This window comes from Kordiimonas aestuarii, assembly GCF_025574465.1.
Classification (GTDB): domain Bacteria; phylum Pseudomonadota; class Alphaproteobacteria; order Sphingomonadales; family Kordiimonadaceae; genus Kordiimonas; species Kordiimonas aestuarii.
Window position 1 is genome coordinate 463,563 of the sequence record NZ_JAOBPP010000020.1, and the last position, 57,671, is coordinate 521,233.

The 57,671-nt window shown below is 51.7% G+C and carries 52 protein-coding genes and 2 tRNA genes (2 of these 54 cut by a window edge); 21 read left to right on the plus strand and 33 right to left on the minus strand.

Annotated features, from left to right (window positions below):
• The 7 genes from ntrC to hflX form a co-directional block, all read left to right on the plus strand.
• Nucleotides 1-336, plus strand: partial view of a nitrogen regulation protein NR(I) gene (gene ntrC, locus OEU85_RS11590; protein WP_262691638.1) — the final stretch only. It extends 1,119 nt beyond the left edge of the window; the window shows 336 of its 1,455 coding nt (coding positions 1,120-1,455); its start codon lies beyond the left edge, outside the window; the stop codon is at nt 334-336.
• A gap of 152 nt (nt 337-488) precedes the next feature.
• A complete protein-coding gene (locus OEU85_RS11595) occupies nt 489-2,771 on the plus strand; it encodes a sensor histidine kinase NtrY-like (protein WP_262691639.1) in 2,283 nt (760 codons plus the stop codon).
• Between the two features lie 22 nt (nt 2,772-2,793).
• On the plus strand, nt 2,794-4,185 hold the full coding sequence (gene ntrX / locus OEU85_RS11600) for a nitrogen assimilation response regulator NtrX (RefSeq protein ID WP_262691640.1): 1,392 nt from the start codon (nt 2,794-2,796) through the stop codon (nt 4,183-4,185).
• 36 nt (nt 4,186-4,221) lie between these two features.
• Nucleotides 4,222-5,595, plus strand: a complete 1,374-nt coding sequence (trkA, locus tag OEU85_RS11605; RefSeq protein ID WP_262691641.1) for a Trk system potassium transporter TrkA — start codon at nt 4,222-4,224, stop codon at nt 5,593-5,595.
• Nucleotides 5,596-5,604: 9 nt separating this feature from the next.
• Nucleotides 5,605-7,044 (plus strand): potassium transporter TrkG, encoded by a 1,440-nt coding sequence (locus OEU85_RS11610; RefSeq protein WP_262691642.1) that lies wholly within the window; start codon nt 5,605-5,607, stop codon nt 7,042-7,044.
• Between the two features lie 193 nt (nt 7,045-7,237).
• Nucleotides 7,238-7,483 carry an RNA chaperone Hfq gene (gene hfq / locus OEU85_RS11615; RefSeq protein ID WP_020398945.1) on the plus strand — a complete coding sequence of 82 codons (246 nt, stop codon included), beginning with the start codon at nt 7,238-7,240 and terminating at the stop codon, nt 7,481-7,483.
• A complete protein-coding gene (gene hflX, locus OEU85_RS11620; RefSeq protein ID WP_262691643.1) occupies nt 7,484-8,857 on the plus strand; it encodes a GTPase HflX in 1,374 nt (457 codons plus the stop codon).
• A 7-nt stretch (nt 8,858-8,864) separates the two neighbouring features.
• Here the strand turns inward: hflX and mazG are convergent, their stop codons facing one another.
• Entirely contained in the window at nt 8,865-9,680 is an 816-nt protein-coding gene (mazG, locus tag OEU85_RS11625; protein ID WP_262691644.1) for a nucleoside triphosphate pyrophosphohydrolase, read from the minus strand.
• Nucleotides 9,681-9,754: 74 nt separating this feature from the next.
• Between mazG and OEU85_RS11630 the strand changes: the two genes are divergently transcribed.
• The 3 genes from OEU85_RS11630 (at nt 9,755) to OEU85_RS11640 (ending at nt 12,440) form a co-directional block, all read left to right on the plus strand.
• Complete coding sequence (locus tag OEU85_RS11630; RefSeq protein ID WP_262691645.1) at nt 9,755-10,729, plus strand: glycerophosphodiester phosphodiesterase family protein; 975 nt, start codon at nt 9,755-9,757, stop codon at nt 10,727-10,729.
• A 15-nt stretch (nt 10,730-10,744) separates the two neighbouring features.
• Nucleotides 10,745-11,398: a phosphatase PAP2 family protein gene (locus OEU85_RS11635; protein ID WP_262691646.1), complete on the plus strand. Its 654-nt coding sequence runs from the start codon at nt 10,745-10,747 to the stop codon at nt 11,396-11,398.
• A gap of 145 nt (nt 11,399-11,543) precedes the next feature.
• On the plus strand, nt 11,544-12,440 hold the full coding sequence (locus tag OEU85_RS11640) for a nucleotidyltransferase family protein (protein WP_262691647.1): 897 nt from the start codon (nt 11,544-11,546) through the stop codon (nt 12,438-12,440).
• A 541-nt stretch (nt 12,441-12,981) separates the two neighbouring features.
• Here the strand turns inward: OEU85_RS11640 and OEU85_RS11645 are convergent.
• The 20 genes from OEU85_RS11645 to OEU85_RS11740 form a co-directional block, all read right to left on the minus strand.
• Complete coding sequence (locus tag OEU85_RS11645; RefSeq protein ID WP_262691648.1) at nt 12,982-14,217, minus strand: chondroitinase-B domain-containing protein; 1,236 nt, start codon at nt 14,215-14,217, stop codon at nt 12,982-12,984.
• Nucleotides 14,218-14,313: 96 nt separating this feature from the next.
• Entirely contained in the window at nt 14,314-16,182 is a 1,869-nt protein-coding gene (locus OEU85_RS11650; RefSeq protein ID WP_262691649.1) for a hypothetical protein, read from the minus strand.
• Nucleotides 16,179-18,422: a DUF4175 domain-containing protein gene (locus OEU85_RS11655; protein ID WP_262691650.1), complete on the minus strand. Its 2,244-nt coding sequence runs from the start codon at nt 18,420-18,422 to the stop codon at nt 16,179-16,181. Before OEU85_RS11655 ends, OEU85_RS11650 begins: the two co-directional genes overlap by 4 nt.
• Nucleotides 18,415-19,740 carry a BatA domain-containing protein gene (locus tag OEU85_RS11660; RefSeq protein WP_262691651.1) on the minus strand — a complete coding sequence of 442 codons (1,326 nt, stop codon included), beginning with the start codon at nt 19,738-19,740 and terminating at the stop codon, nt 18,415-18,417. Before OEU85_RS11660 ends, OEU85_RS11655 begins: the two co-directional genes overlap by 8 nt.
• A complete protein-coding gene (locus OEU85_RS11665) occupies nt 19,741-20,646 on the minus strand; it encodes a DUF58 domain-containing protein (protein ID WP_262691652.1) in 906 nt (301 codons plus the stop codon).
• Nucleotides 20,647-20,657: 11 nt separating this feature from the next.
• Complete coding sequence (locus tag OEU85_RS11670; protein ID WP_262691653.1) at nt 20,658-21,653, minus strand: AAA family ATPase; 996 nt, start codon at nt 21,651-21,653, stop codon at nt 20,658-20,660.
• Nucleotides 21,654-21,695: 42 nt separating this feature from the next.
• The gene (locus OEU85_RS11675; protein WP_262691657.1) at nt 21,696-22,400 is read right to left on the minus strand and encodes a DUF4159 domain-containing protein; all 705 of its coding nucleotides are present in this window, start codon (nt 22,398-22,400) and stop codon (nt 21,696-21,698) included.
• A 73-nt stretch (nt 22,401-22,473) separates the two neighbouring features.
• Nucleotides 22,474-23,835, minus strand: coding sequence for a TldD/PmbA family protein (locus OEU85_RS11680; RefSeq protein WP_262691658.1), 1,362 nt, complete (start codon nt 23,833-23,835; stop codon nt 22,474-22,476).
• A gap of 39 nt (nt 23,836-23,874) precedes the next feature.
• Nucleotides 23,875-25,503, minus strand: a complete 1,629-nt coding sequence (locus OEU85_RS11685) for a TldD/PmbA family protein (protein WP_262691659.1) — start codon at nt 25,501-25,503, stop codon at nt 23,875-23,877.
• Between the two features lie 651 nt (nt 25,504-26,154).
• On the minus strand, nt 26,155-28,008 hold the full coding sequence (locus tag OEU85_RS11690; RefSeq protein WP_262691660.1) for an ABCB family ABC transporter ATP-binding protein/permease: 1,854 nt from the start codon (nt 28,006-28,008) through the stop codon (nt 26,155-26,157).
• A gap of 107 nt (nt 28,009-28,115) precedes the next feature.
• A complete protein-coding gene (locus tag OEU85_RS11695) occupies nt 28,116-28,862 on the minus strand; it encodes a retropepsin-like aspartic protease family protein (RefSeq protein ID WP_262691661.1) in 747 nt (248 codons plus the stop codon).
• A 73-nt stretch (nt 28,863-28,935) separates the two neighbouring features.
• Nucleotides 28,936-29,574, minus strand: a complete 639-nt coding sequence (locus OEU85_RS11700; RefSeq protein WP_262691662.1) for an MBL fold metallo-hydrolase — start codon at nt 29,572-29,574, stop codon at nt 28,936-28,938.
• 113 nt (nt 29,575-29,687) lie between these two features.
• Complete coding sequence (locus OEU85_RS11705; RefSeq protein WP_262691663.1) at nt 29,688-30,503, minus strand: TatD family hydrolase; 816 nt, start codon at nt 30,501-30,503, stop codon at nt 29,688-29,690.
• Nucleotides 30,500-32,056, minus strand: a complete 1,557-nt coding sequence (metG, locus tag OEU85_RS11710; RefSeq protein WP_262691664.1) for a methionine--tRNA ligase — start codon at nt 32,054-32,056, stop codon at nt 30,500-30,502. Before metG ends, OEU85_RS11705 begins: the two co-directional genes overlap by 4 nt.
• A gap of 32 nt (nt 32,057-32,088) precedes the next feature.
• Nucleotides 32,089-33,198, minus strand: coding sequence for a DNA polymerase III subunit delta' (locus OEU85_RS11715; protein WP_262691665.1), 1,110 nt, complete (start codon nt 33,196-33,198; stop codon nt 32,089-32,091).
• On the minus strand, nt 33,195-33,842 hold the full coding sequence (gene tmk / locus OEU85_RS11720; RefSeq protein ID WP_262691666.1) for a dTMP kinase: 648 nt from the start codon (nt 33,840-33,842) through the stop codon (nt 33,195-33,197). The genes OEU85_RS11715 and tmk overlap by 4 nt, the downstream gene beginning before the upstream one ends.
• Nucleotides 33,839-35,023, minus strand: a complete 1,185-nt coding sequence (locus OEU85_RS11725; protein ID WP_262691667.1) for a D-alanyl-D-alanine carboxypeptidase family protein — start codon at nt 35,021-35,023, stop codon at nt 33,839-33,841. Before OEU85_RS11725 ends, tmk begins: the two co-directional genes overlap by 4 nt.
• Before the next feature lie 23 nt (nt 35,024-35,046).
• Nucleotides 35,047-35,826 carry a septal ring lytic transglycosylase RlpA family protein gene (locus OEU85_RS11730; RefSeq protein ID WP_262691668.1) on the minus strand — a complete coding sequence of 260 codons (780 nt, stop codon included), beginning with the start codon at nt 35,824-35,826 and terminating at the stop codon, nt 35,047-35,049.
• A gap of 9 nt (nt 35,827-35,835) precedes the next feature.
• Complete coding sequence (locus tag OEU85_RS11735) at nt 35,836-36,909, minus strand: lytic murein transglycosylase (RefSeq protein WP_262691669.1); 1,074 nt, start codon at nt 36,907-36,909, stop codon at nt 35,836-35,838.
• A 183-nt stretch (nt 36,910-37,092) separates the two neighbouring features.
• A tRNA-Lys gene (locus OEU85_RS11740) sits at nt 37,093-37,168 on the minus strand.
• A 159-nt stretch (nt 37,169-37,327) separates the two neighbouring features.
• On the opposite strand from OEU85_RS11740, the gene OEU85_RS11745 reads away from it, so the two are divergent.
• Nucleotides 37,328-38,812, plus strand: coding sequence for an alpha/beta hydrolase (locus tag OEU85_RS11745; protein ID WP_262691670.1), 1,485 nt, complete (start codon nt 37,328-37,330; stop codon nt 38,810-38,812).
• On the opposite strand, the gene tgt is transcribed toward OEU85_RS11745, so the two are convergent.
• The 4 genes from tgt to coaD all read right to left on the minus strand — a co-directional run bounded on the left by tgt (nt 38,813) and on the right by coaD (nt 42,163).
• Nucleotides 38,813-39,955, minus strand: coding sequence for a tRNA guanosine(34) transglycosylase Tgt (tgt, locus tag OEU85_RS11750; protein WP_262691671.1), 1,143 nt, complete (start codon nt 39,953-39,955; stop codon nt 38,813-38,815). It abuts the gene before it with no gap.
• Nucleotides 39,956-39,959: 4 nt separating this feature from the next.
• The gene (queA, locus tag OEU85_RS11755) at nt 39,960-40,994 is read right to left on the minus strand and encodes a tRNA preQ1(34) S-adenosylmethionine ribosyltransferase-isomerase QueA (RefSeq protein ID WP_262691672.1); all 1,035 of its coding nucleotides are present in this window, start codon (nt 40,992-40,994) and stop codon (nt 39,960-39,962) included.
• Nucleotides 40,995-41,081: 87 nt separating this feature from the next.
• Complete coding sequence (locus tag OEU85_RS11760; RefSeq protein WP_394805417.1) at nt 41,082-41,585, minus strand: peptidylprolyl isomerase; 504 nt, start codon at nt 41,583-41,585, stop codon at nt 41,082-41,084.
• A gap of 65 nt (nt 41,586-41,650) precedes the next feature.
• Entirely contained in the window at nt 41,651-42,163 is a 513-nt protein-coding gene (gene coaD, locus OEU85_RS11765; protein WP_262691674.1) for a pantetheine-phosphate adenylyltransferase, read from the minus strand.
• A gap of 149 nt (nt 42,164-42,312) precedes the next feature.
• Here coaD and OEU85_RS11770 point away from each other — a divergent pair, with 149 nt between their 5' ends.
• Nucleotides 42,313-42,945: a LysE family translocator gene (locus tag OEU85_RS11770; RefSeq protein WP_262691675.1), complete on the plus strand. Its 633-nt coding sequence runs from the start codon at nt 42,313-42,315 to the stop codon at nt 42,943-42,945.
• A 49-nt stretch (nt 42,946-42,994) separates the two neighbouring features.
• Here OEU85_RS11770 and gyrA read toward each other — a convergent pair whose 3' ends face one another.
• On the minus strand, nt 42,995-45,748 hold the full coding sequence (gene gyrA / locus OEU85_RS11775) for a DNA gyrase subunit A (RefSeq protein WP_262691676.1): 2,754 nt from the start codon (nt 45,746-45,748) through the stop codon (nt 42,995-42,997).
• Nucleotides 45,749-45,991: 243 nt separating this feature from the next.
• Between gyrA and OEU85_RS11780 the strand changes: the two genes are divergently transcribed.
• The 3 genes from OEU85_RS11780 (at nt 45,992) to OEU85_RS11790 (ending at nt 47,796) form a co-directional block, all read left to right on the plus strand.
• A tRNA-Ser gene (locus OEU85_RS11780) sits at nt 45,992-46,081 on the plus strand.
• Nucleotides 46,082-46,300: 219 nt separating this feature from the next.
• Nucleotides 46,301-47,278, plus strand: coding sequence for a 2OG-Fe(II) oxygenase family protein (locus OEU85_RS11785; RefSeq protein ID WP_262691677.1), 978 nt, complete (start codon nt 46,301-46,303; stop codon nt 47,276-47,278).
• A gap of 68 nt (nt 47,279-47,346) precedes the next feature.
• Nucleotides 47,347-47,796, plus strand: a complete 450-nt coding sequence (locus OEU85_RS11790; protein WP_262691678.1) for a hypothetical protein — start codon at nt 47,347-47,349, stop codon at nt 47,794-47,796.
• A gap of 6 nt (nt 47,797-47,802) precedes the next feature.
• Here the strand turns inward: OEU85_RS11790 and OEU85_RS11795 are convergent, their stop codons facing one another.
• Complete coding sequence (locus OEU85_RS11795) at nt 47,803-48,381, minus strand: glutathione S-transferase family protein (RefSeq protein ID WP_262691679.1); 579 nt, start codon at nt 48,379-48,381, stop codon at nt 47,803-47,805.
• Between the two features lie 256 nt (nt 48,382-48,637).
• On the opposite strand from OEU85_RS11795, the gene OEU85_RS11800 reads away from it, so the two are divergent.
• From OEU85_RS11800 to OEU85_RS11815, 4 genes are all read left to right on the plus strand, one after another.
• Nucleotides 48,638-48,976, plus strand: coding sequence for a P-II family nitrogen regulator (locus OEU85_RS11800; protein ID WP_262691680.1), 339 nt, complete (start codon nt 48,638-48,640; stop codon nt 48,974-48,976).
• A 12-nt stretch (nt 48,977-48,988) separates the two neighbouring features.
• Nucleotides 48,989-50,347 (plus strand): ammonium transporter family protein, encoded by a 1,359-nt coding sequence (locus OEU85_RS11805; protein ID WP_262691681.1) that lies wholly within the window; start codon nt 48,989-48,991, stop codon nt 50,345-50,347.
• Between the two features lie 180 nt (nt 50,348-50,527).
• Nucleotides 50,528-51,628, plus strand: coding sequence for a ferritin-like domain-containing protein (locus OEU85_RS11810; protein ID WP_262691827.1), 1,101 nt, complete (start codon nt 50,528-50,530; stop codon nt 51,626-51,628).
• A 361-nt stretch (nt 51,629-51,989) separates the two neighbouring features.
• Nucleotides 51,990-52,169, plus strand: coding sequence for a TraR/DksA family transcriptional regulator (locus OEU85_RS11815; RefSeq protein ID WP_262691828.1), 180 nt, complete (start codon nt 51,990-51,992; stop codon nt 52,167-52,169).
• Here the strand turns inward: OEU85_RS11815 and OEU85_RS11820 are convergent.
• Both OEU85_RS11820 and OEU85_RS11825 read right to left on the minus strand, forming a co-directional pair.
• Nucleotides 52,166-52,480, minus strand: a complete 315-nt coding sequence (locus tag OEU85_RS11820; protein ID WP_262691682.1) for a chorismate mutase — start codon at nt 52,478-52,480, stop codon at nt 52,166-52,168. The two genes, OEU85_RS11815 and OEU85_RS11820, sit on opposite strands and share 4 nt — an antisense overlap.
• Nucleotides 52,481-52,562: 82 nt before the next feature.
• Nucleotides 52,563-53,429 carry a tetratricopeptide repeat protein gene (locus tag OEU85_RS11825; RefSeq protein WP_262691683.1) on the minus strand — a complete coding sequence of 289 codons (867 nt, stop codon included), beginning with the start codon at nt 53,427-53,429 and terminating at the stop codon, nt 52,563-52,565.
• Between the two features lie 120 nt (nt 53,430-53,549).
• Here OEU85_RS11825 and OEU85_RS11830 point away from each other — a divergent pair, with 120 nt between their 5' ends.
• Complete coding sequence (locus OEU85_RS11830; RefSeq protein ID WP_262691684.1) at nt 53,550-53,732, plus strand: hypothetical protein; 183 nt, start codon at nt 53,550-53,552, stop codon at nt 53,730-53,732.
• Between the two features lie 59 nt (nt 53,733-53,791).
• On the opposite strand, the gene OEU85_RS11835 is transcribed toward OEU85_RS11830, so the two are convergent.
• Nucleotides 53,792-54,673, minus strand: coding sequence for a phytoene/squalene synthase family protein (locus OEU85_RS11835; RefSeq protein WP_262691685.1), 882 nt, complete (start codon nt 54,671-54,673; stop codon nt 53,792-53,794).
• A gap of 99 nt (nt 54,674-54,772) precedes the next feature.
• On the opposite strand from OEU85_RS11835, the gene OEU85_RS11840 reads away from it, so the two are divergent.
• Nucleotides 54,773-55,360, plus strand: a complete 588-nt coding sequence (locus OEU85_RS11840; protein WP_262691686.1) for a urate hydroxylase PuuD — start codon at nt 54,773-54,775, stop codon at nt 55,358-55,360.
• Nucleotides 55,361-55,430: 70 nt separating this feature from the next.
• On the opposite strand, the gene OEU85_RS11845 is transcribed toward OEU85_RS11840, so the two are convergent.
• From OEU85_RS11845 to OEU85_RS11855, 3 genes are all read right to left on the minus strand, one after another.
• Complete coding sequence (locus OEU85_RS11845) at nt 55,431-56,051, minus strand: superoxide dismutase (protein WP_262691687.1); 621 nt, start codon at nt 56,049-56,051, stop codon at nt 55,431-55,433.
• A gap of 119 nt (nt 56,052-56,170) precedes the next feature.
• Nucleotides 56,171-57,229 (minus strand): PepSY-associated TM helix domain-containing protein, encoded by a 1,059-nt coding sequence (locus OEU85_RS11850; RefSeq protein ID WP_262691688.1) that lies wholly within the window; start codon nt 57,227-57,229, stop codon nt 56,171-56,173.
• 32 nt (nt 57,230-57,261) lie between these two features.
• Nucleotides 57,262-57,671: the final stretch of a TonB-dependent receptor gene (locus tag OEU85_RS11855; RefSeq protein WP_262691689.1), read on the minus strand. It continues 1,723 nt past the right edge of the window; only the last 410 of its 2,133 coding nucleotides appear in the window; its start codon lies beyond the right edge, outside the window; its stop codon occupies nt 57,262-57,264.

The following is a 57,671-nucleotide window of genomic DNA, read 5'->3' on the forward strand; positions in this document are numbered from 1 at the left end:
ATCAGCGGCTCCGTTATCAAAACAGAATTTGATCGCTCCACTTCGGAGATGGCAGGCGGGCCGGTTAGTATCATGGCAGATGTCAGTGGTGGCAACCTTGCGCAGACACTGCGTCTGCATCTCGACCAATATTTCGATTATCATGATGACGGCTTGCCCCCTGCTGGCCTCTATCAGCGTATTCTGCGTGAGGTGGAACGGCCACTTATTCAGAAGGTGTTGCAGGTAACAAGTGGGAATCAGGTCAAGGCTGCCGAACTCCTTGGGTTAAACCGCAACACTCTCCGCAAGAAAATTCGCGAACTTGATATCTCTGTTCACCCACGTGCATCCTAAACTTTGCCACAATCGTGTTTCAGCGTGTGATATATGTGGAACAATTGTGACAAATATGCATCATAGGGCGCATGTCGAAGAACAAGCCGTTAAAAAAGCCTGAAGTGAACACAGGGGTGCCGAAGTTACCCAATCGGCGCTGGGCAAAATTTATGCTGTGGTCACGGCGGCTTAAGCTTGCTGGACGTATTGAAATTCTACTTTCGGTACTCGCAGTAATATCAGCGATCACTACATATATCGTGATGTCACGGAAGTCTGGACCGTTTGAGCTAGCCTCGGGCCGGACCATGCGGGTGCTATTGGCCATCAACTTGGCGCTGTTGCTGGCGCTCGGTGTATCCATCGGTCGGTGGTTTGTCCGTCTCTGGCTATCGCGCAAGGGCATGGCCGCGGGCTCTCGCCTTCAAACCAAGGTAACCGGCTTTTTTATCGCGATTGCTATTGTGCCGCCAATCATTATGACGGTGTTCTCGGCGCTATTCCTCGAGTTTGGCATTCAGTCATGGTTTAGCGAACGGGTGCGCTCAGCGCTCAACAACTCGCTTGAGGTTGCCGAAACCTACATGATTGAGCACCGGGCGACGATCGAGAAAGACATGCAGGCGATTGCGCTTGCGTTCAACCGCCTCAGTCCGTTGCAGCAGACAGATAGTCTGACACTACAGCAGGTAGCCTACAGTGCCTTAAATACACGTCTATTGTCCGAGGTGTTGCTTATTGAAATGCAGGACCTGGACACGGAAGGGGCTGTTGTGGCACGGGCTAATCAGGGGCTGGAGCTTACCACATCGCGGCTGCAAAAAAACATGCTCGACCGGGTGCGACAGGACGGTACATTTGTAGCGTCCAATACCGCAGACAATACCGTCGTTGGCATGATCAAGCTTTCGAGCTTTTTACGCCCGACCTATTTATATGTGGCGCGTGACCTCAATCCACAGGTGCTTGGCTACCTGCAGGCGACCCGATCGGCTGTGGCTGACTATGAAAGCCTTGAGGGGCAACGCAGCAACATTCAACTGCAATTCAATGTGGTTTTTATCATTGTAGCCCTTTTGATCCTGCTCGCGGCCATCTGGATAGGGCTTTGGTTTTCAGCGCGGCTGGTTAATCCGTTGTCTAACCTTGTTGACGCAGCTGAGCGCGTCGGTCAGGGGGATCTCGCTACGCGTGTTCCAAGTCCGCCGACCAGCGATGAGGTGGGCATGCTTAGCCGTGCTTTCAACCGCATGACCGACCAGATTGCCCGCCACCAAGATGCGCTTATCGAGGCAAACCGGGAGTTGGACGAACGTCGCCGATTTCTTGAGGAAGTGCTGGAAGGCGTGTCGGCTGGTGTTATCGGGCTGCAGCAGGACGGTACCGTTTTCCTGCCCAATCGCTCCGCAGCCAGCCTCTTGGGCGTTGCCTATGAAGATCTGATTGGCCGGCGCCTGAGTGAGGTCGTACCTGAATTTACGGAGCTGCTGCGACAGGGCGAAAAAAGTGTTGCCGGTGAAGTTAAAGGGCAGGTGCTTATTGATGTGAAGGGGGAAACCCGGACGTTGCTGGTTCGGGTATTTGTTGAACGCGGGCAGGGAGATGTGGAATCCATCGGCGGTTACGTGGTTACCTTTGATGACCTTACTGAGCAACTCGCTGACCAGCGTACGGCCGCTTGGGCAGATGTTGCCCGTCGTATCGCGCACGAAATCAAAAATCCGCTGACCCCGATTCAGCTTTCAGCAGAAAGACTTAAACGTAAGTATTTAAAGGAAATTGCCAGCGATACAAAGGTGTTTAGCCAGTGCACTGATACCATCATCCGGCAGGTTGGCGATCTAAGGCGTATGGTGGACGAGTTTTCCTCGTTTGCAAGAATGCCGGCACCGATTCTCAAAGAGACGGATATTGCCGATGTGGTTAAACAGTCGGTGTTCCTGCAGGATGTTGCAGCAAGCAGGATACAATTTTCCACCCGCATGCCGGAGAGCATTTTATCCATTAAATGTGATGGCCGCCTTGTTGGCCAAGCCCTCACCAATATTCTAAAGAATGCCGTGGAATCTGTGATGGCGCGGGTTGAACGGGATATCGAACATGGGGCTGACACTGTTGAGCCGGGAATGATCAGGGTTGACCTTTCCCAAGACGGTGACCGAACCGAGATCAGAGTTGATGACAATGGGTTGGGGTTGCCACAGGATCAGAAAGACCGCTTGATGGAACCGTATGTGACCACGCGGGCCAAGGGCACTGGACTGGGGTTGGCGATTGTCAGACGGATCATGGAAGAACACGGGGGCGTCGTTCGCATCGCAGACCGGTCACCACTGGGTGCCAGAGCAGTACTTGTCTTTTCGCACCGCGCACTCGAAAAGCGTGCGTCGCGTGCGGATGACGCCGATGAAAATTCTAATGCGAAAAAGGGCGGCGCCGCCGCTGCTGAGTAAAAGACCAGGGAGTGCGCCACATATGGCACTTGATATTCTCATAATTGATGACGAAGAAGATATCCGCGAGCTTGTTTCCGGGATTCTGGAAGACGAAGGTTATAATACGCGAACCGCCCATGACAGCGACAGTGGTCTCGCTGAGATCGAAGCGCGGTTGCCGTCATTGATGGTGCTTGATATCTGGCTGCAAGGCAGCAAGCTGGACGGGCTTGAGATTTTGGAGTTGGTGAAGTCTCGGCACCGGGATCTTCCAATCGTGGTTATCAGTGGACATGGCAACATTGAAACTGCTGTGGCAGCGATAAAAAAAGGTGCTTATGATTTCATAGAGAAACCTTTTGAAGCTGACCACCTGCTTCTGACTATTCAACGTGCGACAGAAGCAGACCGGCTACGCCGGGAGAATGAAGAACTCAAGAAACGTTCGGCGTTTTCGGTAGATATAACCGGTAAAAGCCACGCTATTAACACTGTTCGCCAGAACATCGAAAAGGTGGCAGCAACCAATAGCCGTGTGTTGATCCACGGTCCCTCCGGTTCCGGTAAAGAAGTTGCTGCCCGGCAAATTCATGCCCGTTCTCATAGAATGGGTAGTTCCTTTGTTGTCATAAGTGCCGCTTCGATGGAGCCGCATCGTATGGAACAGGAACTTTTTGGCGTTGAGCAGAACGGGGGGGTGGTAAAAACCGGGCTATTTGAACGCGCCCATGGCGGCACCCTTTTTATCGACGAAGTCGGTGATATGCCGTTACCTACGCAAGCCAAGATATTACGTGTGCTGACGGATCAGGCCTTCGAGCGTGTTGGAGGAAATACAGGCGTAAAAGTGGATGTTCGAGTGATTTCTGCGACAAGCAAGGACTTGCAAATGGAAATCAGGGAAGGTCGGTTTCGTGAGGATCTCTATCATCGCCTGAATGTAGTGCCGCTTAAAATGGCGTCGTTGTCTGAGCGTCGCGAAGATATTCCGATGCTGGCACAGAATTTTCTCGACGCCCTAGCAGAAGCCACCGGTAGGCCTAAGGCGAAGCTTGCAGATGACGCCATTGCAGCACTGCAGTCTTACGACTGGCCCGGGAATGTCCGGCAACTAAAAAACATCATGGAACGATTGGTCATCATGGGTTCTGATGAATTTGACAGCGAAATAGGTGCGGACCTTCTGCCCCAGGAGATACGGACCGGTTCCAGCGACTTGTTGCACCCGGGGGGGAACAGCGCCATTATGACGACACCACTGAGAGAAGCCCGTGAGGCATTTGAGCGAGAATACCTGAAGGTCCAGATCAATCGCTTCAGTGGTAACATTTCTCGAACAGCGGCCTTTATCGGTATGGAGCGGTCCGCATTGCATCGGAAACTGAAGTCGCTTGGCTTGACCGGAGCCAGTAAAGGTGACGAGATCGAATAGTCTTAATCTATAACTTTGGAAAAGTGATATAACACCATGAAAGTTATTGTCTGTGGTGCTGGCCAAGTTGGCTTTAACATTGCGAAACATCTGGCCGATCAGCAAAATGACGTAACCGTTATTGACCGGTCACCTGAACTCATCCGTAAGATAAGTGAATCTCTGGATATTCAGGCACTGGTGGGACATGCGTCCGACCCATCAATGCTGGCGAAGGCAGGGGCTGCTGACGCAGAACTGCTTGTCGCCGTAACATGGTCGGACGAGGTAAATATGGTTGCCTGCCAGGTCGCGAATTCGCTTTTCAGCGTGCCCACCAAAGTTGCGCGTATTAGAAACCAGACATATCTCAAGCCAATGTGGGCCGATCTATTTTCCCGCGAGAATATGCCAATTGACGTAATTATTTCACCCGAACTTGAGGTGGCACAGGCACTCCATCGACGCCTTCAGGTTCCCGGTGCGTTCAATATGGTACCGTTTGTTGATGGTAAAGTTCGGCTGATCGGCTTGGTACTGGATGAAAACTGCCCTGTCGTGGATACGCCGCTCAGGCAATTGACTGAGCTATTTCCAAACCTGCAAACCACGGTGGTTTCTGTCGTGAGGGCCAATAAGATATTTGTGCCCCGCAGCGATGACCAATTACAGGCAGGCGATGCCATCTATATTGCAGTCGATGCCGACATGACCGAACGTGCCATGGCTGTATTTGGGCACGAAGAGAAGGCAGCGCAGCGGCTGGTTATTGTCGGGGGAGGTAATATCGGACTGTTCCTTGCACTTCTCCTTGAAGATAACGCAAAAACCAATGTGAAGATTATCGAGTTTGATAAAACTCGCGCCTCCTTGATTGCTGAGAAGCTGAAGCATGCTGTTGTTATTAACGGCGACGCACTGGATCGCGAAATCCTGCAAGAGGCCAATATTGCCCAAGCTGATACTATTGTCTCTGTAGCCAACGACGATGAGGTGAATATCCTTTCGTCACTGCTTGCCAAGCAGCAGGGGTGCCCACGGGCTATCACGCTAATGAATAACCCGATCTATGGCAGCCTTGTTGGGTCGCTTGGAATTGATGTTGCTCTTGATCCGAGAGAAACAACTGTTTCGTCGATTGTAAGGCACATTCGCCGCGGCCGCATTCGCGACCTGTACAGTATTTTTGAAGGAAAAGCTGAAATTATTGAAGCGGAAGTTATCGAGGGGTCGGCCGTTGCCGGCAAGACAATTGGCCAACTCAGACTTCATGGGGATGTGAAGTTCGGTATGATCGTTCGTGAGGATGAGGCGATAGTGCCACACGCCGATACCGTTCTCCAGGGAGGCGATCGCGTGGTTATTTTAGCACTCTCGGAGGCAGTGAAAAAGATTGAACAGCTATTTTCCGCGCGTGCGGATCTGTTCTGACCTTCTGACATGTGGACAAGCCGACTTTTTTTTCTAATCGGGTGCTGGATCATTATCTTGGCATTGCTCCAATGCATCCCGTTTCTAACCGCCGTATTTCTCGGTGAAACTGAGGTTGCCAGTAGTTTTTTTGCCTCAATCTCAATCGTGATGCTGGTCGGCGGATCTCTGTATATGGGGTTTCGCTCGTCCGAGCGCGTAAGAGTGCGGAAACTAACAATATTGCTTCCCCTCGTTGGCGGTATATGCCTCGCTTTTGCGACTGGGCTGCCTTTCTTCTTCCTTTTCCCCGATGCTGGATTGATCACAGCTTTTTATGAAGGCATGTCACTCATTACAACGACAGGGGCCGGAGCGTATGAGGGCGCTGTGGAGGAGATGAAAGCGCTGCAGTTATGGCGGCTTCTGGCCGCGTGGCTTGGCGGTTTCATGTCCATCTGCATTACCCTGTCACTTTTGACAGCACTCAATAGTGGTGGCCTTCAGTTACACCGCTCTCCCTTGCCTTACGGGGATAGTGATAAAGGCTACCCCCGTCTGCGCGCTACTGCACAGACACTTTTGCCCCTTTATATCTTGTTCACAGCTGTCTGCTGTTTGCTACTGATGTTGGGAGGTGAGGCTTTTGGTGATGCGGCTATGCTGGCTATGGCGGCGATTAGCACAACAGGTATTGGCCCTGCCTCCAGTCACATTGTTGCAGGTGGGTGGGTGCAATTTGTTGTAGCGTTGTTTTCACTCGCCGCCATTTTGAACTGGGACATGCATTATGCGCGGATCAAACAGCTTCGCGTCAAAGGAACCTTTGGCCAGGAAACACGATCGTTGTTGCTGGTCACAGGTTTTGGCACCCTGCTTTTGTTCCTGCTGGCTGATGATTTCGGCTGGTCTGTATTTTGGGGCAGCGTGTTTGCGTCAATTTCCGCTGTGGCTACGACAGGGTTTCAGGCACCGTATAATGCCTCAGTCGGCGCCTCTTTACCCTCATCCATTGTGATAATTGTACTCACTTGTGTTGGTGGATGTGTCGCTGGTACATCGGGTGGCTTGAAGCAACTGCGTGCCAGCATCGTATATATGCTTGGTCGGGGAGAGATTGACCGTCTCGCCCATCCGCACGGCGTACGGACATTGCGATACGAGGAGGAGGTAATCCAGAGCAAGGACATCGATACCATCTGGCTTCTGCTCGGAGGTTTCGTTTCCCTTTTTGTCGCTGCATCGCTGGTTCTTGCTATCCTGGGTATTGGTTTTCAGGAGGCAATAGCGCTTTCATTGTCTTCGCTCACACTTTCAGCTCCGCTTGCTGGGGTGATCGACCCCTATTTCCCCGGCTTTTCAGGCTTGCATGATGCCGATTACATTGTGCTTTCGGTTCTTATGCTTGTGGGGCGGGTGGAAGCGTCACTCTTCCTCGCATTGTTCGCGAGATCTATGTGGCGTGGATAATAATCTTTGCAGGTCGGATAATTATCGTAAAGCCTGTTGACCAAAACCAGCAACGTCTGACATATATGTAGCCGCGTGTAATCACTGGTGACGGGAAAAACTATGGCTTTGCCGACGCAAAAAAACAGGTGATACGGGCTATCGCTCTTAAGGCTGATATAATTAGAAAATCAAATAAACAAACGGACAGTCCATGTCAGAAAAAAATCAGAACCTCCAGGACGTCTTTCTTAATGCCGTTCGTAAATCCAAAACGCCGGTGACGGTGTTTTTAGTCAATGGTGTTAAACTTCAGGGAGTAATAACCTGGTTCGACAATTTTTGTGTATTGTTGCGCCGGGACGGCCATTCCCAGCTTGTTTACAAGCATGCAATATCAACGGTGATGCCGTCTGGCCCTGTGCAGCTGTTTGAGCCAGAAAAAGACCTAGAGGGTTAATTGGCAAACAAGACTGATGACCGTTCGGCCGAGCGGCCGGGTGGCGGCTGGTCGACAGAAGGCCTTGGCTACCTGCGGGATCAGGAAGCCAAGCAACGGGTGTATGTTGTACACCCGTTTTTGCGTGATCGCGTTGATATGTCCCATACAAAACGCTCGCCCGAAGCCCGGCTTGAAGAAGCAATGGGGCTCGCCCTTGCCATTGATATCCAATTGGTGGGGGGCGAAGTTGTTGCCCTTCGGGAACGCCGGCCAGCTACATTTATAGGCGTTGGTAAAATCGACGAGCTTAAGGCTTTCGTTGCAGCAGAAGAAATTGACCTACTGATATTTGACTGCGAACTAACCCCCGGTCAGCAACGCAACCTTGAGCGCGAAACCAAGTGTAAGGTCATTGACCGCACAGCGCTTATTCTTGAAATCTTTGGTGCGAGAGCCAGTACTAAGGAAGGTGAGCTTCAAGTTGAACTTGCGCACCTTGAGTATCAGCGGAGCCGTCTTGTCCGGTCTTGGACACACCTTGAACGACAACGCGGCGGCTCTGGCTTCATGGGCGGGCCCGGAGAGACGCAGATTGAGGCCGACCGACGTATTATTGCCGACAGGATCACGAGGATCAAACGGCAGTTAGAGCAAGTTACACGCACGCGAACTCTTCACCGTGCTCGTAGGCAGAAGGCGCCATACCCGATTATCGCGCTCGTCGGATATACAAACGCGGGCAAGTCAACGCTGTTTAATCGACTGACGAAAGCTGAGGTGCTGGCAGAGGATATGCTGTTTGCGACGCTTGACCCCACAATGCGCGCGCTGGAACTTCCAAGTGGACGACGGGTTATCCTGTCTGACACCGTCGGGTTCATCTCAGAGCTGCCGACGACACTTGTTGCAGCATTTCGCGCAACCTTGGAAGAAGTGTGCGAGGCTGACGTGATAGTACATGTTCGGGATGCCTCTCATCCCGACAGCAACATTCAAAAACTCGACGTTGAGGATGTACTTTCCGAACTTGGTGTTGAGTTGTCGGATGAAGGGGAGGGTACACCGTTCATCGAAGCGCTGAACAAGATCGACCTCATGGGTGACGACGAACAAGCCGCTCTTGTAACATTAGATGAACGGCAGGAGCGCACCGTAGCTATCTCCGGATTAACCGGTGATGGTTGCGCGCGCCTGATCGAAGCTGTGGATAAGTTGCTGAGCACCGGTGACCTCAACATGCAGATGACGGTTCCCTACTCAGACGGCGCAACTCAGGCATGGCTACATGCAAATTCCAGAATTGTATCCGAGAAGCATGGCGAGGAGGGGATAACCTTCAACGTTTTTGTGGATCCTGTAGCCTGGGCAAAATACTCCAACAGGCGGCGCTAAAGCGCATTCACTGCGCTGCCTTTTCCTCGATTTTTGCTTGATTCCACAATGTGTCCATCTCCTCAAGAGACGACTGTGATGGCGTTCTGCCTTGTTGTGCCAAAAGTGCTTCTATTCGATGGAAACGACGTTCGAACTTGGCATTTGTGCCACGAAGCGCTTCCTCAGGGTCTATGGCGAGATGCCGCGCCAAGTTTGCCATCACAAATAGCAGATCCCCAACTTCTTCCTTGATGTGTGCGACGTCAGTATTATTTTGCGCAGCTTCAACGAGTTCACGTGCTTCTTCTTGCAATTTGTCGAGCACGTCGGAGGTCTGAGGCCAGTCAAAACCGACCCGCGCGGCGCGCTTTTGAAGCTTCATAGCGCGGAGAAGGGCGGGTAAGCTGATTGAGACGCCGTCAAGAGCGGAGGCTGTCTGGCCTTGTTCCTTAGCCTTAAGAGCTCGCTCTTTTGCTTTCTGTATTTCCCAGGCACTGGTTTGGGCGTCGGCAGTTGCGATATCCGCTTTCCCGAAAACATGAGGGTGTCTGCGGACCATTTTTTCGCTAACGCCCTGAACGACGTCGGCAAAGGTAAAGTGACCGGCTTCCTCAGCCATTTGTGAATGAAACACTGCTTGAAACAGCAGATCACCCAATTCATCCTTCAGGGCGTCCATGTCGTTTGCGCGGATGGCTTCGTCCACTTCATAAGCTTCTTCAATTGTGTAGGGAGCAATTGTTTTGAAAGTTTGCTCCACATCCCACGGGCAGCCGCCATCAGGATCACGCAGGCGCCTCATGATATCAAGTAGGCCTGCCATCGAATATGTATCTGACATTAAGTTTCTCAGTAAAATTGTTGAATCAAAGGACAGCTTCGTGCCTTAAAGATATCAGGTCAAGTCATGCCGAGATGATATGGAACAAAGGAACCGTGATGCACATAAGCAAGATATTAACGGTAGTATTCTTTATATATGCTTTGGCGGGCTCGCCAACAATTGCGGAGTCTGTGCCGCTACCAGGAGATATTAATACACGGTATTATATAGAGGTTCCGAAAGGCCACCTGAAGGAGTTCTTTCGCTTTCACCCTCTGCGGATTCCGTTGGTGAGCCATCATCGTGGCGGCCCGGTTGCCGGATATCCTGAAAACGCGATTGAAACGATGGATAATGCGCTTCGACACGGCTTTGGTTTGATGGAAGTAGATATTGCAGAACTTAAGGATGGCTCTCTCATTCTTATGCACGATGATACGCTTGACCGAACGACGACAGGTACAGGCAATGTCTCGGATATGAGCATGCAAGATGTTGAAAAGCTTTACCTTGAGGACAATGACGGCAAACAGACCATCTTCCGCGTGCCAAGCTTGGAATCAGCCTTGGAGTGGGCGAAGGGGAGGGCTATCCTCACACTCGATATCAAGCGCGGCACAGATTTCAGGAAGGTCGCGAAGGCGGTTGAAGATGCTGCGGCGGAAGATTATGCCGTTGCTATTACATACTCTCTCAAACAGGCCGTTGCCTTTCATAAGATTGCACCGGCGATGATGCTTACTGTTTCTATGTATGATCAGCAGGATGTCGCAGATGTTGCAGCGAGTGGTATCGATCCCCGGTTCATCATTGCCTGGACTGGAACACAGATGCAGCCACCGGCGTTTTATCGACATATCCACGAACAAGGCTGGCGCGCTATTACGGGTACCTTTTCTCTCGACAAGCAGCTCGCAGAGACAGGAGAAAATGCAGAATATCTGAACGTCTTGGAGGCGGGAGTGGACATTATAGCAACAGATCGTTTCTGGGCTGTACAGCACCAGATACGCAATCCCAATCTTTTTTATTATGTACGCCGCTCGCCAGTTGCGGCACGTCACTAGCGGCAACAGAAGGCAATGGCAATGAACAAGCGTATAGTCAGCTTAATCAGTCCATTAATGCTGGGTGCTGCTTTTGTGGCCTGGGCATGGTTGACATTTTCGGGCTTTTTAACGGGGTTTGACCAATGGGGACTGGAGCTGTTTCGTGACACGAACGGGGTTCCTGTCGGGGCAGGTATCACCCAAAGCCTTGTTGTTATGGTGACTCATTTGGGTGACACAATTACTTTGCTAGTGCTGTCGTTGCTTGCAATTGGCTGGTTGATGCTGCGAAAGTATCGGCGCGAGGCCGTTACTGGTGCTGTTTCGATTGCGGGGTTATTTCTTTTAAACCCGGTGCTTAAAAACATGTTCGCCCGCGCGCGACCTGATATTTTTGAGCATGTTGTACACGCATCAACTAACAGTTTCCCGAGCGGACACGCCCTTCGTGCGGCGGGCATCTATTTTTTAATATATTTCCTTTTAGTTAACCGGTTGCCGGTAAAAGTAGCACGAGCCATGTTCTGGGTGTTTGCTGCTGCTGCGATATCAACCGGTATCAGCCGAGTTTATCTTGGCGTGCATTGGCCCACGGACATAATTGCCAGTTGGCTTGTTGCTGCTACATGGGTCATTTACTGGCGCGAGAAACTGACATCTCCAGGTAGTGATACCAAGAAAGGGTGAGCATTACATTGCCTTTCAACCAGCAACCGGCTAATGATCATATGACAAATATGTTAAGTGGCGCTTGGGGAAGTGCCTCTGGTTATGATGAAGTAATGAGGAACCGAGAGGTATCCTTGGGGCATAAAGAGGGGGGATGGGGCGCATGAATGAAATAGCCATGTATGAGTTTGAGGCTAACAATGATCCCGATCATTTATATGAATTTCAACAACACGATTCACTGAACCGACACCGTCGCGACTTTACTGCCATCGTTCTGGCGGGAACACGGCGTGCGGACGATCCGGTGGCGGCGCTGATTGGCGGACAGTTCAAAGCACTGGTGCCAATTTGTGGAGAACCGATGGTCTCCCGGGTCGTAAAGGCGCTGGCCAAGTCCGGCTCGGTGAAACGAATAGTTGTGGTTTTTGACGAACCGGAGCTTCTTTTTGACGCCTGCCCTGCTTTGCAAGCCGAAGCCGGGGAGGTTGTTATAGAGGTCCTACCCTGCGCAGAGACAATTTGCTGCAGCGTGGCCTCAACTATTGAAGCAGCTAAAGCCGAATGGCCCTATCTGGTGACAACCGCTGACCATGCTCTGCTGACGCCTACCATGGTCGATAAGTTTTGTAGTGATGCTCGCATGCAGACGGGGCTCGCTGTTGGCTTTGTTGAGCGGTCTTATCTTGAAGCAGCACATCCAGGATCCAAACGGACCTATTTGCCTTTCAAGGAAACGCAGCTCTCAGGGGCCAACCTGTTTGCCTTTATGTCGGAGGAGGCTTTGCCTGTACTCGATTTTTGGCGTTCAATTGAGCAAAAACGTAAAAAGCCGTGGACACTGTTCAAAGCGTTTGGATATCGCAATCTATTCGGGCTGCTTTTTAAACGTTTCACTGTTGATCAAGCGTTTGAGCGGGCGTCAATTGTCTTGGGAGTTAATGCATCAGCTGTGCGGTTGCCATTTGCGGAGGCGGCCATCGACGTTGATACCGCCCTTGACTTTGAACAAGTGTCAAGAATTCTTGAATTACGTGAAACTGCAGTTTTGGCGTATTAGGAGTTCATCGCTCAACGTGAAGAGCGAATGCGGGTTTCGCATCGCGGGCACCGCAACTTACCTCGCTGGAGATCAATATAACGCTGTACGCCTAGTGGAAAAATTTGGCCACAGGCATTGCAGCGGCGCCGCTGTTTGGCCAGCATCCTGATGCTAATCGCACCGATCGAGAGAGCTATCGCAATAGCGACTTCTACAGCTGGAAACGTAATAAGCAAAGCCGGTGCCACGAGTAGCGTGAGAAAGAAACACCAAAATTTGTCTGTTGCTGTCATATGCCGGAACCTTGCTAACCATCGCTGAATTATTCGGTTTGTTGATTATTGGTGTCGCATTAAAGCATGCAACTTTCAATAAACCGTTAAAATTTTAGTAACCAGCCCATAGTTTGTGAGTTCGCTTTGGATTATTTCGCTATTGATGAGCCTAAACGGCTCAGGAATAGAGATATTCCTACGCAGTTGGAGCTATACGGGAATGTATGGATTTAGCGTTGATAGGTTTTTATTCTGGAAAGGTTGCGCAATCTGTAGCTGTAATTTTAGTCCATGCGGGTGAGTGTCTGTTCGTCTCTCTCAATGTTTTGCAGGAATTGCTCTATTCTACATTGTGCGGGTTCAGCTATGGCACCAACCCACTTTTCCTGCGTTTTGCCGGTACAGAAGTCCTTGCCTGCGTAACCTTGGGCGGCGCGCATCAGTTCTTCTGGCTCAAGCGGTGCCAGATCAAAGGCATCGGCACCGGGGAAAAAATCATCAAGGTTATTTTCTACGATGTTGTTCACCTCGCGGAAACGCCCGTTGTCGCGGCCTTTGATCCTGCCCTCAATAATATTGTTGGCGAACAACGCAAAACTACCCGAGAAACGAACGTCAACGCCCGCCGTGTTCAGAATTGTATTGTTTATGATTTTTGTATTAGCCGCATTATTCAGATAAATACCTACATCCGCAGGGCAATTCATTATGATGTTTGAGCTGATCAGACCTTTATAATGTTCAATCTTGCATGACCGGCCCTGACAAAACCGCGGATCTGATGTTCCGCCGCCGCCGAGCGATAAGCCTAGCCTTACACCACCATGGTGGCGCCATTCGCAAATGATCAAATTTCGCTCAAAAATGCCGTTGTCGGAGTTTCCTTTCAAGAAAGCAGCGTAGCTAATATAGTTTCCGCCAGCTTTCTGAAAATCGGCGAAAAAATTATGCCGAATTGTCCAAAAGCGCCCGCCAACGACGTCTATGGGCGTTACAGGATTTGAGGTGTTCCGAGGGCGCCGGTTATAAAAATAGTTATCCTCGATCAGCACATTGTCTGGGAAATACTGTTTTTCATCAATAATCTGGCCGTTGCCTTTGATTGCAGCATTGAAGTCGATAAACTTGTTATTACGGATGACGGTTCCATCTGCGGTACCTAAAACTTGAAACGCGTGCTCGCATTTGCTGTCACTCTCACACACACCAACAAACTTTATGCCTTCAATATGCCAGTTGCTTCCTATGATCTTAAAACCGATGGTGCTGGGCACCTCGATGGTTATTTCTCCCTCAGTTGAGGGCCGGATGGTAATGGGCTGATCCTCTGTCCCGGACTCTTGCAATAACACAGTTTTGGTCAGGCGGTATATTCCTGGATAAACCGCGAAAACGTCACCGGGCTTCGCACCTTCAACAAATTTGTTGAAATTATCGTCTGCAACAAGAATTTCGTCAGCATGGGCAGCAACTGACATCATAAGGTAAAAAAGAATCGCAAGCGAAAGTCTGCTGACCATGGAGTTTACCTAACCTTTTGTGGTTTCAAATCCGTTCTTTGGGTGTGATGTGCAGTTTTAACGACCCACTACTGCTACCTTAGCGCAGTTGGCCGCTTAGTTGAACTTTCTTTCCAGCCACAAAAAAAACGCTGATAATACAAACATCACCCACAACCATTTTGGGGCGAATAAATTTGAGCGATGGGATGCTTTTTCGCTAGGGTTTCGCGGAGCACTCAGACGAAATAAACTGGCTTGCTGCCGGTTCGACTGGTCAACAGCCTGCCAATCACTATCTGAATAGACATAAAAATAGTCTATGTCCCATATCCCATTGTCGGATGATCCGTTGCCGTCACCGGACAATTGAATTTGATGCCAACCTGTGTCCGTCGGCTCATATAATGCGCAATGCCTGTTGGAACCGAGCTGATCAGATGTGAGCGTCAGGCTGGTTCTGGCGGCCTCATCATTTGGTGCAGCTATATGTACTATCGCTGCTTCCGATTTGAGTAATGCACAGATATTTAATCTGTCGAGCACCCGCGGTATCTCTCGTGTGCCTTGGGGAACCAGCCTTGGTATCGCTTCGTTTCGGGCAATGCCGCCCATAACCTGTGCCCAATAATGGGAGTAAGCTGGCGCATCGCCATTTGTTAGTAATGCATTGCTTTGCCTCAGTCGAGTGAGCGCTATCACGCCATTACCTTCACGCCGGGCAACGGTCAAGTGTGTACCCTCTGTCGAGGTAACCAGAGGGTATGTGCCGGGGCCAGAAATGGAAATGGGCAGGGCAGGCAGGCTGTAGTTATTTTCAAACGCCGCAATGATTGGGGTGCTTTTATCGTTGGGGCTTTCTTCCTGCTGTAACTCAAACTGTGCAAGAAGGTGTCCTCGGGCGTCGGGCATGGAGGCCACCAGCTCACCATCTATCATCAGCAACATGCCTAACCCATGCCGGATCGCTTGGGTTAAGTTGCTCCGCTCCTGTTGGGATGAGCTCATATACGCTCGGCCATCCATAAGCAGGAAGTCTTGTCGCTCAAACCTCAATTCGCTCGAATCGTTCAGCGACGGGCGATTGGCTACCTGGGTAATATATTGATCCTTGCTAATTTTTGTTCGAATGATCAGTTCGGTGCCGTGTGAAGTGGCCCAGTTCATCAACTGGCGCACCTCAAACGAGGGGGCTGATTGAATGATCATTATCTTTACGGGATTGGTTTTGGTGACAGAAATCGCAACACGCTCGCGTGTAAGTTCATTCTTCTCCCGGTCGAGAACCGTGAGATAATATGTTATTGGACCGTCAATTGGCGTACGGATAGTAAAAGAAAAGTGGTTATTTGATCTTAGTGGAACAGATTGTATTTCTTGCGCCGCCTGGTCTGATAACGTAGCCGTATATACCTCGTTTTCTGGATAATGCTGAGGCGCGATAAACCGCCCCGACACAGTCCAAGGCTCACCGATCGTAACAGACTTCCGCCATTTTACGTCAACGATTCCCGAAATGTTGGCTGGAGTCCATTCGATATCGACAGCGGCTGGAATTGCGCGCCAATCACGAGTTGATAGACCATGTCCCATCAACTTAAGCACGCCCATGCCGGTCTCTCGCAGGGGCAGCACCGATACGTCTGGGATTGCATTCACGCCAGCGATATCAGCGGCCACCGAAGGCAGAGCGTAAAGCCGCGGGAATCCCTTTATGCCGTGTTCATCGATATCGTCCGGGGTATCCGTTATTAGAGTAACCGTTTTGGCGCCCGACTGTGTGACCTGGGGATTAATCAAGAGCAGCAATATGCAGGCATATGCAACCACGTTGACGGTGCAGACAAGTAAACGCCGTCCGATATTCTGGCTCCGGGCGAAAACGCGGACGGCAGTGTATACAAGAGAAATGCTCGAGAGGACCAAGGCCGGGATGAGCCAAAATGTTGGTAAGTCAGTGGTCCATATTTCAGATACTGCCGTCAAGATGTGAACTCGTCGTCTGATTTTAATTGAATAAGCGGATCGGTGGGAGAGAAGTATCCTGGCCTTAACTGAGGAATACTCTCCGCAGGGGATAACATTTTCCAAAGCGCGGACTTCAACCCAGACACACAGTCTTCACAGTCCGGTAGCACAAGGCTGTTTGAAAGCAGCACCTTTTCTAAGGTAGCAGCATAAGAAAGAACAGCAGGCCGCTGCTGGGCTTGCTTCTGCAGTAGCTTACTTAAATCTGAAAGAACCGCTCGGTTATCGCTATCCAGCGTGCTAGATGCATTGAAAATACGGAAAGCAGCCCGAACGAGTGCTTGTTCTTCGGGTTTATTCCACCCCTGCTCAACGATAGAGCTGTAACCGCTTATCTCTTTGAGTTCGCCCGTCAGGCGTTTTTCTTCTGATACTGGGGGCGGCTCAAAACCAAGCCGTTTGACATAAATTCGGTCAGCCTGTTTCGCAAGTTTTAGAAACTTCAATGCCTCATATTCAAATGGCAGGGCCTTTGCTGGTTCCGCCAGCATAAGATGTAACTCCGCCTGCCACATTATGCTGACCGCTTTTTTCATCAATGTTTTTGGGTCGCGTTTCGCGATAGGCCCGATGTCGGCATCTTCGTGGCTGTGGCCAAATCGGGCTATGAGTTGGCTTGCTGCATCACCTGTGGCATTTGTTTGCGTCTTGTCATGTAAGTGCCCGACTTCAGGCCGCTCTTTTTCGTGCTCATCGCCCTCGTGGGCTGTGTGTTCTTGATGTGATGCTTCTGCGCTACTTTCAGCTAGTTGTTCGCCAGGACCTTCGCCAAATTCGTCGCCTAGATATTGGCCATAGCGCTGTTTTAGATCACTCTGTGCTTGTCCCAGGCTATACGATGTCTCTGAAAATATTTTTTTGTTCAGAGCAGGCTGATCCGCGATGAGTTGTTCGGTTTCGATAATGATCTGGCGTTGGCTTTTAAAGTACTCAGGAATAAAATCACTAACGATACCTTCTGCGGTAATAGTATTTGCGGCTTCATCAAGCCACCTGACAATAACGGTAGCGGATTTGCTCAGGTTTTTGACGGGCATCTTGTTGTCTTCCGCTATGATGGAGAAGTAGAGTTCATCTCCCGGTTCCATACCGAGTTTTTTTAAGTCCCAGTCTCGCTGGTAGACGTTTTTCCCCTCGCCGGGGCCTGAATCAAACTCAAATATCTCATCCCTGAATTTTACCGCTTCTCCGCTTCCCTTGGCGACCGATGCCAATATTCTGGTATCGCTGATGCCATAGTCATCGACAATTTCGGCCAAAGTCATAAAGATTGGATCTGCATTTCGGGTGAATTCAATGGTGGATGCCTTGGGGCTTACCAATCGGATCGACGGTTTCTGATCTTTTCTGACAGCGACTGTATATATGTCACCCACCAAATATTCCGTCGTCCCCGTTTTGTGTATGATCTGATACAACGCGGAATTTTGCACATCCTGTGTCAATTCGTAACTGCCGGAGGTGTTTCGGGCCAGTCGCTGGGCGGCGTGATCGCCAGACTTCAGTAAATACTCGCCGTCTGAGCGTGAAAACTGAAACTTCCATGTGACGCTGCTGCCTTCTGGAATTTCCATATTCCCAGAGGTTACTGTGCGCGGCGGCAAGCCAGTATATATGGGCGGGGTGATATCCGCTTCAATGCTTGTGATACCTGCGGGCTGGGGTGATGGAATGCCTTGGCTGGGTTCACTGACAGGGTCAGCTGTTTCCTGCGAGCTTATGATAGTGGCTATTGTTGCTCCCGTCGCAAGCAGCGCTGCCATCATCATGATCAAACGAAAAATTGCTCGAAACGGAACCGCCGGAAGCCACAGAGAGGGCGATTGAAGGACCGCCTCATAATGAGAGTTCATTTTGTCCCATTGAAGTCTTTGCAATAACGGTAGTGGATCGCGCGGCCTTAAAAGCAGTTGCGCACTTTCTTCAAATTGAGGGTCTATACGGTTGAGGTAAAGTAGAAACTCTTTCGGTTTTATTCGCCTGTATGTGGGCTCAATGAAAAGTGACGCGAGGATGATGACGCATACCAGCACTGTGCCAAGTACCAGTACAAGAAAATCGATATTCGTTAAAATGCCTGTGATAACCAAGGTGATGCCTATCACCAGAGCAAATAGAATGCGATTCCCCAAAAGACGCTGTTTGATTGCGGCGAGGGGAGGGGACACGTCCTTCAGGTCATAGTGGCGATCAGGCATGACGAAGCCTTTCGCTTAGCCAGCGCTCGGCGATCCAGAAGGCTAACAGAAGGACACACAATAGCGTCGCGAGCGGTCGCGACGGGTAATCGGTATTCTTGGAGTGCACGTTAGTTGCTGTATTATTGTCAGTGGGTAAGTTAATGCGCGCATCTGGATAGCGGTCGTCAAGGCCTTCTTCTCCTAGCAGCAGGGTGAGCAAAACAATGGGGAAGTCAGGTTGGGCTGCAAGGCCGTTATTTTCAAAAAATGGATCAAATCTGAACCTGAGCACCTGATGGCCCGATATGGTTTTGCTGGTAAGAAGAGATATTCCGTCATCTGTTGCCCACCGGTCGACCCAGCCTTGGCCTTGGCGGTTGCCCTCCACCCGGGTCACTGAAAAACGGGTGAAGGGGTAGTTATCCAGCGCGGTGTTGCTGACGGTGGAACCAGATAACATGTGGGGCACAAGCAATATTTTTGCGTCCTCACGAAGTGACAGCTCCCACAGTTCGGTCAATGGCAAGTCTTCCGGCCAGAATACCCATGTTGCGTCCGCCATAGCTTGTGGCTGGAGCGCAATATATTCGGTAATGTCCGCGGCTAGCAAAATGTTTCGGGCTCGGCCTATCCGCTCCAGCGTTTGGAAAAGAAACCGTGCATTAGCTTTTGTCTCATCGGAGGCAATGATATGGACTGTCAGTTGATGAGGCTCAGGGCTTCCAACCCCGTTACCAGGATTGACGTGCCACTTGATGTTATAGTCTCGCAGCGCGCCGATCTTGTTAAATTCACGCGCAAGCCCTGTGGAATAGACATGTATAGGGCTGTTATGACGAACGGTCGACAATCGATTTAAAAGCAATGTTGAGTGATCGGAGGGGGCAATCCCATCCGCCCTTAACTTCTCCGCGACATAATGAAGCTGGCTTCCTTTCAAAGGAACAATTTGCTCTGCGAGTAAGTAGGTATCGCCGGACCGCACGTTGGCTTGCAACTTGTCGATATCTTGCTCTGTGGATTGTGCGAGCCAAAACGGCGTAACGTAACTTACCTGTTCTGAGGCTCCCGTCGTCGCTTCCCTGGAGAGACCAGCCATTAGCAATGCTGCAAGTATAAAAATGAGCACCCTGAGACACAGAAGCACGTAGTGCATAAGTTTTATCTCAGTAAGGCGCTTTGATTTGGTATCTTTGATTAATTCTATCGAGCCCACCACCACCCGCTTGCCTTTGCTCTTGTTGAACAGATGGATAAGCACGGGCACAGCTACAGTGGTGAGCGCGGCAAGACCTGCCGCATTGGTCACTGAAAACTCCCCAAGTAAACCAGGCATCTAGCGTATGACCTTTCGGCGGCTATCGAGGAAGTCGTATATGGCTTGATCCATGGGGTTATCAATATTGATACAACTCAATGGAATGGAAAGAGCACTGGTGTATTGCTGCAGTTCGGTTTGAAATTGTACCCAGCGCTTTTGATAGGCTTCACATGCACCTTTCGCAGAGATCAATATTTGTTCGCCGGTTTCAGCATCTTCAAACCGAACAACCCCCTTGTAAGGAAATTCAGCTTCATCTTTGGTTGTTAGCTGAATCGCAGCAACTTCCGTTCTACCCACTGCCAAAGCTTGCAAAAGGTCATTCAGCTCATCCCGACGCTGATAAAAGTCGCTTATCACAAAAAGCAACCCGGCTGACTGAAGCGGATGTATAATCTTTGAAATTTGTGCGAGTGGCGGAAAAAAAAACCCAGCTTTAAGCCGCGCTAACTCAAGTAAAATAGCTGACCAATGCTGCTCGCCGCTGCCGAGTGGGACCACATGTTGTTTATCGGCCGACAGGGCCATAAAGCCGATCCGGTCACCCTGCCGGAAGGCAAGGTAGGACAGCGTTGCAATCAGATGCGCGGCATAGTCGAGTTTACTCCAATGTGGTTGTTTTGTTTCAGAGGCGGAGCCGACCTGCATGGACGCGCTGGTGTCTAGGACAAACCAGACAGCAATTTCGCTCTCTCTTTCAGCCTCCCTAACAAAATATTTGTCTGATCGGGCAAAAAGTTTCCAGTCGATACGCCCAAGTTCGTCTCCGTCTTCGTAGGAACGATACTGGCTAAATTCTATTCCTACTCCTCGTTGCCTGCTTTGGTGCAGGCCATGCAGAAATCCGTCAGCCACAGTCTTGGCGATCAGGGGCATATCTTTGACGCGCGCCAGTGTTTTCGGGTCTATTAAGCGTTCCATGGAATTATAGCCTAGCCGATCGAACTCTTGGGCTCACTCACCTCCCGGAATAGTGCTGCAATAACATTTTCCACCTGTATGTCCTCGGCCTCCGCCTGGAAACTGAGCAGGATACGGTGGCGCAATACAGCATTGGCGACGAAGCGGATATCATTGAGCGTGACGGCGTAGCGGCCGCTGATTAAAGCCTTGGCTTTAGCGCATTTAACCAGAGCTTGGCCGGCCCTGGGGCCCGCGCCCCAGCGCACATAATCCCGTATCATGCTAACGAGGCTTTCCTGAGGACGGGTTGCGCGGACGAGGCGGGCGACATACGTCAGCAGATCCTCTGAAATTTCTACTGTTGTCACAAGTTCTTGCAGTGCAACAATGTCGGCGCCATTCAACACAGTATTCAACTGCGCCTTATAGGCACCTGTCGTCCGGTTGAGAATTTCAACTTCCTCTTGCTCCGTTGGGTAACCGACGCGAATGAACATCAGAAAGCGATCGAGTTGTGCTTCTGGCAAGGGATAAGTGCCAGCCTGTTCAACAGGGTTTTGTGTTGCGAGCACGAAAAATGGCCGGGGCAGGGTATATTGTTGACTTGCATAGCTGACACTGTGTTCCTGCATTGCCTCAAGAAGCGCAGCCTGTGTCTTGGGAGGTGTCCGGTTGATCTCATCTGCCAGCATGATATTCGTAAATACTGGCCCCTTGCGGAATTTGAAGAAACGTTTGCCAGTGCTATGATCTTCCTCGAGAATTTCGGTACCGATGATATCACTCGGCATTAAGTCAGGGGTAAATTGTACGCGATGGAAATCCAGCTCCAGAGTTTTCGCCAAGGTGTTGACCATCAAGGTCTTGGCAAGCCCAGGCACTCCCTCTAGCAGGCAGTGGCCACCCGCCAGGATACTGATAAGTAGCTCTTCAACAATATCCCGCTGGCCAACAATCACCTTGCCAACCTCGTCCAGCACATAGTCCAGCATGCTGATTTTCGACTTTACAGTCTGCTCGTCCATTTTCTTACTCGCATATCATAATGTTTTGATGCCTATTGCACCTTATGCCGTCATTGCATAGACGACGATATTTACAGCAAACCGGGTATTGTCCACCCGGAGCCAACGCTTGTTTCTAAAATCGTAATCCCATTCACAGCCGTAGTCTTTATTGCTGTAAAGCACCGATATTTTCCCATCAATTACAATGGCCTTCAGGTAGTCATGGACCAGATCGTCACCCCAGCCATTTAGCTCCAAGCCGGTATTAGGGGGACCATCAAATTTGAAAAAAGATGAGTAAATCGGATGATCATCCGGTATCTTCACCAGAGCATCTTCCCCGAATATCTCTGCCATCTGTTCCTCAAATGTTCTGGCAAAAAGGCCATCAATGTCGTGGTTACAATCATCGACGAAGACAAAACCACCACTGCGTACATATGTTTCAAAATTCTGCTTTTCACTGGGGTTAAACTCGACCAGTCGGTGCCCAGCCATATAGCAGAATGGAGAAGACAACATTTGTGGGTCCTCAAGCGCGATCACTCGTTCGCGGAGGTCAACACGAATAGTCGTATATTCTATTAATGAATTCAATATGTTGGCAGGCGTCCTTTCATCAACTTCCCAGTCACCGGATTCATAGCTGAGGCGTGTGAAATAGAAATCATAATCGTTTTTGAGTGTGGATAATGCGCCAGCCCGGCCCGAAGTTGCGATCAGGCCTAAAGCTCCTAAAGACTTTATGAAGTTTCTACGATGCACAGTTGGTCTTGCTACAATAAGGCCGAAAGTAGGGGGCGGATGTTCCGCCCCCTGGTTGTCGTTTTAAAGATCTCTATACAGCGTCGGACAAGCTGCTGAAGGTGAAATCCCGGATTTTCATTGGCGGGATCATACAGCCCTGAATACGCTGGGGTTTACCCAAAGCTTCGAGGTTGTTGAGCATAATGATTGGGCTTTCATTGAAACGGAAGTTTTTGATCGGATATTTGATCTCTCCGTTTTCAATATAGAAAGTGCCATCACGCGTCAGGCCTGTATACATAAGCGACTGAGGATCAAGCGAGCGAATATACCACAAGCGGGTTACAAGAACGCCGCGGCGGGTATTTTTAATCATGTCCTCGAGGCTTTCATCTCCTCCAACCATACTGATTGAAGGGCTTCCGCCGAAGAGGCCGCCGCCGGTGAATGGGGTAGGGACATACTCTACTCCAGTTTTTTCTGCCCAGTAGCGGGAATTCGGCATGGTGGTCACGACGCCGTCCTTGATCCAGTCTGTTCGTTTGACCGCCGCGCCGTCACCCGAGAACGGGTGGGTCGGTGTATCGGGGTCTTGCGGGTCAGTGTAGATGTTCACGCGCTCATCAAACATCTTCTGGCCAAGGCGATTCTTCGGTGCATCAGGCTCCTCAGACTTGTTGCTGAGAAAACTACGACCTTCATCGGCCTGCCGCTGATCCATCGCATTGAACATGTTGAGCAATAGCTGCACTGTTGCAGCGGGCTCCATGATCACTGTATATTTGCCAGGTTCCATCGCCTTGCCGTCTGCACTGGCAATGGCTTTTTTCACCGCGACGTTAGATGCTTCATTTGTATCCATCAGTGAAGCATCGTGAAAATCACGATATACCCAGCCAGACCCTTTACCATCTGCGGTCCGGATGGTTGCGGAGAAGTTTATGTCCGTTGCCTGGTTGTAAGCAAACAACCCCTCACTATTCATGATGGCCGCAAAGGTTGCGGAGTCATTCAGAAAGCCCGAAGATACCAGGCCTTCGGCCTTGGAAGCCGAGATGCTGGCATCTGCGGCACTGGCACGCCAGTCCGGGTTCACATCTGCGGTCGACTGGAAATATGTTTTCACATCCACATACTCTTGCGGACCAAGGATGGGCATGAATTCCGGATTGTCCGGCGCCAGGCGCGCCAACTCTTCCGAGCGGCGCACGACACGCTCAAGGGCGTTGTCGCTGAACTCGTTGGTACTGGCGGTGCCGAGTTTTTTTCCGAAGCTGGACTGGACGGTCAGAATGGTGTCATTCAATTCGCCCGCAGTGCTGACGGTATTGCGCGCAGTGCGGATATTACCGCTTACTTCGCCGTTAAGATTACATTCGATTGCGTCCGCTTTCGAATAGCCAATCACCTTATTCAACAGCGCTTTGGCTTCACTTTTTGATAAAATAGCCATGATTAAACCTCTATAATTCCTGTTTTGCCAAATCGCGCATCAGACCTTGCGGCCCGTATTGATGACATTGACGTTGTTGAACCGGGTGGTGGGGCAACCATGTGACACAGCACTAACCTGTGAAGGCTGACCTTTCCCGTCGAAGAAGGAACCACCGAGGCGGTAATCAGATTTGCCCGCCATCGCGACGCAGCTATTCCAGAACTCTTGAGTGTTAGACTGGTAAGCAACATCTTCAATTTGATCCACGATCTTACCGTCTTTGATTTCATAGAACAGTTGGCCGCCAAACTGGAAGTTATAGCGTTGCTGGTCGATAGAGAAGGAGCCACGGCCAGCGATGTAAATACCATTCTCTACGCCCGCGATAATCTCGTCCGCGCTAACATCTTCTTCGTTCGGGCGTAGGGAAACGTTGGCCATGCGCTGGAACTGTACATCACGCCAGCTCTGCGAATAACAGCAACCGTGAGACTCTTTCTCGTCAATAATGTGCGCTTGGTCGCGAATGGCCTGATAATTCACCAGAACACCATCTTTAACCAGGTCCCATTCCTTGGTTTTTACGCCTTCATCATCCCAACCGACATAACCAAGTGAGCCAACTTGCGTTTTATCTGCGAATAGATTGACGATCTTTGATCCGTATTCAAACGTGCCACTCTTCCACTTATCAAGCGTTGCAAAACTGGTGCCTGCATAATTGGCCTCGTAGCCCAGCACCCGATCGAGTTCCAGCGGGTGGCCAACGCTCTCGTGAATTGTGAGCATAAGATGGTGTGGGTCGAGAACGAGGTCATATTTACCAGGCTCAACGGACTTGGCTGCAAGCTTCTTCTGCAATTGTTTACCAGCTTCGCGGGCATCTTCGACAATATCGTAGGTATTGCGGTAGCCGATGTTTGCGCCTTGGATCTGGATTTTGTCCTCCGGCCGGCCGTCAAGATATTCAAAACCACGTCCCACGGGGTTGCCAAGACCTTGCCGCTGTTTGAAGCCCTGCTTGCCAACGGCGGTTGCAAAGAAAGGTGCCCACAAACGGTGCACGTCCTGGTCGATATATGACCCTTCCGTGGAAGCAAAGTACTTCTGTTCATTTACAAGAAACAGGATTGACGTAATAAAGTTCGCGCCGTTGTCCAGTGCGGCGTTGTTCACATTCATTAGAAGGTCGACTTTATCCTTAAGTGGGATTTCAAATGCGTTCTTCTCAATCGGCGTCTTCCAGCTCACATCGCCGTAACTTTTCACGGGTGCAAGCTGTACTGGCTCTGTCTGGAACTTGGAATTTGCTTTGGCAACTGCGACAGCGGCTTCCGCCGCTTTTGCAATACCGTCATCAGTCATGTCAGACGTGGATGCGAAGCCCCAGGTACCATTCGCAATGACACGTACGCCAACACCATATGATTCGGTATTTACAATATTATCAACGCGTTGCTCTTGTGCGGTAACAAATTGATTTAGGTAACGTCCGATGCGTGCGTCAGCGTAGGTAGCTCCCTTGGAGGTTGCCGCGTTAAGCGCGACATTTGCCATACGCTTTTTAATTGCTGCATCGGCGCCAGGTTCGAGTAATGCTTCTGCTGACACCATGCGGCCGTTAATAGGCAGCATCATTGCCCCCATGCCAGCGCCAGCGATTTTGATAAATTGCCGTCTGTCCATTTTTTATGCCTTCTATTTGCGTTTCAGTTCCCCGGGCAGGGAGGCAATACCGGATTCCCGGTATCTTTCCTGCCAATACACGCGATGGTAGGTAGAAAGCTTTTCGGAGTAAATAAAGATTCTGTCCCCAACCAAGCGCGCTCCAATCCCAGATTGTTGTCGTTTTCTATAGTCGTCCCAATGGACGCGATGAAACGTTTGCATATCAAGGTGCGAGCATTGTGTGGAGACCGGAGAAGCACACCAGCAGAATTCGACCAACGCCCCTTACTGTGCGGTGAAGCGTTACATACAAATCATCATAGACCCTTGACGTCCTGCCCGAATGCCATGAGGTCGTTGAATTTGCGAGAAAGGTCCGCGTTATTAGACCTGCGAAGCTTTATTTGGCTGGGGCGATGGGTAGGGCCGCAGCGCAGAAAAACGGAAGCGTTTCGGTTCTCTTGAAAGATATCTGAAGAAATCACGTATTCCAGCATAGTGATAAGCATTCGACACGCTTAGGTCTGAGGTCGGCCCACAAACTAAAACGATGCTTTATCGTGTTTCTAACCGGTCCTATGGTGCGCAAAGGTATTTACTATTGCACCACATATGATACGATTTCCTAATCGCATAATTTATATTATGGGAAATGATGATTGTAATCTATCATGAGTTTTCTAACTCAGTCAGCTTTTCCTCGGCGGCAGATGCTTCCAATTGGCGGCGCCACATCGCGGCATAATGTCCTTCTATACGCAGCAATGTTTCGTGGTTTCCGCGTTCAACAATTTGTCCCGCGGCCAGAACGAGTATCTCATGGGCATTTACGACGGTGGACAATCGATGCGCAATCACGATCGTCGTTCGTCCCTCGGCAATACGATCGAGTGAAGCCTGAATGTCACGCTCGGTATGTCCATCGAGTGCGGATGTTGCTTCATCCAACAACAAAATGGGTGGATTTTTCAATATTGTGCGAGCAATTGCTACGCGCTGTTTTTCTCCGCCTGACAGTTTCAGTCCGCGCTCGCCAACTTCGGTGTCATATCCCTCGGGCAAATTTACAATGAACTCATGAATATGAGCTAACCGCGCTGCCTCTTCGACCTCTGTGTCGGTCGCGTCGGGATTGCCATAACGAATATTATAGCGAATGGTATCGTTGAAAAGCACTGTATCCTGAGGCACAACCCCGATATTACGTCGCAGGCTCTTTTGCGAGACATGCGCGATGTCTTGTCCGTCGATCATAATGCTGCCTTGGGAAATATCGTAGAAGCGGAACAGAATGCGCGAAATCGTTGATTTGCCCGCACCGCTGGCGCCGACAATTGCAGTGGTGGTGCCGGCTGGTACGCCAAAAGAAACCCCCTTCAATATCTCGCGCGCCGGATTATAGTGGAAATGAACGGTGTCAAAGTGAACCGTGCCCCCTGAAACCTCAAGTTCTTCAGCGTCTTCCGTGTCATGAACGCCTGAGTTAGTAGCGATGATGTCGAACATTTTTTCCATATCAACGAGTGACTGCTTGATCTCGCGGTAGACAAACCCGAGGAAATTGAGCGGCATATAAATCTGGATCAGAAGCGAGTTTACCAGAACAAATTCACCGATGGTAAAACGGCCCTCCACGACACCTTTGCCAGCCATGAAAAGAACAATGACAAGGCCCAGCGATATGATGATGCCCTGCCCGACATTCAGTAGTGTCAGTGACAGTTGGCTGCGTACCGATGCGGATTCGTAAGCCGCCAGCGCCTTGTCGAAACGCCTTGCCTCATGCTCTTCATTCGTAAAATATTTTACTGTTTCAAAATTAAGCAGGCTGTCAATGGCTTTGGTGTTGGCTTTGGTATCCTGGTCGTTCATTTCTCTGCGAAACTTAAGGCGCCAGTCTGTGACGGCAATCGTGAAATAGATATAACTAGCAAGGCACACAAAGGTGATGAGCGCGTAATAAAAGCCGAACTTTGTCCAGAAGATGCTGGAGATCAGGACAATTTCCAACAATGTAGGCAGGATGTTGAACAGCATAAAACGCAGCAGAAAATCGATACCTCGGGTGCCTCTCTCGATTGTGCGGCTTAGGCCACCGGTGCGGCGCTCTAGATGAAATTTAAGGGACAGCGCATGCAGGTGCCTGAACGTGGAAAGAGCAACCTGCCGAAGCGCATGTTGCCCAACCTTAACAAAAACCGCATCACGAAGTTCACCAAATAATTGGCTCAATACGCGTGCGGTTCCATAACCCAGAATCAGGCCCGTTGGTACAACAAGTGCCAGTGTAGCTGCGTCGGGTCCAGCGCTTTCCCCCGTCAATGCATCAACCGCATCCTTGAAAATAAACGGAACATACACCCCCAGAATTTTTGCAAGCACAAGCAGCAGCATCGCCCCGACAACACGGGTTTTGAGATCAAACCGTCCGCGAACCCAAAGATACGGCAAAAGCCTTTTGACCGTTTTCCAATGATTGTCCTCGGGCGCGCTGGCGTCTTTTACGGTATGTTCGTTGGCCATACTCGGGTGCTTTCCGGTGCGTCATTGCTATGACAGTATTATTTTTGAAAGAAAAATATATAGAAACCTATATGGGCAGGTGAAGCTGAGATGCAAGCATATATATACTAAAGTCGGAGAATGAGCATGTTGCCGCGAAATTCGATGCTGGCAAAGTTTCGAAGCACCGTCATTCCAAGTAGGGAGCCCTGCATTTCCGCGCCATTCACTGTCACAGGCACGTCATAAAATACAGCATCACCCAGCGATAGCTGTGCGACGGTTGCGCGGGCATACGTGACCTTACCGTTGGCAGTGCTTGCAACCCCACTAAAGTCCAAAAGCCCGGTGTTAATGCCTACCCTGCGGGCATCATCAGGGCTTAGGACGACATTTGAGGCTCCGGTATCAACCATAAAGCGGACAGGTACGCCATTCACATCGGCACGGAGCCAGAAGTGCCCGTCCTGCGCCCGGTGAAGGAGCAAGCCTTCGTCCGTAACGGTCACTCCCATCGGGTCAATTGCACTCATGAAGCGTGTGCCGAGGTCTGAGCGGTAGAGATAAAAAATCGCGATAGCTGTTATGATAAGTGCCCAAAGCCCGGCAACCTTCGCTATACGTGCGATGCTGGACCGGCTCCAGAACGCAGCAGCTCCACCAAAGATAAAAATAATAATCAGCCCCCGTACCAAATAGGGGTCCACCGACATATCGACAGGAAATGCGAGGGAGAGTCCAAAAAGCAGCATGGTCATGCCGAGCACAAATATAACGAGCCGCACCCAGCGGGCAGGCCGCGTCGAGGGAATGTTATGGTTATCTAAATAATCCTGGTTTTCATGGTCTGGCACCCGCCAAGGGTCACGGCTCATAAGTACCCCTCCTACCTGCAAAAATCATACGGGATTGCAGACAAGCAGCCAAGCACACTTTGCGGTTTGGCGGTCACGCCAATGTGATACGCATACCATCGTAGGCCGCTTCAACACCGTCAGGTAACTCTTTTTGCAGGGTTGCATAGTCCATGTCCCAAGTCATATGGGTCAGGATCGCGCGGTCAGGCTTCACGCGGTCGATCCAAGAGAGCGTTTGTGCGAGGTGTGAGTGAGTGGGGTGCGGATCATAGCGGAGGGCATCAACAACCCAGACTTTAACTCCGGTAAGTGCTTCAATCGCGGTTTCGGGGAGGCGGTCCAGGTCTGTGGAGTAGGCCATATCGCCAAACCGATATCCCATACTGATCCCGTCACCATGGCCCTGTTCAAACGGTATGACCGTAATATCACCCACAGTGGTGAGGCTTTTGATGGCTTTTGCCTTGCAAATGGCGGGGTAATTATTCTGGGAACGAAAAATGTAGTCAAAACGATGCTTGAGGATATCAAGTGTCTGTGGGTCTGCATAAACCGGCACGCGTTCCCGTGTTGCTTGAAAAAAGCCCCGCAGGTCATCTATTCCATGGGTGTGGTCAGCGTGGTCATGTGTATAAAAGACTGCGTCCAGCCTCTGCACTTCCGCATCCAGCATCTGCTCCCTCAGGTCAGGTGTGGTGTCAAAAAGCAGAGTTGTATCGCCCTCTTCCACAAGAATGCTTGCGCGGCGTCGACGGTTTTTTGGATTTTGAGGATCACAAGCTCCCCAATATTCAGGTATCTTCGGAACACCTCCTGAAGTACCACAGCCGAGGACCGTTAGCCTCATACTGGCAGCCCATCCGGGCGTGGCGGTGTTACTTTGTTAAAAAGGGTGAAGAAATTACGCGTGGTTTTTTCGCGAAGTTCCGAAAATGAAACACCTTTCAGAGACGCGATGAATTCTGCCGTGTTCGTGACAAATGCAGGTTCACAGGTCTTGCCACGGTGTGGAACCGGCGCAAGGAACGGCGAATCTGTTTCAACGAGCAGACGGTCCATTGGCAAGGACTTTACAGTTTCCTGAAGGCTTTGCGCGCTTTTGAAGGTGACGATCCCGGAAATGGATATATACAAGCCCATCTCAAGGCAGGCGTCGGCCAGACGCTGGCTGGCTGTGAAACAATGAATGACGCCTGAGAATGTCCCCGCGGCCATTTCTTCCGCGAGCATATCGATGCAGTTATCATCTGCATCACGCGTATGCACAATCACCGGCAGACCGGTTTCGCGGGCAGCTGTGATATGGGCCCGAAAGTTAACCTGCTGCATATCACGGGGTGCATTGTCGTAATAATAGTCCAGGCCGGTCTCTCCGATGCCCACAATTTTGGGATGGGCCGCGCGTTTTATCAGTTCTGCCACAGCAACGTCCGGCTCGTTTTCTGCCTCATGCGGATGAATGCCGACGGTGCCGTACACGTCGTCATAAGTTTCTGCAATGAGGCGGACTTCATCGTATTCCGACAGCTTCGTATTGATCGCCAGCATACAGCCCACGCCGGCTGCTCGCGCGCGCGCGACCACACCGGCCTCATCTTCTCTCAGGCCTTTATAGTTCAGATGACAGTGGCTATCGACGATATATCCGAAATCTGTCATTGTTCGCTGTCTTCCTCCGGCAGTTCAAAGCGAGGGAATACACCCTCGGGCTTGGGAATTGTGATGCCCGGTGCTAGGCGCCCTGCTTTGCCCAGTTGGTCAAAACCGCGGTCTGCAACGCGCATCTGAGAGAGAATTTTCGCAGCGGAATCCGGCATCACGGGCTGTGCAAGAATGGCAATTTGTCTGATGGCTTCCGCGAGAACATAAAGCACCGTGTTCATACGCGCTGGATCGGTTTTCTTAAGCTTCCAAGGCTCCTGCACGGAAATATAGCTATCGGCTGCACTGGCTTGTGTCCATATGGCGTCAAGCGCCAGGTGAAACGCTTGCCGGTCCATATGATCGCGAACCAGCTGAAGTGTTTGTTCAATATTATTCAGTAATAAGTTGTCTTCACTTGTTAATTCTCCAGGTTCAGGCAACTGTCCGTCGCAGTTTTTGTGAATCATGGAGAGTGTACGCTGGCTCAGGTTGCCAAGGCCATTTGAGAGGTCAGCATTACAGCGAAGGACAAACGCGCGGCGGGAAAAATCGCCGTCATTGCCAAATGGTACCTCGCGCAGCATAAAAAATCGCGTTGCATCAAGCCCATAGGTCTCAATCAGTTCATAAGGGTCTATCACATTGCCAAGCGATTTGGATATTTTCTGTCCTTCATTGGTCCACCATCCGTGTGCGAATACTCGTTTGGGCAACGGGAGGTCGGCTGCCATCAGAAAAGCGGGCCAGTATACCGCATGGAAGCGCAAGATATCCTTGCCGACGATATGGACATCCGCGGGCCAGAAATTCTGATAATCCGTACCCTGCTCGTCTGGATAGCCGAGAGCGGTCAGATAATTCGCCAGCGCATCAATCCATACATACATGATATGCCCATCGGCACCGGGAACGGGCACCCCCCACGTGAAGGTGGTACGGGAAATAGAGAGGTCATCAAGGCCGCCTTTAACAAAGCTTTTTACTTCGTTAAGGCGTGATTTCGGCATGACAAATTCTGGATTGCTGTCATAGAGCTCCAGCAACTTGTCTTCAAAAGCGGATAGTTTGAAGAAGTAGCTTGGTTCCTCTACCCATTCGACTGGAGCACCCGTCGGAGCGAGCTTATCGCCGTTCTCGCTATCCACAAGCTCGCTTTCGGCGTAAAATGCTTCGTCACGAACGGAGTACCAACCTGAATAACGCCCTTCGTATATGAAACCCTTTTCTTCCAGCGCCGACCAAAGATGCTGGACCGATTTTTTATGCCGATCCTCAGTGGTGCGAATGAACTGGTTGTTCGAGAAGTTCATGGCGCCCGTCAAGTCTTTGAACTTGGTGGATACCTGATCGCAAAAGGTTTGCGGGTCTATCCCCGCCTTCTCAGCGGAACGTTCGATCTTTTGGCCGTGTTCATCCGTTCCGGTCAGAAACATGACATCATGACCGTCAAGACGCTTAAAGCGTGCCAGTACATCAGCTGCAAGGGTCGTGTATGCGTGCCCGATGTGAGGTTTGTCGTTCACATAATAGATGGGGGTCGTGACATAATAGGACGGACGGCCGGTCATAATTTTCTTCTCGATAAAACGTATAAACTGGTTCAGGCCCGCACAAGTGAGCCGAGCGACGAAAACAAGTTTATAATAACTTGTTTTCGATCAAGGTTCACCGCATCTGCGCGGATTACCAAGCGGCCCATCTTTTCCCACAGGTCCAGCCAGCGATCAAGCCCGGCGAGAGAGGAAATGCGGAGCATTTCCGCGCTTTCACCTGCCATGATATCGTTTGAGGCAATGCCGCTCGCGCTTTGGCGGATCATACGCTCTAGCCAGTCGAGCAACATGGAGACAAAAAGGCGGTATTCGGAATCGGCCTTGGGCGCAGCGAGGCGACCAGCCAACACATGAAGATCAGGCACATCAAGGCGCGGCAACGCAGTGAGATACCTGGCCATCTGACGGTAAAGCTCCACACCTCCAAGTGAAGCCATTTCCATGGCTCTGCCGGGAGCGCCGGAGGATAAGCGCGCCAATACCGTGAGGTCGTCGGGCGATAACGCTGGGTACTGCGCAGCCAATACGGCACGAACACCATCTTCGCTCAGCGGAGTCAGTTTCAGCGTGCGGCACCGACTGCGGATGGTGGGTAACAGCTTCCCCGGGGAATGCGCTATCAGGATCAGGATGGACCGGGCTGGTGGTTCTTCAAGCAGTTTAAGAAGCGCATTCGCGGCATTTACGTTTAATTCGTCTGCTGCGTCCACGATGGCAATGCGCCACCCGCCTTCGGCACTGGTTTGAGAAAAAAAGCTGATAAGTTTGCGGACATCGTCGATGACAATATCATTGCGAATCTTCCCGGTTTTCTCGTTTTCCGACCTTTCCGCTACAGTGATGCCACCATGCCCACCAGCTATAACGCGCTGCACAACCGGATCTGCCGGTTTCACATCAAGCGTATCGGCAGCGGCGGATTGAGCATCAGCAAACAAACCGGAATTTGAGGTGTCGCTGGGCTGTGCCGCAAGGAATTTGGCGATGCGCCAGGCCAACGTGGCCTTGCCAATTCCTTTAGGCCCGCTGACAAGCCAGGCGTGATGCAGCCTCTCGCCATTAAAGGCCTGAAGAAACTGACGTTCCGCCGCTTCATGCCCAAAGAGCTGCATAGTCGTGCGGGGATGCAGCAATGCTGATCTTTCAGGATCACTCATGATTTTAGATATCTGTGTTCTAGAGCATGTAGTATTTCGCCCTGCAGGCTATCGATGTCCTTGTCCGCGTCTAACAATATGCAGCGAACGGGTTCTTGTTTTGCAATGCCTAGAAACGCTTGGCGCAAGCTCTCATGGAATTTGCGATCCATACGTTCAAAGCGGTCTTCCATGTCCGATTTTGCTCCCTCGCGCTCAAGCGCGCGCGACAGGCCAACCTCGACAGGTAAATCAAGAATGAACGTCAGGTCTGGCTGCATTTTTCCAAACGCAATGGTCTGGATTTCCTTAACTCGCTCCACCCCTACGCCACGACCTGCCCCCTGGTACGCAATACTGGAATCATAAAATCGGTCGCAGAGTACCCATTCACCGCGGGAGAGCGCTGGGCGGATGGTACGTTCGACATGGTCTGCACGAGCCGCCGCCAGCATAAGAGCTTCACTGATAGGTAGCCAGCGGTCCACATCGCCTTTCAGTAGCAGGTCACGAATGAGTTCTGCGCCCGGAGAGCCCCCAGGCTCACGGGTTAGGCATACGGTCGCCCCTTGCTTGCGAAGCCAATCAGCGAGAAGGCGGATCTGTGTAGACTTTCCGGCTCCCTCCCCGCCTTCAAACGTGATGAATCTTGCCTTGCCGATCATTTCTCCGGCAGGTCCGGCTTCTCGGCACCGGCCGAACCAAAGAGCATATATTCGAACGCCGCTCCGATGCGGCCAAGGCCGCCAACTTCCTCAACATCTTCGCCTGCAAGTAGTGGAGTGCGGAAGGCGGGGCGGTCGGGCATCTCGATCACCAACTCGCCGAGAGGCGCGCCTTTTTTGATCGGGGCTGGTGCAGGGTTCATATATTCAATCTTGACAGACATCTGAGCCCTTTGTCGCCGGGACATGGTGATGGCGACATCGGTTCCAACTACCATTGGAACGGTGGCATCCTGCCCCAACCAGACCTCGGCGTAGTCAACCGTTTCACCACTGCGGAAAAGTGGATAGTGCTCAAAATTCCGATAACCATATTGCATCAGGCGCGTGCTTTCTCGCATGCGCTCATTGGCGGAGGAAAGACCCGCCACGACAAGAACCAGGCGGCGGCCATCCCGTTCAGCTGACGCTGCCAGCCCATATCCTGCTTCTTCAGTGTGGCCTGTTTTCAGGCCGTCTGCACCAGGGAAGCGACCAAGGAGCGGGTTTCGGTTATGTTTGTTGCGCTCAAAGTCCTTGTACAAAAATTCGCGTTCCGAGAACATCGGATATAAGTCGGGGAAATCTGTGGAGAGATGAAGTGACAAGTTGGCCAGATCGCGTGCCGTCATGACATGGCCGTCCGCCGGCCAGCCGTTTGAGTTCTCAAAATGACTGCCTGCCATGCCAAGCTCGGCGGCTTTTGCATTCAGCCATTCGACAAATACATCCTGTGATCCCGCCATATGCTCGGCCAGAACAACGCAGGCATCGTTGCCGGATAGGACAATGATGCCACGCAGCAGGTCGCTGACGGTAACGACGTCACGAGCGCGCAGGAACATCGTGGACCCCCTGTTGTTCCAATCACGCCAGGCTTGGTCAGAAACAACAACTTCATCTTCCAGTCGCATAGTCCCGTTTTTGATGGCTTCGAAAGCGAGATAAACCGTCATCAGCTTACTCATTGACGCGGGTGGAAATGGCGCATCAGCGTCCTTTTCAAATAGAATGCTGTTGGTTGACGCATCCAGTAATATGGCGTGCTCGGCTGGTGTTGCCATCTGGGCACGCAGCGGAGCGGCAAGTGCCATCAGGCTGAATGTAATTATTGTTAGTGTCGCTTTAAGCTTGCCAACCATTGTATTCCCTTGATCTTGTTCTGTTACCGCACGGAATCGCTGAAAATCCGCGCCTCATAAAACCCATCGGCGACCACTCGGTCAAGTTTCTGCTCAGCCAGCAGCTTTTCCTTGAACGGCCCTAATCGTACCCGCCAAAGGCTCTTGCCGTTGCTATCTGTTTTGTCCAGCTGTGCATCGTGGCCACTGCGCCTCAGGCGTTTTAGCTGGATCTCGGCATTCTCTCGCTGGCTATAGGCTCCCACTTGAATGTAATGGTTACCAGCCGAGGTGCCGCCGGCGTAAGTCTGGTTATTGCCTTTTGGTTTGACGATCTTACCATTCTCATCGAGCGCTTGCACCCGTACCTTTGTCACACCTTGCTTGTCGAAACCGAGAAGTTGGGCTCCACGTCGGGAAACATCAATAATGCGACTTTTGACAAATGGTCCACGGTCATTGACCCGCAGCACGATTGAGCGACCGTTCTCAAGGTTTGTTACCTTGACAAACGTAGGCAATGGTAGGGTTTTGTGGGCGGCGGTAAGCGAATTCATATTGTATTGCTCGCCGTTCGCTGTTCGTTTGCCGTGGAAGTCCGGCCCGTACCAGGAGGCATATCCCACTTCGTCGTAATAAGGATCTTCTTTAGGGTGGTACCAAACGCCAGCGACCTTGTATGGGTTACCTACCTTACGGGCGACCCCCTGATCCCCAACGGGCAACTCTCCATCATGGGGCATGCGGCCACGGGGCCCGACCTCGCGTGAGCCAGAGGAGCACGCGGCTGTAAGTAGAAGTATCAGCAGCAGGATGTAACGCATTTTACCGACCTATTTGCTGATGGCGTCAGAAAGCAAGCCAACCGCCAGTGCGTATTTGAAGGATGGGTTATATCGCATGATTGAGCAGAAGTTGCCATAAACCAGATAGCCCTCGTCATCTCCCTCGTCCGCGACGACCAAAGCTGCTGGAATTGACCGAGAAGGAAGGTCTTTGCCAGTGATGCGGCGAACGCCGAGTTCCTGCCATTCCTCTAAATTGCGCCAAGCACCGAGGCTTTTATAGGCCTTGCATGATCGCGCGGGAGTAACACCGTCCGACTGGTCCGCCTGCAAGGACTTTTCGCCACCTTTTGGCAACTTTACCTTACGCCCCCACGTTTGGCTGTTATCCCAGCCATATGATTGTAGATAATTTGCGATGGAGGCAAAAATGTCGACCTTATTTCCCCAAATGTCTCGGGTTCCGTCCCCATCATGATCAACAGCGTATTGAAGATACGCCTCAGGCATGAACTGGGGCTGCCCCATCGCGCCCGCCCACGAGCCCTTCATAGCCTCGTATGAAGCATATCCCTTGTCGAGAATCTCGAGAGCGGCAAAAAGCTCCCGGCGGAAACGGGCCGCCCGCCTCTTGTCATACGCAAGGGTGGCCACGGCATCAAAAACCGAATAGCTGAGAGGCACGGTGCCATAATTTGTCTCAATACCCCAGATGGCGGCAATGAAGCGGCCCTGCACGCCATGTGTATCGGCGACCTTCTTTAGCGCCGTCTCATGCTCGACCATCATGGTGGTGCCTTTATCTTTACGCCATTGACTGACCCTGGCGTTGATATAGGCGGCATAAGGTTGCTTAACCTCCGGCTGGTTCCGGTCACGCGTAATCACTCGTTCGATCAGCGTAATATTGGGTAGGACCTTGTCCAGAGTGGCAGCACTAATCCCACGCTCAAGCGCTTCAATTCGAACGTCGTCTATCCAGGCCTTGAAGGCAGCGTTCTCTCCGGAGGGGGGGGCGGCCTCCTCTGTTTCGGCCTTCTGTGCTTCGGCGTGCGGCGCGCCGACACCGACAAGCAAACAGGACATCAAAAATATATGATAAAAACCACGCCCAATCTGCATGTGGTATCTACTCCTCTCCCGGGGTGCTTATAATGCGCTACACTTTAGGCCGTAGCACCTGCTAAAAACAAGGCTAGAAAGGAGGCTTTTTCGGGGCGGTAATCCATTTGGCTATTGCACAGCGAGGTGAAACTCTGAATTAAATAAAAAAGGCCGACGCGTATGGCGTCGACCTTTTTGAAATGGTGAGCCCGACAGGGTTCGAACCTGTGGCCTACTGATTAAAAGTCAGTTGCTCTACCAGCTGAGCTACGGGCCCACTTTTCAGTGGTTTCTCGGGGTCTTCCCCGGGAACGCGGCGGACCATAGGGCGATCATTCGGGACCGTCAAGCAAAAGAGTCAAAGAAAGTGAATTTTTTCTGACACCCTTGTTTTTCCTCCTGAAAATTGTGGCGGCACACAAAGAATATTAGGCTTATGTCTATGAAGAAATTAATAACAATCACGGCGCTTACGACATGTTTTCTGTTCGGATATTTCACCGCAGGCAGCGCTGCCAGTGATCCCGATAACACAAATAAAATACCTGCCTGCACGGCCGACTTATATCGCAATGCGAAAGCGGTCTTTCGGTGTGTCTGGTCAAAACACGATATAAAACTTTTTGTGATTCCCGCGCCGACGGGTGGTGCTGCCAATCCACCCGTGCTTTATATCCTTGGCGGACCGGGTGGCCGAGGCGAAGTGCATGTTGGCCACATGGGGTTATTGGCGCAGCGTTTGAACCGTGCAGTGCTATTACCGGATTCGGCTGACAGCTTTCCCTCTCTTGATTGTCGTAGAACTGATCTGGACGACGCTCACTGGGGAATCTCCTCGAAACCGGAAGACGCTGTTTTTTATACGCGCCCCATGCAGCAGAGCCGACTGGCGGCGTGTCTCGATCAGGTTGACCTTCGTGGTGACGTTCTGGCCAGAATATCTACCGAAGCGCAAGCCGACCGCCTTATGGAGCTCCGAGAGACCCTTGGCACCAATCGGTGGGTCGTGATGGCCGAATCATATGGCGCCCGTGTTGCGCTAGCACTCGTTGAGAAAGAGCCGGCAAGTATTGATCGGCTTATCCTTGATTCTCCTGAAACTCCTTGGGTGGAAAGCTTCTGGCACACGGGACAAAATTTTCACGCGTCGCTTGAGCGTCTGAGCGACTTCTGCCGAAATGAATATCTATGCCCTGCGATGCGTCTGCATCTGGAAGAACGAATACCTGCACTTATTTCAGTTTTTAACCGCGACATGGTAGAGCCACTTGCGTTACGCGACCTGTATTCGCGGGAAGTGGTGGCCTATGCACGGCCGACGCAGGAACAGCTGCTAATCACTGCATTTATGGCGCTGAGGTCACCCCAGCGGATGGAATTGATGCCCTATATCGGCGCGTCCAATAACGACGAAACGTTGAAAAAAAGGTTTGGGCTACTTTTAAGCCAGCTTCTCAAGCCGGGTGGTAGCCTGAATGTTGGGTTCCATCACGGGGTAAGGTGTAGCGAACTTCCCCTGGCCAGATGGTATGAGGCGCTTAGTGTGGACATTAAACAATATCCGGAATTAGCGCCCTTTATCGAATATCTGGATTGGCGGCAAAAATTTGTGTGTGACACAATAGGCATAAAGTCGCCTCTGAGCTTTCAGCCGCCGCAGATGCCTACGGTACCAACCCTGATTCTATCGGGAGGACTTGATCCTGTCACACCATATAGCGCCGTAAAGGGTGCTTTTCAGGGCTCCACCAATGCCGTTCATCGGCTATACCCCCCGCTTGGCCATATTGTGCATAGTCAGGTTGATTGTGCGCTTGCTGACGTCGTAACATTTGTGAACTCGGAAGCCCCCCCCGAAGAAAGTACCTGCCGCAAAAAGGATCTTGAACTTAAATTTTATACACCCGTTATGAAGCGGTAATTACAGTGGTTCGATATCCCCCTCGGCATATCCGACCCTGAAATCATTTGCGTAGGAGGTGAGGCGGCTTTCCGCGATAGCTTGTCTGAGGCTTGCCATAAGGTCCTGATAAAATTGCAGATTGTGCCATGTTAGAAGCATGGCCCCCAAAATCTCGCCCGCCCGGATCAGGTGATGCACATAAGCCCTGCTATATTTCGTGCATGCCGGGCACGCGCACGCGTCACTAATGGGGCGAACGTCATCCTTGTGCCGGGCATTTTTCAGATTGATGGCCCCCCCCCAGGTGAAGCCCTGCCCCGTGCGCCCAGACCGGGTGGGGAGCACGCAGTCAAACATATCTATCCCACGTTCTACGGCGCCAACGATGTCGTCAGGCTTTCCAACCCCCATGAGATACCGCGGGCTCGCCTCGGGCATGCGCGGCATGGTAAAGTCCAGCACCTTGAACATGGTTTCCTGCCCCTCACCTACAGCCAACCCGCCAACGGCGTAGCCGTCGAAGCCGATGCTTTGCAGTGCGTCTATCGATCGGAAACGCAGGTCGTCATAAACACTGCCCTGCACAATGCCAAACAGGGCAGAACGCGCGGCGTGCTCCTCGCCGCTGTTAAAACCTTCCCGCGACCGCCTAGCCCACCGCATTGAGAGTTCCATGGAGGTTCTCGCTTCGTCGTACGTTGCCGGGAACGGCGTACATTCATCAAAGCTCATCACAATGTCCGAACCCAGCAGGCGCTGGATTTCCATTGAACGTTCCGGGGATAACAATATCTTGCGTCCATCCAGGTGAGACTGAAAGGTCACACCCTCTTCGCTCATTTTCCGGAGCTGCGTCAGGGACATAACCTGAAATCCACCAGAGTCAGTCAGAATTGGCCGATCCCAATTCATGAACCTGTGCAACCCTCCGAGATGGTCCACCCGTTCCGCGGTAGGCCTGAGCATCAAGTGATATGTATTGCCCAAAAGGATATCCGCGCCTGTCGCGCACACATTTTCAGGCAGCATTGCCTTGACCGTACCCGCTGTGCCGACAGGCATGAAAGCAGGGGTGCGAATTTCGCCGCGTTGCATTTGGATAACGCCGGTACGAGCTGCGCCGTCTGTCGCATGGATATCAAATTGGAACCTTGTTTTCATCACATCAGTCCTTTGCCGGGAACAGAAGGCTGCTATCCCCGTATGAATAGAAACGGTATCCGCCATTGATTGCCGTTTCATAGGCATTTCGCATGGTTTGCATGCCCGCGAATGCCGATACCAGCATAAACAGGGTCGAGCATGGCAGGTGAAAATTGGTCATCAGCATGTCGACCGCTTTAAAGGTGTACCCTGGGGTAATGAAAATGTCGGTGTCACCGGAAAAGCAATGGATGACACCCTGATCGTCGGCGGCGCTTTCGAGCAAACGTAAAGACGTCGTGCCAACAGCGATTATTTTTCCGCCGCGCGCACGTGCTGCATTCAACTGGGCAGCAACTTCAGGCGTTATTTCGCCCCACTCACTATGCATCCTATGATCTTTGGTGTCTTCCACTTTCACGGGTAGAAAAGTTCCTGCCCCGACATGAAGGGTGACGCCCAGGCGTTTTATGTTTTTTTGATCAAGTTTTTCAAGCATACGCTTGGTGAAATGCAGACCCGCTGTTGGCGCAGCTACCGCGCCATCCGTACGGGCAAAAACGGTCTGATAATCTGACTTGTCCTGCTCGTCGACCGGGCGTTGGCTGGCGATATAAGGTGGCAGCGGCATCACGCCATGGCTTTCAAGTGCGTTGCTCATCTCAGACTGAGGGACGTCAAAGCGTATTGTGCGCTCGCCTTCCGCACCAACGTCAATAACCTCAGCCGTCAGGCCGTCAAAATCGAGAGTGTCGCCAAGCCGGCATTTTTTTGCAGGTTTGGCGAACGCGCGCCAGATAGTTTCACTTTCGCGTTTATGCAGCGTCAGTTCAACCTTGGCTGCACCTCGTTTGCCAGTAAGACGCCCCGGGATAACCCGTGTGTCGTTAAACACAAGCACATCATCCTCGCCTAGATAATCGACAAGGTTCAGCACACCGGTATCAATCAGGCACTCAGGCTTGACCACAAGCATACGTGCCGCATCCCTTGGGCTGGCAGGCCTAAGGGCGATATTCTCGCGGGGAAGATCAAAATCAAAAAGCTCTACGTTCATGTCGCGGGCTTTTATAGAATAACGCGTACTATAACAAGAAAAAGGGCGCTTCAGCGGCGCCCCTTTTCAAATTACTATTGGTGCTTCCTACTCGTCGACGTCCGCTGCTATCCGCATCTTAACAATTTTTGTCGGCTCCGCAGGAGGTTCGCCGGGCGCAATCGTATCAACAAATTCCATTCCGCCGATGACACGACCCCAAGCCGTATAATCGCCGTCGAGGAAACCGGACCGGTCAAAGCAGATAAAAAACTGGCTATCCGCACTGTTGGGATCTCCGGCACGCGCCATTGAGACAGTCCCACGAAGGTGCGGCAGGTTATTGAATTCGGCGTTTATGTTCTGGCCAGAACCACCGGTGCCCGTGCCGGTCGGATCGCCTGTCTGGGCCATAAAGCCGGGGATGACGCGGTGAAAGATGACTCCGTCGTAAAATCCCTGGCGGACAAGTTCCTTAATTCGCGCCACGTGATTAGGTGCCACATCGGGACGCATCGCAATCACGACGCGGCCTGCTTCAAGATCAAGATACAGGGTATTTTCTTTGTCCAGCTCAAAGGCTGTTGATGTCTCACTCATCAGGCCCACCATTGTTAGAAAGATTACGAAGAAACGCTTCATCATTTACTATGCCGCTTTGTTAATTGTCTGAGCATCTATTGCCTGCTTTCGGCTACTTTTTTGACTACAGCCTCGGCAACCTCGTTAGGTACGAAGCTTGATATTTTTCCGTCATACCGTGCGACTTCCTTAACAAGTCGAGACGCAATAGTCTGATATTTTGGGTCTGCCATTAAAAAAACCGTCTCGATATCGGGGTTGATCTGATAATTCATCCCCGTCATCTGGAATTCATATTCAAAATCCGCAACCGCGCGCAAGCCGCGGATAATGATGTCCGCACCAACACGCTCCGCAAAATGCATCAAAAGCTCATCAAACTGCGCGACCTCAAACTGGACGCCAAGTTCTTCCGCAAGCGGTCTCGCTTCACGATCAACCATTGCCACCCGTTCTTCAAGGCTGAACAAGGGATCCTTACTGGGGTTCGTCGCTACGCCGATGACGAGGCGGTCTACAAGGCGCAAACCACGCTTGATAATATCAAGGTGACCATTGGTGATCGGGTCAAACGTTCCCGGATATAGTCCCACACGTTTTCTTGCCACGATGCCTCCCCTAACTCAAACCGGGTTCCTGACCGCTTTGCCCTCGGCAAATGCAGGAAAGAGTTTGCTTGAAACGAACTTTGCTGCAACATCCCCGAATATACGTAAAAAAACAAGGCCCAAGTGGCAAAATCGCGAGGAAGTTCACTGTGTTAATTGTTGACCCTATGCTCTTTTCACTGTTTGTCCTCGCGGTTTTTATCCTTGTCTTGACGCCCGGGCCGGTTGTCAGCCTTATTATTGCCGAGACATTAAACGAAAGCCCCAAGCATGGGTTCGCGGTTGTTTTGGGCGCGGGTATTGTCGCCGTTGCGATGCTTGCTCTCTATATGATGGGATTTTCGGCGATCATCGTATTGCTCTCGGACGATATATTGACCGCTATTCGCTATCTTGGGGCTATATATCTCATCTATCTGGCGATAAAATCTTTTCGTAGTACTCCCGATACACCGAACGCCGTGGCACTCAAGGTTGAGCGCACGCCGATCAAAGCCTTCAGATCTGCGATGCTGGTCGCGGCAACAAACCCAAAAGCGATCCTCTTCTTCGCGGCATTCTTTCCGCAATTCGTCTCGCCTGATTTGCCCGCCATGCCGCAGTTATTAGCACTTTCCACAACCTTTGCCCTACTGGCACCTATATTGGATTCATGCTGGGTCTTGGCGGCGAGTGCTGCACGCCCGTTCCTTGCGAGGCAGGGATCGATACACCTTATTGGCAGGGTATCGGGAACAATCCTTGCCCTTGGCGCCGTATGCTTGCTATTTTTCAATAAATAAGGCTCACCTCTTACATGAAGAAGCGAGCCTTATAATATGATATATAAACTTATTCCTGTTCGGGTTGGGCAGGCCTTTCCACAGCCTCCTCGACTGTAGGAGCTTGCCCCTCCGCCCCTTCTTCACCAATAGTTTCCTCTTCTTCCTCAGTTTCCTGAAGCTTGGCGACTGAGACTATCTGTTCCGTATCCGCGACTTTAAAGAGGGTTACGCCCTTGGTGTTACGGCTGGCAATCCGGACATCATGAACCGGCGTGCGAATAAGTTTGCCATGATCTGTGACCATCATTACCTGCTCGCCAGGTGAAATTGGGAAAGCGGCGATCACGTCGCCGATCTGTTCGCGCAGCCGGGCATCGGATGGCACGTTCCAGATACCCTGCCCGCCACGGTTGGTAAGGCGATATTCGTGGCTGCTGGTTCGTTTGCCAAAGCCATTACTTGTGACGGTAAGGATGAACTGTTCGCAGGATTCCAGCTCAGCCATGCGCTCATCGCTTAGTGTCTGCTCACCAGGTTCAGTCTTCCATGGCGCAGCCTTGAGATAGGCGTCTCGCTCTTCTGTCGTCGCGTCGGTGCCATTGATGATCCGCATCGAGACAACTTCGTCTCCTTCGCCGAACTTCATACCCCGTACGCCTGTGGACGTGCGCCCGGCAAAAAGGCGGACGTCCGTTGTCTTGAAGCGAACTGCACGTCCTCCTTTCGCGGCAAGCAAAACGTGATCATCTTCCGTGCAGACGTCAACCCCCACCAGCTTGTCGTCCTCGCTTGAAAAGCGAATGGCAATCTTGCCGTTAGACATCACATTAGAGAAGTCAGACAGCTTATTGCGACGCACGGTCCCATATGCGGTTGCAAACATTACCTGCAATTCGCCCCAGCTTTCCTCGTCTTCCGGCAATGGCAGAATAGTGGCAATCGTTTCATCCTGCTTAAGAGGCAACATGTTGATGACAGCTTTGCCTTTGGACTGTGGATTCCCAAGCGGCAGCTTCCAGACCTTCATCTTGTATACCTGACCAAGGTTGGAGAAAAACAGCACAGGTGTATGAGTGTCAGCGACAAAAACGGTAGAGAGGAAGTCCTCGTCCTTCGTTTGCATGCCGGACCGGCCCTTACCGCCGCGCCGTTGGGCACGATAGGTGCTGAGTGGCACTCGTTTGATATAGCCTGTCTGGGTAACCGTCACGACCATATCTTCCCGTGCTATCAGGTCTTCATCATCAAAGCCCATGATGGCATTAGCGTCAATCTCGGTACGGCGTGCATCGGCAAATTCGGCCCTAACAGCCTCAATTTCACCGCGCAATACCTCAAACAGCTTCTCGCGGGACTGTAGGATGGTCAGATATTCGCGGATAGCAGCAGCCAACGTCTCCAACTCGCTACCAATTTCATCGCGGCCCAGTGCTGTCAGGCGGTGCAGGCGCAGATCGAGAATGGATTTGATCTGTACCTCTGAAAGTTGGTAGGTGCCGTCTTCATTAAGGTGGTTGGTCTCATTGATAAGCTCAAGATATGGTAGTATCTCGGTCGCGTCCCATTTGCGGGCAGCCAATGCCTCACGGGCTTCCGCAGGCGATTTTGCGCCGCGGATAGTTGCAACAACTTCGTCGATATTGGCAACGGCAGTTACGAGACCAAGCATGATGTGCGCGCGGTCGCGTGCCTTCGCCAGTTCATATTTGGTCCGGCGTGTAATGACTTCCTCGCGGAAATCGATAAATGCCTGCAGAACCTGTTTTAGAGAGAGCTGCTCCGGCCGGCCGCCATTCAGCGCCAGCATGTTGATGCCGAAACTCGTCTGAACCTGTGTGAAGCGGTAGAGTTGGTTCAACACCACCTCAGCCACGGCGTCCCGCTTCAGTTCAACAACAACCCGAACACCGTCGCGGTCACTTTCGTCACGAATATCCGAGATGCCTTCAATGCGCTTGGTCTGCACACATTCCGCAATCTTCTCAATCATCGAGGACTTGTTTACCTGAAAGGGTATCTCGGTAATGACGATAGCCCAGCGGTCCTTGCGGATCTCTTCAACCGTGCTGCGGCTGCGGATCGTGATGGACCCTTTACCGGTTTCATAAGCTTGACGAATACCACCGGCACCCAAAATGATGCCTCCCGTCGGGAAGTCGGGCCCCGGGATGTGTTCCATCAAACCCATGGTGTCGATGTCGGGGTTGTCGATCAGTGCGCAAACGCCGTCGATTACCTCACCAAGGCTGTGCGACGGAATATTTGTCGCCATGCCCACAGCAATGCCCGTGCCGCCATTAACCAGCAGGTTCGGGAAGCGCGCAGGCAATACGACCGGCTCGTGCTCACTTTCGTCGTAGTTTGCCTGAAAGTTGACGGTGTCCTTGTCGATGTCCGCGAGGATCATGGACGAGACTTTATCCATCCGGGCTTCGGTGTAACGCATGGCTGCAGCGCTATCGCCGTCCATCGAGCCAAAGTTACCCTGCCCGTCAACGAGCGGCGCGCGCATGGAAAAGTCTTGGGCCATCCGCACCAGGGCGTCATAAATCGCGCTGTCGCCATGCGGGTGATATTTACCCATCACGTCACCGACAATACGTGCGGACTTGCGGAACGGCTTGTTCCACTCATATCCGTTTTCATGCATCGAATAGAGGATACGACGGTGCACTGGTTTTAGGCCGTCCCGCACATCAGGAAGGGCCCGCGATACGATTACGCTCATGGCATAATCGAGGTAGGACGCCTTCATCTCGTCTTCGATGGTTATTGGCTGGATGTCTCGCTCTTCCGGCGTAATGGGTGTGTTGTCGCTCACCAGCTGCAGCCCTTTGTCTTCATGGCCGGGATTTCGGCCTTACCTAGAACATATAGCCCACAAGATCTATGTTACCCCCGAGATCTTGTGGAAAAGATAGTCCTGTCTATCAATTCCCCATGGCTGGCGCAAGGTATCTGGCGATGAAAATCGTGTACTTTTTCCAATTGTTTACAATTGCACTGGACGAATTGAAAAACTGCCGCTAAAACGCTCGCCTGATCCTAGCGTTCATAAGTCCCCGGGCAGGTGGCAGAGCGGTTGAATGCACCGGTCTTGAAAACCGGCAAGGGTGCAAGCCCTTCGTGGGTTCGAATCCCACCCTGCCCGCCATATGAACCCACTGGGGGCTACTGCGACATCGCTTGTCATGCTGCTGTGTCGCTTTGGGAAGTGAACGGCCTCACAATGACCAATGCCAAAACGCTTGAATGGGGGGAACCTGCGCCGTATTTCAGCGCACCTGCCCCCGTCAATCCGAGGTTCGATTTTTCTTCCCTTGCCGGGCGATTTGTTGTGCTCGTTTTCTTTGGGGATAGCAAAATAGCCGGAATGTCAGATGCGCTATCAGAATTTGCTACCAAGGTTATTCCGCGCGATGACAGTATCTCGGTGTGTTTTGGGGTGACGTCGCGGGCGTCTGATAGAGAGGATACCACTGTTCTCTCCCGGTTTCACCGGTCGCGTGTGTTTCTGGACGCAGACTGGGCTATAGCCCGCAAGTACGGGCTGGTCGCTGACAATAACGAGGATGGCAGGGCTGCGTTCAAGCCAACCTGGTTTGTCCTGGACCCCACGTTGCGCGTCTATGCGCGCGGGACCATCGCGGAAATAGACCGATTGGCTGCGCTTGTTCAGCAACTACCACACCCCAGTCGGCATGCCGGTGGAGTACAGGAGGCTTGGGCGCCCGTGCTTTTGGTGCCCAGAGTGTTACCACCTTCCCTTTGTAAGGCACTAATTGATTATTATAATCAACATGATGCTTACGAGAGTGGGTTCATGCGCGCGGAGGGCGACAAGACCGTCGGCGTCAATGACACCAGCTTCAAACGTCGGCAGGACGTAAATATTGACAGTGAGGAGTTGAGAACCGCTCTACGCGTGTCAGTTTCCCGACGGCTGTTGCCAGAGCTGAAGCGGGCGTTCCAGTATGACGCCACGCGGGTGGAACGCTATATTGTCGCCTGTTATGACAGCAAAACGCAGGGTTTTTTTAGAGCACACCGCGATAATACAACGCCGGGGACAGCACATCGCCGTTTTGCGGTGACAATTAACCTGAACGCCGAAGGGTTTGAGGGAGGAGAGCTCCGCTTCCCTGAATATGGCAGCAGAACTTACAAGGCGCCAACCGGTGGGGCGGTGGTTTTCTCATGCTCGTTATTGCACGAGGCTCTGCCTGTCACGAGCGGCGTTCGGTATGCGACCTTGCCTTTCCTCTATGGGACACAAGATGCTGAAACACGGCTGCGCAGCAGTAGCAGTGTTGTTGATGCAGAGCGTATCACTACTTCTAAAGTGACATAACTTCTTGTTCAGCCTGAGTTAAGAACCCATCATGGATAGTGAGGGTGTTCTTATCGGAGATGACAACAATGAAACTGATGACCTCACTATTTGCCGTTTGTTTTGCGACGTCAGGCCTTGCACCTGCGTCGGCAGATGCGGCAGACGATAAAGAAATCTGTCTGTACTACGGCAACGTCGGAGCGGCGGCAGTTGATTTCCTTCTTCCCCTGAAGCTTCAGCAGGTTGTGGACATGATCAGCGGCCGCGATCAGGCATTATTGGAAAAGATGAATAAAAGCGTTGAAGGCGTTGGGAATGCCAAGGTCAAATCAGCGATGAAAAAAATTGGGGATGACGCGGCCGAGCATCTTGGCTCTTCTGCCGGGTTCCTTTCATTTCAACTAATTATGACTGGACAGGCTTCGACGCCACAGGAAGTTTTCTCGGTGCTATACCGTGGTTGCTCGGAGACGGGTCCCGAACGGATCGTTGAAAATCAACGTAAAGCAGCCGAGAGCATGCCAGAGCCAGAATAACGCCGACTATATATTCAGCTCCCCCTTGGCGAGCGCGAGCCATTTGCGAATATGAGGGCGATGTTCCAGGGTAAAACCGCCCTCTTCCGCAAACTGGGTATAGGCAAGCAGGGCAATATCCGCCAGTGTAATCTGGTCGCCGACGAACCAGTTTTTCCTGGTGAGGCAGGCTTCCATCATGTCGAGTGCGGCATTGCCTTTCTCGACCAGCTGCGGGCTAATCTCGCTGTCAGGTAGATTCTTGAATGTTCGTAAAAACCGAGCCACTGCGATAGTTGGTTCGTGGCTGTATTGCTCCCAAAACAACCACTCATCCATTTTGGCGGCAAGCCAGGCATCACCGGGTATTAAGGCGCTGTTCCTAGCCAGGTAGCGCATTATCGCGTTGGATTGCGCCAGAATTCTTCCATTACCAAAATCGACGGTAGGAATCTGCCCTGCAGGGTTGATCGCGAGAAACTCTTTGCTTCGTGTTCGGCCTGAAAGTACGTCAATTTCGGTCCATTCATAAGGAATAGCGAGCGTATCCGCTACATACTTCACCTTCAGGCAGTTTCCAGACCTCGTGTCACCGTATATTTTCATCTGTATTCCTCTGCGCTGTCCACCTCGTAAAACAGAAAGCTATCACTGTTGAGGCGAATTTATTGCCGATGTTTTCCCGATTATTGGATAAGTTTTTCTTAGTGATTAAATTTTAAGCATGTCCTATTTTTTGTGCATTTTGTTGCTTGCTATTTGCGCGGTATCCTTAATAAATCATTGAAATATAACAATTTAATAAATTGGCATGGAAGCTGCTCTCTAGGCTGGAAAATATATCCAACTATAGGGAGCGATTATGAAATATGTCATAGCCATTATTAAGCCGCACCGGCTTGATCCTGTCCGTGATGCCCTCGCCGAGATCGGTGTCAACGGTATGACCGTTACCGAAGTGCAAGGTTATGGCCGGCAACGTGGTCAAAAAGAAATCTACCGTGGCGCCGAATACGAGGTGCACTTCCTACCAAAAGTGAAGTTGGAAATTGCAACTGACGATCCTGTCGCCGAGCAGGTTGTGGAAGCCATCCAGCAAGCGGCGCACACCGGTCAGATCGGGGACGGCAAAGTCTTTGTCCTGGACCTCAATCAGGTAGTCCGTATTCGGACCGGCGAAACTGACGCCGCAGCCCTATAAGGAGTTTTACTCATGGTGGATAAATTTATGCCCAAGAAACTATTGCTTGCCGGTGTCGGCGCAATGCTTTTGACCGTCCCTGCCTCGGCAGAAGTGTCCGGCGAGTCGGCTTATATCTTTAATACGCTTTTGTTTTTGATCGGTGGCTTCCTTGTGATGTGGATGGCGGCTGGTTTTGCGATGCTTGAGGCGGGCCTCGTCCGCTCCAAGAACGTGGCTGATATTTGTGTGAAAAACGTAGGCCTTTATGCCCTTGCCTGTATCATGTGGATGCTGATGGGTTACAATCTTATGTATCAGGACGTGTCCGGCTACTTTGGTACGTTCTTTTCGCTCTGGTCGCCCGATGACGCTGCAGCCTTGGCTGAAGAAGCCCAGCATGACCCCGCTGGCTATGCTGCGGGTTCGGACTTCTTCTTCCAGATGGTATTTGTGGCTACAACGGCTTCCATCGTCTCGGGTACCGTCGCGGAACGCATTAAGTTGTTTCCCTTCTTCATTTTCACCGCTGTCCTTGCAGGCCTGATCTATCCTATTCAAGGCTCATGGGAATGGGGTGGCGGCTGGCTGAACTCAGAAAGCTTCGCCACGACGTTTGGTGCCGAATTCTCTGATTTTGCCGGTTCGACGCTCGTGCATTCCACTGGTGGCTGGGCGGCGCTTGTTGGTGCAATTGTTCTGGGCCCTCGTCTTGGTCGTTATACCAAGGAAGGTAAGGCGCGCCCAATGCCGGGTTCAAGCTTGCCGCTTGCCACGCTGGGTACCTTCATTCTGTGGCTTGGCTGGTTCGGCTTCAATGGTGCATCGCAGCTCGCGCTGGGCAGCGCGGCCGACGCTATATCCGTTTCAAATATCTTTGTGAACACAAATATGGCGGCCGCTGGTGGCGGGTTCGCAGCAGCGATCGTCACCAAGCTGGTTTACAAGAAAGTTGACCTGTCAATGGTCCTGAACGGTGCTTTGGCTGGCCTTGTATCCATCACGGCCGAGCCCTTGACGCCCTTACCATTGTCAGCGTGCCTGATCGGTGCTGTAGGCGGCGTTCTTGTGGTCTTCGCGGTGCCGTTTTTCGACAGGCTCAAAATCGATGACGTTGTTGGTGCAGTGTCTGTTCACCTTGTTTGCGGTGTCTGGGGCACCCTTGCTGTGGCGATCACCAACCCGGGCACCACATTTATGGCACAGCTTATTGGCGTTCTTGCAGTCGGCGCATTTGTCGTTGCAACAAGCGCAGTCGTATGGCTTGCGCTGAAATACACACTGGGCATCAGGCTCAGCGAGGAAGAGGAAGAAGTGGGATCTGACCTCGCGGAACTCGGCCTTGAGGCCTACCCGGAATTTGGTCGCGGCTCGCAAAAACTAAGCGCGTAAGACCAATCCTTTTCAACCTCGGAGCCCTTCTCTCCCTGGTCAACTCGGCAGCCGCAATTTGCGGCTGCCTTTTTATTGGCGTTGGCTTTTATTATGCTATTGACAATATTGTCACTTATTAGCTTGTCCGAACAGGTGATGTTTTATAGACTATAGCGTCTATAAATGACTGTGCATGTGATGACGGGAGGGGAATCCATGGCGCTAGATCCGCTTTATGCAAATGCAATTGAAGATTCGGCCTGGGAAGTACCTCAGGATTTTGAGGCGCTGTTCAACTGGCAATATAGCGATGACCGGAAAGATCTTCTTGGTCTGTATTCAAAGGGCAAGACGATGCAGTGGGACACTGACGCCCGTATCGACTGGTCCCATGAGTTAAACCCTGACAACCCGCTGGGTATCCCAATAGAATATTTTCCGCTTTACGGTGCCGACTTTTTCATGAGGATGTCGCCCAAGGAGCAAGGAGAGGCGTTACGTCACCAGGCAGCCTGGAGCAATTCCCAATTTTTGCATGGGGAACAAGGTGCATTGATTTGCAGCGCCAAGATCGTCACAAACGTACCCGATACCGAGGCCAAGTTTTATGCGGCCACGCAGGTAATGGATGAGGCTCGGCATGTGGAGACATACAAGAAGCTGGTCGAAAAAATTGGCCTCGCCTACCCGATCACAGGTCCGCTCAAAACCTTGCTTGATCAGGTTCTGCGGGACGGCCGCTGGGATATGACTTATCTCGGTATGCAGGTTGTGATTGAAGGCCTGGCGCTTGCTGCGTTCGCAAATATTCGCGATCATGGAACAGACCCTTTGGCTTCGGCGGTCAATGCCTACGTCATGCAGGATGAGGCTCGCCACGTTGCCTTTGGGCGTCTTGCTCTGAGAGAATTTTATCCACAGTTGACGCAGCATGAACGTAATGAACGTGAGGAATTCCTCATTGAAGCCTGTTATCTCATGCGCGACCGCTTCCAGAACAAGGAGGTATGGGAGACCCTGGGATACCCGATGAAGGAATGCCTTGAGTATTTGGAGAACAGCGAGGGCATGAAGATGTTCCGCACCAACCTTTTCAGCCGCATCGTACCAATAGTGAAAGATATCGGCCTCTGGGGCGAAAAAATTCAACATGCCTACGCTCAGATGGGCATCCTTGGCTTTGCCAACATCGATATCGATGCAATGCAGGCCAATGATATGGCCGTTGCGGAGGAGCACGACGCGCGCCGGGCACATGTAGACGAAATGATGGAACTGGGGCAAAGCGCGGCAGAGTAGACGCAAATAAAAGCCCAGAGGGCGATGGGGGTAAGCCCTCTGGGCTGGATGAACGCGGCACCGAAGCCCCAATTCATCTTGGGCAATTATACACCTTGCACAAGATGAATTGAAACCTAATAATTCTTACCCATTACCATACCTTGTTGGGCTGCATCAGGTGTTGATGCCGCACCGTGGGACCGTTTTTGGGCAGGAGGTCAATGTGCCGGATAAACGCGAGTGGGAACGCAGGCTCCTTGCCATGAAGGGAGAGCTCAAAGCACTGGATGACGTGTCGAGTGAGGCACGTCAGTCTGTCCAGCTAGACCAATCCCGTGTTGGGCGCCTCTCTCGAATGGACGCACTTCAGGGGCAGGCTATGAACAACGCTATTGCCGTGCGCCGTCGCCAGGCTTTACAGCGGTTGGATGCCGCTCTTAAGCGCTTGCGCGACGGAGAGTTCGGGTATTGCCTCGAATGCGGAGAGGAAATTGCATTAAGGCGTCTTGAGCTTGACCCCACCGTTACCTTTTGCACAGAGTGTCCAAGTCGCACTTAAGCTTTAGGCTTCGTCGCTGCACAGACATTGACATCATCCCAGACATCAAATTCATGAGCGATGCTCCATTCGATCAAATGTCTGTATATGTCCTCAATGTAGGCTGAGTTGCCACCCAGACTGTTCGCAGTCCCCATAGCCTTTGAAACAACGTCCTCAATGCGCCATTCATCCCGTACGGCATCACGCTTGGGTTTGATATGGCCCGCCTGCTTGATGTATTCGAGGCGTTCAAGGAGGAGTGGGACGATCAAACGGTCCACACGGTCGATTTCCGCCCTGACCTCAGACATATTCTGACACTGTTTCAACAATACTATCCCACTTAAATTGAACGTTGTTTACGGCGCACTGTTACCCCGCGATGCCTATGTGGGCAAGGGGCATATTGCCTCATGGTTGCTTGAGGCGTGTGATTGCTTCTTTGGGGATGCGGTCAAACATCAAAGCTTCCGCCTGCTCTTTTGCGCTTAATCTTGGCAGTAACTGATAATAGGTGCGCAAGCTGTTCGCTTCCTCTGCGGACATGGCGCTCTTTGCGATATGCAGTGCGGCATCCCTTTGTCCGGACAGCGCGTATATTGCCGCAAGGCTGCGCTGTGCGGGCAATTGCCCATCCGGGCGGTCCATCGCTTTTCGCAGGAGGGCGACCGCGCTGTCAAACTGCCCCTCAATGGCATAAGAAAACGCTAGGTGCTGCAGCGCTTCCGGGTTTGTAGGGTCCAGCTTCAGAGCCCGATCAAAATAGGTGCGCGCCTCTTGGTTGTCACCGCCAACGTACGCCAGGCGACCGGCCATATCATAGGCTGCGGGGCTTTGGGAAATGTCAAGAAGGGGGCGGAACGTTTCTGATGCACTGCGATAGTCACTCATCGCTATCTGGGCTTCGGTTAAAGCCATGCGTACGCTTTTTGATTGCGGTTGCTCCCTTATCAGTATCGTCAGTGCCCTCACACTTGCCTCAGGCTTTCCCAGGGGAGTTTGGATGCGGGCAACGGCGATACGCGCAGACAGGAGTTCGGGTGCGGCAGCCAGCGCCTGCTGGTAAAGGACATAGGCACCAGCGTAATCGCCGGCTTTCTCGAACCCCTCCCCCACCTTGACAAGGCCTTCTGGGTTATTGGTTGCGAGATTGTTGCGCGCGTAGGCAGATAGCGGCCCCACGTCTTCGGTCGCTCGTTTTGAGGGGCCACCCGATGTACAAGCCGCAAGGGCAAGGCACAGCAAACACGTAGAAATTTGACGATTTAGCAGGTGCATGGAAACTCCTGAAACTGGCCCAAACGCTTTAAACTTTGGCTTTGACCGCATTTAGTGTATAGTCATAAATGTTGAGAGAGCGTGTGTCATGGGTAAACACACGCGGATGGAGCAAAATATATGGATATTCAAGGCGCATCCACCGCGAGCAGTGCTGACATCGTTGCAGCCGGTCGTTCAGGGTCACTTGAGTCATCTGCGACGGAACGTAAGGCTGCGGATGATTCCGCTGTTGAGCGTAAAGAGGCCGAACCTTCTTCTACCGGTCCTGGCGTAGGTGAAAAAGTAGACATTCAAGCGTAAGACCTGCTTTCAGGTCCTACGAAGCCTGCAGGCGATAGCTTTGCGGGCTTTTGGTATGTTTAAAACAAATGATAAAAGGTAAGCGCCACCAGCTTCCTGAGGTTACCACTTTCCAATTCATGCATTCCAAATGGGCTATCCCCGGCTTTTCTGAAGGCCCGGAGATGTAATTTTGTCAGGCTGTTCAACGCTAGAACGGGGCGAATCGCTTTAACTCCCCGGCCATCCTGTGCCTTGGCGAGCTCCTGACGCACATAAGCGGCCATTTCAGTTGTAAGTGGCCTGAGTTGTTTCTCCATTTCATCAACTGGCATGCCGCTGACACTTTCGGTGGTTGCCCCAATGACAGAGAAAGTCTTGGTATCCTGAACCTGATAAGGCAAGGCCCTGATGATGCCCAGCATCGCCCAGGCACGACCACTGGAGCGCACCAGGGCACACTCACTATCGGTTGCACCTGGCTTAAGGATACGGGCCGCCGCTTCGTTTAAGGCGCCGCCGACGCTATCTGCATACCGTATCAATGCGTTGATATCGGCGGTTTTTTCCATCTCGAGATCTTGACCGCGGCCATCGATGACGGTTTCCAACAGCGGTAGTATTTCCTCATACACCGTAATGTGGCGCAAGCCCTGCACAACAGGATGTTCCCGTGGCATGCCGTGCGAAATGCCTTCAAGGGCTTCTCGCCACCACTGTAGGCGGATCTCGCCAATCATCGGCTCAGAGACGCTTTCCCGTGTTTTGGCAACTTCCTGATTAAAGGCAAATAGAGCCCACAGGTCAGCCTGCTTTTGCGCAGGCGCGAAAAGAGTGGTGTAATAGCGCTCAAGGTCGTCCTCTCGCACCATATTCCGGCAAAATTCAACGGCTTCAGGAGATGGTTTCATGGCGCGAAAATGACGATTTGCCATGTTAAAAGCAACTGATTTCCCCTTCATTCTTTGCTTAATCCGCTGTTTTTCTTGTGAAACATTGACCGCAGCAGTAAGATTTAGGCTCTGTTAGGGAATTTGCATCTGCAAATGGGGAGCTAGGAAATGGGAAAAATTCTTGAATCGATTCAAAATACGGTGATTGCCGGTTTTGTACTTTTGGTGATTGTCATCGCCATCATGACAAAAGGTTTCATGGGGCTTGATTTTGATGCCGCATTTATCGCGCGCTATATTCACGTGCTTTCGGGCGTTATGTGGATCGGCCTGTTGTGGTATTTCAATTTCGTGCAAATACCGACCATGCCATCGATACCTGATGAACTGAAGCCCGCCATCGGCAAACATATCGCGCCCAAGGCCTTGTGGTGGTTCCGCTGGGGAGCGATGTTCACGCTTGCCAGTGGCCTATGGCTTGCGACCGCGAACGGCTACATCGTCGACGCGCTGACGCTTGCTGAAGGCACGCGATCGATTGGTATTGGTATGTGGATGGCCATCATCATGTGGTTTAACGTGTGGTTCATCATCTGGCCTAACCAGAAAGTAGCCCTTGGTCTCGTCGACGCCGACCCGGCAGCGAAGCCGGCGGCCGCCCGTAAAGCGATGCTGTTTAGCCGGACCAACACCCTGCTTTCCATCCCAATGCTGTATTGCATGGTGAGCGGACAAAATGGTGGTGCTGGCTGGTAGGTTAAAAGCGATAGATTAGAAAGGAAAAGGGCCGTTTTTCGGCCCTTTTTTATTGTCTCGATGCGCTAAATTACTCGGCGGCTTTGGCCGTTGCCGCGCTATAGTTTGCTGCTGCAAACTGCCAGTTCACCAGTTTGCCGAGGAAGGTCGAGATGTAATCCGGCCGACGATTCTGATAGTCCAGATAATAGGCATGCTCCCAAACATCCATGGTCAACAATGGGGTTTTTCCTTCTGTCAGCGGGCACTCAGCATTTGGGGTCTTGACCACGTCAAGTTTGCCTTCCTTGTCGAGCACCAGCCAAGCCCAACCTGAACCAAACTGTGTGGCGCCCGCTTTTTTAAAAGCATCGACAAAGTCGTCAAAGCTGCCAAAGTCGGCGTTGATTTTGTCTGCAAGCACACCTGTTGGTTCGCCGCCGCCATTTGGCACCATGGAATGCCAGTAAAAGGTATGATTCCATACTTGGGCGGCGTTGTTGAAGATACCGGCTTTGTCTGTTTTACCAGCCGTTGCGACCATAATCTGTTCAAGGCTTTTGCCCTCAAATTCGGTGCCTTCAACAAGTCCGTTCAGGTTGGTCACATAGGCGTTGTGGTGTTTGCCGTGGTGAAAGCCAAGGGTCTCGGCTGAAATATGTGGCTCTAGGGCGTCCTGCGCATAGGGGAGTTTTGGCAGTTCGAAACTCATGATTGGATACCTCTCTGTTTAGTAAAAAAACATTTACGGGCAATAACTTGGGATGCCTTGCTAGCGAAACAAGGGCGCAAAATCAATGCCACCTGTATCAAAATTGCATTATTATTTGGCTATTTGATGTCGAAGCGTGCGCGCGCGCGTTTGAGGTAGGCGGCAAAGCCCATATATGCGAGAGCAACGGCACCCAGCCCGGAGAGGGCGATGAGGAGCTGCCAAAGCGCACTATCCGTCTTCCCGGAATGTAAAGGATATATGGCATCCGCGATATTGTGGCCCAGCGCGGCTTCGGACGCGTTATAGGCCGTCAAGCCCGTCAATTGTCGGTCGGCACTGATGGTGCTACGGCCATTTGGGTGCCATTCCCTGGGCATCTTTAAGCGTATGGTATAGTCACCGCCCTCTTCCCGCGGCGGTATGTATATTGTTGCCATACCGTCAGGAAATGCTTTGACCTTGCCATCAAACAAAGCTTCACGGTCGTCGAATGTCCAGTCTGGTGCAATTGATACCGTTGGCTTGCTACCACCAAAAACGCTGGTGAGGGCTGCGCGCACCTGCCCTGAATAGATCATTGCGGACCCTGTGGCTGTTGTCAGGAGCAGCAGTGGCGCAATCACCGCGCCCAGCGTTACATGCGCCCCGCGATATGATGTAGCACGGCTACTGGCGGGAACAATGTTCCGTAGCCGGAAGCCTTTACGCCAAGGCCACCAAAGGTACATACCGCTAATGACAGAAAAGCATGCAATCAGGCCCAATATACCAACGACCTCTTCGCCAAACTCGCCCATTGCAAGCCGATGGTGGATATCAAAAAGCAAGGTGAAGGTTGCTGCCACGTGTATAGGATCGTGCACAGGTTTCGTCGTAGCCGCGTTCAGAAGTATTTCGCTTTTGTCTTTCAGGTAGACCTTATAGGCGTTCATCCCTGGTCTAGGTAGCTTGACCGACCTCACACCAATGTCTGTGTACAGAACCTCTATCTGTTTCAGGGTATTGGCCTGTTGTGCCGACGATAATGTAGTTACTGTACCCGCGACCTCGGGGATCGCAAGGCGTAGTACGGCGTCTTTGTAGACAAGCAAGGTGCCGGTCGCCGCCATCACCAGAATATATATGGCGACAAAAACGCCTATAAACTGGTGAATTTTCTTGAGCGACCGGCGCATAAATAAGCTTTCGCAAGGGCGTTGATGGCAGCCTAAAATTCAGCTTGGTATGACAAGGTGATCGCCCGCCCACGGCCCGCGAAGTAGCGGTCACCCCGCGTCGTGCCCGCTTGTGAATAGTAAGTAATATATTGTTTGTCGAACAGGTTCTGCACACCCAGTTGCAGCTTGCCTGTCTCCATTTGGAGGCCGACGTGCAAATCAACGATATCATAGCCGTTAAATTCGGCCGCCAGGGCATCTGCCGCGTTACTGAAGTCACGGTCAAACAGATGTGCGAGCTGCACACGCGCCGACCATGCACCATACTGATAGGCGGCATAGAGGTTTAAGCGATTAGGGCCGATATTGACCGCATCCAGGTCAGCATCAAGGGCGCCGTCATCGTCGGTATCGACACGGCCTTCCTGAACGGAGATGTTTGCCCCTAAGCTGAACTCTG

Coding starts and splice junctions, on each gene's coding strand:
- OEU85_RS11595 (WP_262691639.1), top strand. CDS start 489: ATGCTGTGGTCACGGCGGCTTAAGCTTGCTGGACGTATTGAAATTCTA.
- ntrX (WP_262691640.1), top strand. CDS start 2,794: ATGGCACTTGATATTCTCATAATTGATGACGAAGAAGATATCCGCGAG.
- trkA (WP_262691641.1), top strand. CDS start 4,222: ATGAAAGTTATTGTCTGTGGTGCTGGCCAAGTTGGCTTTAACATTGCG.
- OEU85_RS11610 (WP_262691642.1), top strand. CDS start 5,605: ATGTGGACAAGCCGACTTTTTTTTCTAATCGGGTGCTGGATCATTATC.
- hfq (WP_020398945.1), top strand. CDS start 7,238: ATGTCAGAAAAAAATCAGAACCTCCAGGACGTCTTTCTTAATGCCGTT.
- mazG (WP_262691644.1), bottom strand. CDS start 9,680: ATGTCAGATACATATTCGATGGCAGGCCTACTTGATATCATGAGGCGC.
- OEU85_RS11630 (WP_262691645.1), top strand. CDS start 9,755: ATGATATGGAACAAAGGAACCGTGATGCACATAAGCAAGATATTAACG.
- OEU85_RS11635 (WP_262691646.1), top strand. CDS start 10,745: ATGGCAATGAACAAGCGTATAGTCAGCTTAATCAGTCCATTAATGCTG.
- OEU85_RS11640 (WP_262691647.1), top strand. CDS start 11,544: ATGAATGAAATAGCCATGTATGAGTTTGAGGCTAACAATGATCCCGAT.
- OEU85_RS11645 (WP_262691648.1), bottom strand. CDS start 14,217: ATGGTCAGCAGACTTTCGCTTGCGATTCTTTTTTACCTTATGATGTCA.
- OEU85_RS11655 (WP_262691650.1), bottom strand. CDS start 18,422: ATGCCTGATCGCCACTATGACCTGAAGGACGTGTCCCCTCCCCTCGCC.
- OEU85_RS11660 (WP_262691651.1), bottom strand. CDS start 19,740: ATGCCTGGTTTACTTGGGGAGTTTTCAGTGACCAATGCGGCAGGTCTT.
- OEU85_RS11665 (WP_262691652.1), bottom strand. CDS start 20,646: ATGGAACGCTTAATAGACCCGAAAACACTGGCGCGCGTCAAAGATATG.
- OEU85_RS11670 (WP_262691653.1), bottom strand. CDS start 21,653: ATGGACGAGCAGACTGTAAAGTCGAAAATCAGCATGCTGGACTATGTG.
- OEU85_RS11680 (WP_262691658.1), bottom strand. CDS start 23,835: ATGGCTATTTTATCAAAAAGTGAAGCCAAAGCGCTGTTGAATAAGGTG.
- OEU85_RS11685 (WP_262691659.1), bottom strand. CDS start 25,503: ATGGACAGACGGCAATTTATCAAAATCGCTGGCGCTGGCATGGGGGCA.
- OEU85_RS11690 (WP_262691660.1), bottom strand. CDS start 28,008: ATGGCCAACGAACATACCGTAAAAGACGCCAGCGCGCCCGAGGACAAT.
- OEU85_RS11695 (WP_262691661.1), bottom strand. CDS start 28,862: ATGAGCCGTGACCCTTGGCGGGTGCCAGACCATGAAAACCAGGATTAT.
- OEU85_RS11705 (WP_262691663.1), bottom strand. CDS start 30,503: ATGACAGATTTCGGATATATCGTCGATAGCCACTGTCATCTGAACTAT.
- metG (WP_262691664.1), bottom strand. CDS start 32,056: ATGACCGGCCGTCCGTCCTATTATGTCACGACCCCCATCTATTATGTG.
- OEU85_RS11715 (WP_262691665.1), bottom strand. CDS start 33,198: ATGAGTGATCCTGAAAGATCAGCATTGCTGCATCCCCGCACGACTATG.
- tmk (WP_262691666.1), bottom strand. CDS start 33,842: ATGATCGGCAAGGCAAGATTCATCACGTTTGAAGGCGGGGAGGGAGCC.
- OEU85_RS11725 (WP_262691667.1), bottom strand. CDS start 35,023: ATGGTTGGCAAGCTTAAAGCGACACTAACAATAATTACATTCAGCCTG.
- OEU85_RS11730 (WP_262691668.1), bottom strand. CDS start 35,826: ATGCGTTACATCCTGCTGCTGATACTTCTACTTACAGCCGCGTGCTCC.
- OEU85_RS11735 (WP_262691669.1), bottom strand. CDS start 36,909: ATGCAGATTGGGCGTGGTTTTTATCATATATTTTTGATGTCCTGTTTG.
- OEU85_RS11745 (WP_262691670.1), top strand. CDS start 37,328: ATGTCTATGAAGAAATTAATAACAATCACGGCGCTTACGACATGTTTT.
- tgt (WP_262691671.1), bottom strand. CDS start 39,955: ATGAAAACAAGGTTCCAATTTGATATCCATGCGACAGACGGCGCAGCT.
- queA (WP_262691672.1), bottom strand. CDS start 40,994: ATGAACGTAGAGCTTTTTGATTTTGATCTTCCCCGCGAGAATATCGCC.
- OEU85_RS11760 (WP_394805417.1), bottom strand. CDS start 41,585: ATGGTGGGCCTGATGAGTGAGACATCAACAGCCTTTGAGCTGGACAAA.
- OEU85_RS11785 (WP_262691677.1), top strand. CDS start 46,301: ATGTCAGATGCGCTATCAGAATTTGCTACCAAGGTTATTCCGCGCGAT.
- OEU85_RS11790 (WP_262691678.1), top strand. CDS start 47,347: ATGAAACTGATGACCTCACTATTTGCCGTTTGTTTTGCGACGTCAGGC.
- OEU85_RS11795 (WP_262691679.1), bottom strand. CDS start 48,381: ATGAAAATATACGGTGACACGAGGTCTGGAAACTGCCTGAAGGTGAAG.
- OEU85_RS11800 (WP_262691680.1), top strand. CDS start 48,638: ATGAAATATGTCATAGCCATTATTAAGCCGCACCGGCTTGATCCTGTC.
- OEU85_RS11805 (WP_262691681.1), top strand. CDS start 48,989: ATGGTGGATAAATTTATGCCCAAGAAACTATTGCTTGCCGGTGTCGGC.
- OEU85_RS11810 (WP_262691827.1), top strand. CDS start 50,528: ATGACGGGAGGGGAATCCATGGCGCTAGATCCGCTTTATGCAAATGCA.
- OEU85_RS11815 (WP_262691828.1), top strand. CDS start 51,990: ATGAACAACGCTATTGCCGTGCGCCGTCGCCAGGCTTTACAGCGGTTG.
- OEU85_RS11825 (WP_262691683.1), bottom strand. CDS start 53,429: ATGCACCTGCTAAATCGTCAAATTTCTACGTGTTTGCTGTGCCTTGCC.
- OEU85_RS11830 (WP_262691684.1), top strand. CDS start 53,550: ATGGATATTCAAGGCGCATCCACCGCGAGCAGTGCTGACATCGTTGCA.
- OEU85_RS11835 (WP_262691685.1), bottom strand. CDS start 54,673: ATGAAGGGGAAATCAGTTGCTTTTAACATGGCAAATCGTCATTTTCGC.
- OEU85_RS11840 (WP_262691686.1), top strand. CDS start 54,773: ATGGGAAAAATTCTTGAATCGATTCAAAATACGGTGATTGCCGGTTTT.
- OEU85_RS11845 (WP_262691687.1), bottom strand. CDS start 56,051: ATGAGTTTCGAACTGCCAAAACTCCCCTATGCGCAGGACGCCCTAGAG.
- OEU85_RS11850 (WP_262691688.1), bottom strand. CDS start 57,229: ATGCGCCGGTCGCTCAAGAAAATTCACCAGTTTATAGGCGTTTTTGTC.